At 56.0% G+C, this 50020-nt stretch carries 45 protein-coding genes, 1 tRNA gene and 1 pseudogene; 37 read left to right on the forward strand and 10 right to left on the reverse strand.

What is annotated here, in order from left to right; genetic code table 11:
• Positions 1-220 precede the first annotated feature (220 nt).
• Positions 221-556, reverse strand: a complete 336-nt coding sequence (locus ACN080_RS08015) for a hypothetical protein (protein ID WP_419113493.1) — start codon at positions 554-556, stop codon at positions 221-223.
• A gap of 367 nt (positions 557-923) precedes the next feature.
• On the opposite strand from ACN080_RS08015, the gene ACN080_RS08020 reads away from it, so the two are divergent.
• The 8 genes from ACN080_RS08020 to ACN080_RS08055 all read left to right on the forward strand — a co-directional run bounded on the left by ACN080_RS08020 (position 924) and on the right by ACN080_RS08055 (position 9541).
• The gene (locus ACN080_RS08020; protein WP_419113494.1) at positions 924-1793 is read left to right on the forward strand and encodes a phage holin family protein; all 870 of its coding nucleotides are present in this window, start codon (positions 924-926) and stop codon (positions 1791-1793) included.
• A 223-nt stretch (positions 1794-2016) separates the two neighbouring features.
• Positions 2017-3225 (forward strand): glycosyltransferase, encoded by a 1209-nt coding sequence (locus tag ACN080_RS08025; RefSeq protein ID WP_419113495.1) that lies wholly within the window; start codon positions 2017-2019, stop codon positions 3223-3225.
• Positions 3226-3364: 139 nt separating this feature from the next.
• Positions 3365-3438 (forward strand) — tRNA-Ile (locus ACN080_RS08030).
• A gap of 390 nt (positions 3439-3828) precedes the next feature.
• Positions 3829-5202: an adenosylmethionine--8-amino-7-oxononanoate transaminase gene (gene bioA / locus ACN080_RS08035; RefSeq protein WP_419113496.1), complete on the forward strand. Its 1374-nt coding sequence runs from the start codon at positions 3829-3831 to the stop codon at positions 5200-5202.
• A complete protein-coding gene (locus tag ACN080_RS08040) occupies positions 5202-6326 on the forward strand; it encodes an aminotransferase class I/II-fold pyridoxal phosphate-dependent enzyme (RefSeq protein WP_419113497.1) in 1125 nt (374 codons plus the stop codon). The genes bioA and ACN080_RS08040 overlap by 1 nt, the downstream gene beginning before the upstream one ends.
• Positions 6323-7522, forward strand: coding sequence for a cytochrome P450 (locus tag ACN080_RS08045; RefSeq protein ID WP_419100222.1), 1200 nt, complete (start codon positions 6323-6325; stop codon positions 7520-7522). Before ACN080_RS08040 ends, ACN080_RS08045 begins: the two co-directional genes overlap by 4 nt.
• On the forward strand, positions 7512-8270 hold the full coding sequence (bioD, locus tag ACN080_RS08050; RefSeq protein ID WP_419100221.1) for a dethiobiotin synthase: 759 nt from the start codon (positions 7512-7514) through the stop codon (positions 8268-8270). Before ACN080_RS08045 ends, bioD begins: the two co-directional genes overlap by 11 nt.
• A gap of 218 nt (positions 8271-8488) precedes the next feature.
• Positions 8489-9541, forward strand: coding sequence for a hypothetical protein (locus ACN080_RS08055; protein WP_419105370.1), 1053 nt, complete (start codon positions 8489-8491; stop codon positions 9539-9541).
• 85 nt (positions 9542-9626) lie between these two features.
• Here the strand turns inward: ACN080_RS08055 and ACN080_RS08060 are convergent, their stop codons facing one another.
• Positions 9627-10220, reverse strand: a complete 594-nt coding sequence (locus ACN080_RS08060; RefSeq protein WP_419113498.1) for a M23 family metallopeptidase — start codon at positions 10218-10220, stop codon at positions 9627-9629.
• A 507-nt stretch (positions 10221-10727) separates the two neighbouring features.
• Here ACN080_RS08060 and rpsB point away from each other — a divergent pair.
• From rpsB to dxr, 12 genes are all read left to right on the forward strand, one after another.
• Positions 10728-11540 carry a 30S ribosomal protein S2 gene (gene rpsB, locus ACN080_RS08065; RefSeq protein ID WP_419100218.1) on the forward strand — a complete coding sequence of 271 codons (813 nt, stop codon included), beginning with the start codon at positions 10728-10730 and terminating at the stop codon, positions 11538-11540.
• A gap of 114 nt (positions 11541-11654) precedes the next feature.
• Positions 11655-12485, forward strand: a complete 831-nt coding sequence (gene tsf / locus ACN080_RS08070) for a translation elongation factor Ts (protein ID WP_419100217.1) — start codon at positions 11655-11657, stop codon at positions 12483-12485.
• Between the two features lie 181 nt (positions 12486-12666).
• Positions 12667-13407, forward strand: coding sequence for a UMP kinase (pyrH, locus tag ACN080_RS08075; RefSeq protein WP_419100216.1), 741 nt, complete (start codon positions 12667-12669; stop codon positions 13405-13407).
• A gap of 287 nt (positions 13408-13694) precedes the next feature.
• Positions 13695-14252, forward strand: coding sequence for a ribosome recycling factor (gene frr, locus ACN080_RS08080; RefSeq protein WP_419100215.1), 558 nt, complete (start codon positions 13695-13697; stop codon positions 14250-14252).
• Between the two features lie 6 nt (positions 14253-14258).
• Entirely contained in the window at positions 14259-15104 is an 846-nt protein-coding gene (locus ACN080_RS08085) for a phosphatidate cytidylyltransferase (protein WP_419100214.1), read from the forward strand.
• Positions 15105-15133: 29 nt separating this feature from the next.
• Entirely contained in the window at positions 15134-15775 is a 642-nt protein-coding gene (locus ACN080_RS08090) for a DivIVA domain-containing protein (protein ID WP_419100213.1), read from the forward strand.
• 136 nt (positions 15776-15911) lie between these two features.
• Positions 15912-16286, forward strand: coding sequence for a DUF485 domain-containing protein (locus ACN080_RS08095; RefSeq protein ID WP_419113499.1), 375 nt, complete (start codon positions 15912-15914; stop codon positions 16284-16286).
• A gap of 92 nt (positions 16287-16378) precedes the next feature.
• Positions 16379-17932, forward strand: coding sequence for a cation acetate symporter (locus ACN080_RS08100; RefSeq protein WP_419100245.1), 1554 nt, complete (start codon positions 16379-16381; stop codon positions 17930-17932).
• Positions 17933-18115: 183 nt separating this feature from the next.
• Positions 18116-18382: a GlsB/YeaQ/YmgE family stress response membrane protein gene (locus ACN080_RS08105; RefSeq protein ID WP_419100211.1), complete on the forward strand. Its 267-nt coding sequence runs from the start codon at positions 18116-18118 to the stop codon at positions 18380-18382.
• A 183-nt stretch (positions 18383-18565) separates the two neighbouring features.
• Positions 18566-20386 carry an ABC transporter ATP-binding protein gene (locus ACN080_RS08110; protein ID WP_419113500.1) on the forward strand — a complete coding sequence of 607 codons (1821 nt, stop codon included), beginning with the start codon at positions 18566-18568 and terminating at the stop codon, positions 20384-20386.
• An 84-nt stretch (positions 20387-20470) separates the two neighbouring features.
• Complete coding sequence (locus tag ACN080_RS08115; RefSeq protein ID WP_419105376.1) at positions 20471-21469, forward strand: alpha/beta hydrolase; 999 nt, start codon at positions 20471-20473, stop codon at positions 21467-21469.
• A gap of 19 nt (positions 21470-21488) precedes the next feature.
• Positions 21489-22790, forward strand: a complete 1302-nt coding sequence (gene dxr / locus ACN080_RS08120; protein ID WP_419113501.1) for a 1-deoxy-D-xylulose-5-phosphate reductoisomerase — start codon at positions 21489-21491, stop codon at positions 22788-22790.
• 1245 nt (positions 22791-24035) lie between these two features.
• Here the strand turns inward: dxr and pflA are convergent.
• The 3 genes from pflA to ACN080_RS08135 form a co-directional block, all read right to left on the reverse strand.
• Positions 24036-24917, reverse strand: coding sequence for a pyruvate formate-lyase-activating protein (gene pflA, locus ACN080_RS08125; RefSeq protein WP_419105377.1), 882 nt, complete (start codon positions 24915-24917; stop codon positions 24036-24038).
• A gap of 6 nt (positions 24918-24923) precedes the next feature.
• Positions 24924-25175, reverse strand: a complete 252-nt coding sequence (grcA2, locus tag ACN080_RS08130) for an autonomous glycyl radical cofactor GrcA2 (protein ID WP_419100206.1) — start codon at positions 25173-25175, stop codon at positions 24924-24926.
• Positions 25176-25289: 114 nt separating this feature from the next.
• On the reverse strand, positions 25290-27410 hold the full coding sequence (locus ACN080_RS08135; protein ID WP_419113502.1) for a pyruvate formate lyase family protein: 2121 nt from the start codon (positions 27408-27410) through the stop codon (positions 25290-25292).
• Between the two features lie 614 nt (positions 27411-28024).
• Between ACN080_RS08135 and ACN080_RS08140 the strand changes: the two genes are divergently transcribed.
• Positions 28025-29374, forward strand: a complete 1350-nt coding sequence (locus ACN080_RS08140) for a M50 family metallopeptidase (RefSeq protein WP_419113503.1) — start codon at positions 28025-28027, stop codon at positions 29372-29374.
• A 61-nt stretch (positions 29375-29435) separates the two neighbouring features.
• On the opposite strand, the gene ACN080_RS08145 is transcribed toward ACN080_RS08140, so the two are convergent.
• Positions 29436-29801: an MOSC domain-containing protein gene (locus ACN080_RS08145; protein WP_419113504.1), complete on the reverse strand. Its 366-nt coding sequence runs from the start codon at positions 29799-29801 to the stop codon at positions 29436-29438.
• Between the two features lie 252 nt (positions 29802-30053).
• On the opposite strand from ACN080_RS08145, the gene ispG reads away from it, so the two are divergent.
• The 4 genes from ispG (at position 30054) to ACN080_RS08165 (ending at position 35416) form a co-directional block, all read left to right on the forward strand.
• Positions 30054-31217, forward strand: coding sequence for a flavodoxin-dependent (E)-4-hydroxy-3-methylbut-2-enyl-diphosphate synthase (gene ispG / locus ACN080_RS08150; RefSeq protein WP_419100202.1), 1164 nt, complete (start codon positions 30054-30056; stop codon positions 31215-31217).
• Positions 31218-31238: 21 nt separating this feature from the next.
• A complete protein-coding gene (locus tag ACN080_RS08155) occupies positions 31239-32423 on the forward strand; it encodes a GNAT family N-acetyltransferase (RefSeq protein WP_419113505.1) in 1185 nt (394 codons plus the stop codon).
• 289 nt (positions 32424-32712) lie between these two features.
• On the forward strand, positions 32713-34512 hold the full coding sequence (locus ACN080_RS08160) for a proline--tRNA ligase (RefSeq protein WP_419105381.1): 1800 nt from the start codon (positions 32713-32715) through the stop codon (positions 34510-34512).
• A gap of 97 nt (positions 34513-34609) precedes the next feature.
• Entirely contained in the window at positions 34610-35416 is an 807-nt protein-coding gene (locus tag ACN080_RS08165) for a TSUP family transporter (protein ID WP_419100199.1), read from the forward strand.
• Here the strand turns inward: ACN080_RS08165 and ACN080_RS08170 are convergent.
• Positions 35413-36261 carry a hypothetical protein gene (locus ACN080_RS08170; protein ID WP_419113506.1) on the reverse strand — a complete coding sequence of 283 codons (849 nt, stop codon included), beginning with the start codon at positions 36259-36261 and terminating at the stop codon, positions 35413-35415. The genes ACN080_RS08165 and ACN080_RS08170 overlap by 4 nt on opposite strands.
• A gap of 123 nt (positions 36262-36384) precedes the next feature.
• Here ACN080_RS08170 and rimP point away from each other — a divergent pair, with 123 nt between their 5' ends.
• From rimP to ACN080_RS08215, 9 genes are all read left to right on the forward strand, one after another.
• Positions 36385-36984 carry a ribosome maturation factor RimP gene (gene rimP, locus ACN080_RS08175; protein ID WP_419100197.1) on the forward strand — a complete coding sequence of 200 codons (600 nt, stop codon included), beginning with the start codon at positions 36385-36387 and terminating at the stop codon, positions 36982-36984.
• A gap of 136 nt (positions 36985-37120) precedes the next feature.
• On the forward strand, positions 37121-38155 hold the full coding sequence (gene nusA, locus ACN080_RS08180) for a transcription termination factor NusA (RefSeq protein WP_419111376.1): 1035 nt from the start codon (positions 37121-37123) through the stop codon (positions 38153-38155).
• A 175-nt stretch (positions 38156-38330) separates the two neighbouring features.
• Positions 38331-38552: a YlxR family protein gene (locus ACN080_RS08185; protein WP_419105385.1), complete on the forward strand. Its 222-nt coding sequence runs from the start codon at positions 38331-38333 to the stop codon at positions 38550-38552.
• Between the two features lie 237 nt (positions 38553-38789).
• Positions 38790-41675 (forward strand): translation initiation factor IF-2, encoded by a 2886-nt coding sequence (gene infB / locus ACN080_RS08190; RefSeq protein WP_419113507.1) that lies wholly within the window; start codon positions 38790-38792, stop codon positions 41673-41675.
• A gap of 105 nt (positions 41676-41780) precedes the next feature.
• Positions 41781-42218, forward strand: coding sequence for a 30S ribosome-binding factor RbfA (gene rbfA / locus ACN080_RS08195; RefSeq protein ID WP_419105161.1), 438 nt, complete (start codon positions 41781-41783; stop codon positions 42216-42218).
• A gap of 5 nt (positions 42219-42223) precedes the next feature.
• The gene (gene truB / locus ACN080_RS08200; protein WP_419100193.1) at positions 42224-43312 is read left to right on the forward strand and encodes a tRNA pseudouridine(55) synthase TruB; all 1089 of its coding nucleotides are present in this window, start codon (positions 42224-42226) and stop codon (positions 43310-43312) included.
• A gap of 15 nt (positions 43313-43327) precedes the next feature.
• Positions 43328-43702: a hypothetical protein gene (locus tag ACN080_RS08205; protein WP_419100192.1), complete on the forward strand. Its 375-nt coding sequence runs from the start codon at positions 43328-43330 to the stop codon at positions 43700-43702.
• 21 nt (positions 43703-43723) lie between these two features.
• Positions 43724-44164: a hypothetical protein gene (locus tag ACN080_RS08210; RefSeq protein WP_419113508.1), complete on the forward strand. Its 441-nt coding sequence runs from the start codon at positions 43724-43726 to the stop codon at positions 44162-44164.
• Between the two features lie 66 nt (positions 44165-44230).
• Entirely contained in the window at positions 44231-45181 is a 951-nt protein-coding gene (locus ACN080_RS08215; protein ID WP_419112235.1) for a bifunctional riboflavin kinase/FAD synthetase, read from the forward strand.
• 75 nt (positions 45182-45256) lie between these two features.
• On the opposite strand, the gene ACN080_RS08220 is transcribed toward ACN080_RS08215, so the two are convergent.
• From ACN080_RS08220 to ACN080_RS08230, 3 genes are read right to left on the reverse strand one after another with little or no spacing between them, the layout of a single operon-like run.
• Positions 45257-46081, reverse strand: coding sequence for an aldo/keto reductase (locus ACN080_RS08220; protein WP_419100189.1), 825 nt, complete (start codon positions 46079-46081; stop codon positions 45257-45259).
• A 10-nt stretch (positions 46082-46091) separates the two neighbouring features.
• Entirely contained in the window at positions 46092-46829 is a 738-nt protein-coding gene (mtnN, locus tag ACN080_RS08225; RefSeq protein WP_419113509.1) for a 5'-methylthioadenosine/S-adenosylhomocysteine nucleosidase, read from the reverse strand.
• A complete protein-coding gene (locus ACN080_RS08230; protein ID WP_419100187.1) occupies positions 46829-47296 on the reverse strand; it encodes an S-ribosylhomocysteine lyase in 468 nt (155 codons plus the stop codon). Before ACN080_RS08230 ends, mtnN begins: the two co-directional genes overlap by 1 nt.
• Positions 47297-47660: 364 nt before the next feature.
• Here ACN080_RS08230 and ACN080_RS08235 point away from each other — a divergent pair, with 364 nt between their 5' ends.
• The 3 genes and pseudogenes from ACN080_RS08235 to ACN080_RS08245 form a co-directional block, all read left to right on the forward strand.
• Positions 47661-48323 carry a hypothetical protein gene (locus ACN080_RS08235; protein ID WP_419113510.1) on the forward strand — a complete coding sequence of 221 codons (663 nt, stop codon included), beginning with the start codon at positions 47661-47663 and terminating at the stop codon, positions 48321-48323.
• Positions 48324-48548: 225 nt separating this feature from the next.
• A complete protein-coding gene (gene rpsO, locus ACN080_RS08240) occupies positions 48549-48818 on the forward strand; it encodes a 30S ribosomal protein S15 (protein WP_419100185.1) in 270 nt (89 codons plus the stop codon).
• Positions 48819-49071: 253 nt separating this feature from the next.
• Positions 49072-50020: pseudogene (locus ACN080_RS08245) on the forward strand (polyribonucleotide nucleotidyltransferase); the annotation flags it as partial.

Genomic DNA, 50020 nt, shown 5'->3' on the forward strand with positions numbered 1-50020 from the left:
CCTGCTCCATCTGGTTCGAGTCCAGTCGGGGGAGCAGATATCAAGAAGCCCACTCACATGAGTGGGTTTCTTTCTTTAACCAGTAACCATTGCGCAGGCTCTTGTGAGCTCGCGCGCTCGCTCCCGCCTGACGTATAAGCAAGATACCCCCTGCCCATGAAATTGAGCAAGGGGCGTCTCGACCTAGTATCTACACGCCGTTAGGGGCTACGGTCGGTATCTAGATGGTCCAGCAGGACTGACGGTAGTAGCGGTAGGCAAGCTGCCCTGCTTCAATGCCGTAATCAGCGAAAGCCTGCTCGAACTTGTAATCCAGCGCAATCCGGGTGTTATTGTTGACAGCCTCGGTCATCAAGTCATTGATTCTGTAGGCGTCATAACCCATCAGAATGGAAAGCCGCTCGTAGGTTGGGGAGTACTCACGAGTGCAAGCGATTTCCTTGCCGGCGGAGCCGTAGTTAGGGCTAACAGGTTCAGCCTGAGCTGGTTGGAGGCCTGCTACAACAAGGCCGGCAAAAGCAGGAGCCAGCAGAGCTAGCTTGAGTGAGCGTTTCATGGTCATAACCTCTTTTCTGGTTTGGGTATAACTGGCCAGTCTAGGTATGCACAAATTATCTCGAGATGCCGGCTATGGGTGCCGACTAATTTTCATCCTAAATATGCCTCTGACTAGAGTCAACGATAAAAATACTAGTGCGGACAGCGTCCCCTAAAAAGGCCAATGCACTCTTTCTATACATGTTGCCCAAAGAGGAAACAAGACCCACAACCGTCCAAAAATACAGAAAAAGTCAGTCTGCTTTTTATTTATCTAGTGAAGGCTGTAACTATCTGCCTGCAAAAGAACAAATTATCGGTAGACTAAGTGTCTGATGTATGTGCCGATCAGGTACGTGATCGTTCGCAAACAAGAGAGGTGTCTTATGACCACTCCTAACGACCTCAACGGCTCCACACGAGCCCAGGGTCTGCGCGCTGGCCTTAATAACGTTAAGGCAAGCGTCACCAATGTGGCTGATGCTGGCAAGGTGCTGACCCGCCTGGCCCCCAAGCAGCTCAAAGATGAAGTCCAAATCGCCAAACTTGAGGTTAAGGAAAAAGGCCTTGCCCTGGGCAAGGGTGCCGCTGTGGCAGTCATTGCGCTGGTCTTTGCCCTCTTCATGGCCATTGCGCTGGTCATTCTGGCCTACGTTGGCCTCACCTCCTTCCTGCCCAACTGGGCTGCGGCGCTAGTGCTGGTGGGTATCTTCCTGCTGATTGCTATCATCGCTGGCCTGGTGGGCTACAAGATGATTAAGGCGCAGCTACCTTTCAAGCCTGAGTCAGCACTCTTTGGTGTTCTCTACGACCTGGGCGTGCTTAAGCAGGGCTCAGATATGACCTCTGCCCGCCTCAAGAGTGAGCAGGCTCAGAAAGCTGAAGCTAAGCAGGCTGAAAAGCAAGCTGAGAAGGAGAAGGAGGCCAATGAGCCTCAGGCTCCAGCGGCTCCTGCCCCCACCAAGGAACAGTTGATCCAGCGCACTAAGCAGCGCCGCGAACACCTTAAGACTTTGCGCGATGACCTTGAAAACTACTCGCGTGAAGTTCAGGCCGGTGCACGCGGTCTGGTGCAGAATGCCAAGTACTCAGTAAAGAGTGCTCCGCTCACTGCCCTGGACGGCGGCAAGAAGCTAGCGGCTAATGCCACCGACCCCGAAACCTTGCAGGCCCGCTGGAAGCCTTTTGCGGCACTGGCTACTGCTGTTGGTGCAATTATGCTCTTCCTGGGTAAGCTCTTCCGTCGCAACAAGTAAGCTACTATAACTGTATCGGTCAAGTAGCAGACAAAGGTTCAGGCCCCGCTGGTGGAATATCCGCCGCGGGGCCTGAACTTTTTCTTTTAGAATCTTCGGTCAAATAGCCTCTTGGTGGCATACTCACCCTGTGCTGGCGTTGAGCTTGTGCATCTGGCCCTAAAACCCGGTAAGGTCATGGTAGGACACAATCCTTATCTAACCTGTTGAAGGGATCCAAAACATGGCTCATCAGCCCCTGACAATCCTTATCGGCGCTGATACCTACCCTCCGGATATCAATGGTGCGGCACAGTTCTCATCCCGCCTGGCTCATGCACTGGCGGAGCGCGGCCACACAGTGCACGTCATGGCACCTAAGCAGGAAAAAGGAGTGACCAGTTCGCTTACAGCCGACGGCATCACTGAGCATCGACTACGGTCACACAAGGTTGTTACCCACCCCTACATGCGCCTCAACTTCCCCTGGGAAATCTATTCGGAAGCTGACAAAATTATTGGGCAGATTCAGCCCGATGTTATCCATATTCAGTGCCACTACATTATCGGGCGTGTACTTGCACGGTTGGGTCGAAAGCGTGGGATCAGGGTTATCGCAACTAACCATGTCATGCCCGAGAACATCACACCCTTCCTTCCCTTTAACGAGCGTATTAATGCTCTCTTGGAAAAAGCCTCATGGAAGGATATGCGCCGGGTGCTTAAGCAGGCAGCGGTCGTGACTACACCCACCCAAATCGGGGCAGACGCCATGGAAAACGCCGGTAAGTTCCAGCGACCTGTCCTACCGGTATCAAACGGTATTCAAAGCTCCGACTATGAGTTGGCCCCCGGTGAAACGGTGGGGAAGAACCCCGGAGAGTTGACTATCTTCTTTGCAGGCCGCCTGGCAGTTGAGAAGAACATCGATGTGCTGATTGAAGGTTTCTCAAAACTACCCCAGACCTTGCGGGAGCACACTGTCCTTGAAGTTGCAGGTACCGGTGAAATCCTCAACCAGCTCCAGGACAAGGCTCGTACTTGTGGTGTGAGCGATCGCGTGCGCTTCTTGGGGTATGTCTCTGACGAAGAGTTAAGAGCAGGCTACCTGCGGTGCGATGTTTTCTGTCAGCCAGGCACAGCAGAGCTTCAGTCACTGGTGACTCTCGAGGCCATGAGCGCTTCTAAACCCGTGGTTCTTGCTAACGCCCTAGCCCTGCCTCACCTGGTGGAGCAAGGAAAGAACGGTTTTCTCTTCGAGCCGGGTAACACGGATGAACTGGCAGGCTGCCTTGCCCACATCTTGGAGCTACCCGAACAAGAGCGGCGGGCTATGGGGGAGTATTCGCACCAGATGGTTACCCGTCATGCGGCGGATAAAACCTGGGAAACTTTCGAGTCCCTTTACCGATCCGATGAGTTGTACCGCCAGTTCGTGGAAGGCCGAGGCTAGAATCTGCCGAGGCAATCTATTGCGCCCAAAATGCGCAAGATAGGTGGAGTACCTGCTCTACTGGCTCAATGAGTAGTTTGGTAGGCGCAGTGTTTTTAGGTATTCTTAGAGGCAGTGCCGCTTGCACAAGCTGTACTGTGGGGCCTTAGCTCAGCTGGTTAGAGCAGGGGACTCATAATCCCTTGGTCGCGGGTTCAAGCCCCGCAGGCCCTACTCACGAACCCTTTGTCTCACCTGCTGTGGGGCAAGGGGTTTCTCTTTTTCGGTGGCTTTTCATGATGGTTGTTTTTGGTTTTCTTCCTCTTGGGCTCTTATGGACTCCGCTCTTTCGCGTTGCCATTTTGGGGTCAAATAGAAGTAGTGGTAGAGAAGAAAGAGGGCGAAGAGCAGGTTGAAAATGAGGATGGCAGCAATTGCAGTAGCTAGGATTTTCAGCATCTATACCTCCTCTATGGGCATCCTTTTGTTGGCTAGCTAGCACGATCTGGTGAGAGCTTCAGCATAGAATGAGGTGTGTATCACTTATAGCGTATGACTTGGGGTAGTTCCTTTTCGCAGGTTTCTTGTTTGGAGCTTGCCCAATCAATCACCTAAAATTGAACAGTGTTCAAAAAAACATATGCTCCAGCAAAGTCGCTGATTGAACGTGATCGTGGCCTCCTCTGGCACCCCTATGCTCCCTTGGAATCACGCCCCCTATATGCCGTAACAGAAGCGCAGGGGAGTGTCATTACGCTACAAAGCGCTCAAGGAGTCACCTATTCCGCACTCGATGCGATGAGTTCCTGGTGGTGCCAGGTCCACGGCTACCGCAACCCTGCCCTTGACCGGGCGCTGGCTGAACAGGCAACCCGTTTTTCTCATGTGATGTTTGGTGGGCTGACCCATCAGCCTGCTATTGAGCTAGCTGAGCGGCTGGTTGCACTGAGCCCCGAGGGGCTCAAGCACGTCTTTCTGGCTGATTCAGGTTCCATCTCTGTGGAGGTTGCTCTCAAACTGGCTGTCCAGTACCAGAGCGCTCTGGGTAAGCCTGAGCGTCGCCGTTTTATTGCTCTGGAGGGCGGTTATCACGGCGACACCATCGGTGCCATGGGAGTCAGCGACCCCGCTGGGAGTATGCACCGCGATTTTTCCCACCTGGTTACTTCTCAGTTCTTTGTGCCCCGCCCACCTGCCGCCCGTTACCTGCCCCAGAGTGATACCTGGGAATGCGATGAGACCGAGCAAATGCAGTGGGAAGAAACAGTGAGTAGCCTGGTAGGTCGCTACGCACAAGAGTCTGCTGCCCTGATTCTTGAGCCTGTGGTTCAGGGAGCTGGCGGCATGTTCTTCTACCACCCCAGGTGCCTCAATCATCTGCGTGCCCTAGCTGATGAGCACGGTCTTCTGCTGATTTTTGACGAAATTGCGACCGGTTTTGGGCGAACGGGGCGGTTGTTTGCTGCTGAGTGGGCTGGGGTGACTCCCGATGTGATGACGGTGGGCAAGGCCTTGACCGGCGGGTATCTAACGCAGGCGGCAACTCTGGTGACTAGTCCTGTGGCCGATGTGATCAGCAATTCTGTGCATAAGGCACTGATGCACGGGCCAACCTTTATGGGCAACCCACTGGCGAGCGCGGTTTCCTGCGCTTCCCTTGACTTGCTGACGGGTACCCTGCCCGCCGCGGAGGGATACCCCAGCTCCCTGTGGTCGGATAAGGTTCCCATCATTGGTGAGCATCTGCATAAGGGCCTTGCCCCTGCCCGTGAGCTTGAGATTGTTCAGGACGTGCGTGTGCTGGGTGCTATCGGTGTGGTGGAGCTGGTGCAGGAGGTTGATATCCCTGCTGTAACCGAGTGTGCCTTAGACGCCGGCGTGTGGGTGCGCCCCTTCCGTAAGACGGTCTATACCATGCCGACCTATATTAGTAGCCCGCACGATGTGGAGCGTATTGGTTCGGGTATCTGTAGTGCCCTTGAGAGGGTGTACGGCTGATGGCAACCGGTTACCGGCGTCTTGTGGAACAGGCACAGAGGGTACGGCTGGCGCGTGGGGTGGAACGTCAGGCTGCCGTCTTGGGGCCGGTCGCCTGTGACTTGGCAACTAACGACTATCTGGGTTTGCGCTATCACCCCCGGCTGATCCAAGCGGGTCATCGGGCGCTGTCAGATTACGGAGCTTCTGCCAGTAGCTCGCGGGTGGTAAGCGGTACTCTGCCGGTGCACCGTGAACTAGAAGAGGCCTTGGCTGACCTGCTTGGGGCAGAAGCAGCCCTGGTCTTTGCAAGCGGTTACGCTGCTAACCTGGGGCTTCTGGCTGCGCTGAGCAGACCCAACACCCTGCTGGTGATGGATGAGCACGTTCATGCTTCCCTGCACGATGCCGCTCGTTTGGGGCAGGGGCAGGTGAGGTTTTTTGAACACAACAACCTGGTCCAGGCTGAGCAGATTTTAGCAGCTAGTTCTCATGCCGTGAAGCTGCTGGTGGTTGAGGGTATCTATTCGGTGTTGGGGGATAGCGCCGATCTAGTGGCCTGTTCTGAACTGGCGCTGCGCTACGATGCCTTGCTGGTGGTTGATGAGGCCCACTCAATAGGGGTACGCGGCGCTGGCCGGGGGCTGGTGGCTGAGTTCGGTCTTGCCGGGTCTGAACATATCGCGGTGACCCTCTCCTTCGGTAAGGCCCTTGCCTCCCAGGGCGGGGCAGTGCTTGCAAGTGCGGGGATTCGAGATTACCTGGTAAATAGCGCTCGCTCCTTTATCTTTGATACTGCTCTCTCCCCGGTGAACGCTGCAACAGCCTTGGAGAGTGTCCGCCTTATCCGTGAAGAGGGCCAGCCTTTAAGTGCCGAGGTGCTGGTCTGCGCACAGCTCATCAGCGGCCAGCTGGGGCTGGAACCAGCTGCTGGTGCTGTGCAGTCTCTACCTATCAGGCAGGGATCGGGGTGCGCCCGTCAGATACAGGAGCGTCTTGCTTCACGCGGTCTGGCAGTAGGCTGTTTTCGTCCACCTGCTGTGCCCGATGGCATAGCTCGTCTGAGACTGACTGCTCAGGCAGGCCTCGATTCTCAAGTCTTGCAGAGAGCACTTGACCTAGTAGGAGAGGAAGTGGCCCTTTGAGCGCGCCACTAGAGCACTCCCAGTATGAGTCCTTTGTCTGGGATATGAGTCTGCCAACCAATGGGCAAAAATTGGTCAGTAGGGCTGAACTTTCGCAGGGATACTGGCCTGTTCCGGGGGAGAACCCTTACCTGCTGGTGGATGGTTCTGAGGCTCTTCGGCAGGTTATGGGCGACACCGAAACTTTTGCCCCCGATAAGGCACTCACCGCTGTTACTCCTTTGGAGCCGGCCTCCTTACGGATCCTGCTGTCCTATGGGTTCTCTCTGCCGGAGGTCTTAGCCAGCGCAAAGGGAGAGCTTCACCGTTCGGTGCGTCAGCTGGTGGCTTCTTTTTTCACGCCCCAGAAGGTACGCGCCCAGGAGGAAGGGGTGCGGGCCCGGATGAAAGAGGCGCTCGCTGAGCGGGCACCGGGTAGGGGGCAGCTGGCGGTTTTTCACCTGCTCCCAGTGGCTCTGATGCAGGAAATCACCGGTGTACCCAGCCAGGACTACCTCGCCCAGGGACTCGATGAAGCTGAACTTGCTCGTTATTCCCTGGACTCACTCGAACTCTTCTGGGGTTGGGTAGAACCTGAACGCCAGCAGGAACTGGCCCACCGGGCAGGGCAGTTCCACCGCAAGCTTTCAGCTCTGGTTGCTGGGTGTGCTGAGCGGCCAGAAACCCTTTTCGGTGCGCTTGCCAACCAGAAGATTGAGAGCGCGCGGATTGTCTCGCTGGCCTACTTCTTAGCCATAGCAGGCCAGTACACCACCTGCCTGCTCATGAACTCAATCCTCCACGCCGGCGTCACTCAGCAGTGGGGCATTACCCTGGGGCAGTGCACCGACTTTTCTCGGGCTCAAGAGCTGGTGCGTGCGGTGCTCCAGGCGGAATCTTCTGTGCCGACCTGGCGACGGGTAGCTACCGCCGACAGTTCCATCGGAGGGTGCCCTGTCCATGCGGGGCAGGAGGTCCTGCTAGAGGTTAGCGGCCAGCAGAGTGATGACTACCGCCTGGCCTTCGGCTGGGGTGCCCACCGTTGCCTGGGTGCCCTCTTAGCCGAGTCAGAATCTACCTGGATGCTTCATGAGCTGGCTTGCTGGCTTGAGCACGAAAAGCTGAGCCTGCACCTGGCTGAGGAACCCCGCTGGCTTGATCTGCTGTCCTACCGCGCTCCGCTGGAGCTGAAATTTGAGGTGAGAAATGAGTTCTAGTGCCGTGATTTACCATATCGTCGGTACGGATACCGATGTGGGCAAGACCCTGGCAACCGCCTGCCTAGCATCTGCCCTGGAACAGGCCGGCAAACGGGTCGCTATCTACAAGCCAGCCCAAACGGGTGTTGAACCGGGCCAGCCCGGTGACGCTGATTTTGCCGCCTACCTGTCGGGGGCAAGGGCCTTTGAGGGAAGCAGAGCAAGCCGCCCTCTGGCCCCGGTAGCCGCCGCCAGGCTTGACGGTTTTACCCTACCGAGCCTGCAGAAACATGCTGAACGTATCGGCCTTCTCTCAGCCGACTATGATGCTGTTATTGTCGAAGGATCGGGCGGTGTCACTGTGGATATGGCTGAGGGGGAGCCCGGATCCACCTACAGGCCCTACAACCATGCCCACTTGATTGAGCTTCTTACCCAGGCCGGGCACAGAGCAAAAACTTTCCTGGTTGCTCGAAGCGGGCTGGGAACCCTTAATCACTGCCAGCTCACCGTTTCGTACCTGAGTCAGCTCAATCTTCCGGTGGAGGGCCTTATCATTGGCTCCTGGCCTGCCCAACCTAGCTACATCGAAGAGAGTAATGTGTGTGCCTTGACCGAGATGGGCTATCGTGTCCTTGCTCGGATACCGGCTGGGTTGGGGCGGGGCTTTAGCGCCGGTGAAAGCCATGATCTGCTGTGGCCTGATGCGGCCCTGGAAGATTTCAGGGTGACGGCTCAGCAGCTCTTCGGTGCCCTGGTTGCCTAGGTGGGCCAGATGAGTTTTGGGTGAGCGTAGGAGGTCTAGAGGTCGCTATAGCTGAAGGAAGGCTTTAGTGGCCAAATACACATAATTTTATTTGCTTAATTCTCAATATCCCTATAGGTTGTATGGAGAATACAAATAAGTATCAACATTTTTTTCGATTGCTTAATGCCAGGGCAAACTGAAATTCTTTACTGTCCCCTTAATTTTAGGAACTTTCTATGTCCCCTGACAAGCAGCTCGCTGAGAAGACCGCTGTGGTCTCGCCAGCCTCATCCCACCGTTTTTCAAGCCTAATTCGCAATGAGGCAGGAGAAAATCTTTCCTGGCCCAGCATCTTTGCCGGTGTTATCACCTTCATTGCACTTAGTGTTCTCTTTTCCCTCGTTGGCGTTGCTATCGGCTTAGGCGGGGTGGACTTCACCTCAGATAATCCCACGCAGGGTGTAGGCACTGGCCTACTGGTGTGGTCCATTTTCTCACTGATTCTTTCTCTGGCAGCAGCAGGTTTTATTTCCGGCCTGACGGCAAGCCGCGCTGGTTTAATCCACGGCTTCCTGACCTGGGCACTTGGTCTGATCGTTGCCCTGGTCATGATTTCCACCTCCGTTACTAGCGCCTTTAACACCCTCGGCAGTGTCGTTGGGTCCGTAGGATCAGGCGTTGCCAGCGCTAGTGGCTCAGCTGCTGACCTGCTCGGGGATGCCGTTGATCTTCCTAGCGGCGATGAACTGGCCGTCAAGGCATCCGGTCTGAGCGATGATGTCGTTACGGCACTCAAAAAGACCCAGATCGAAGAGCTCCAGCCTGACTACCTCAACAACCAGCTCCAGGAATCACTGACCGACCTTCAGAACGCCGGTAAGCGCGTAATCGTCGACGGCGAAGACCTGGGCACTGTTACCGACGACCTGGGTAAGAAGATTACCGACCGTGCTTCTAAAATTTCTGATGGTATCGACAAGGACGAGATCGTTGCTGAGCTTAGCCGCAACACCGATCTGACCCCCGCAGAAGCTCAGTCAGCAGCTGACAACATCGAAAAGTCCTTCAAGGAAGCCAGCACTAAAACTGAGCAGGCTCTTAATGACATCTCAGATCAGCTGGATTCTGCTGTAGAGAAGAGCGCTCAGATTGCTGAGGACGCTAGCAACCAGGCAGCTAAGTACTCCCTGTGGGCCTTTGTGGGTCTGCTCCTTGCAGCTTGCATCACCTCCTTCACCGGTCGCTTAGGCGCTCGTATGGCTAGCTCAACTGCAATGCAGAGGAACTAGACTATAGGCCTGCGGTGCTCTAGCTATTGAGCCACCTTAGCCTTACTCGAAAGCTCCGGGCCCACTGGCCCGGAGCTTTTGGCGTCTAGGCCGCGAAGTCACTCCCGATGGGTAGGAGAATACTGGGCTCCTCCAACCCCAGTAAGAGGAGCGGGTTAATGTAGCCCATGCCGTGAGCTGCAGTGGATTGAGTGCTCGTCGGCTCTCGGACGCCCCAGTGCAAACAATGGCCTTCTGGGCAGTGCTGAATAAGCGGGTCAAGGCGGGCGATAGGATCTCCGGCGGCTACAGTGGCGCCGACAGGTAGCGGGTCGGTGATCGGTTCAAAACTTGACCTGCGGCCATCGGGGTGTTCCAGTGTTATGACCTGCCGGTCCACTACGGTGCCCGAAAAGACCACCGTCCCTGCTGCCGGAGCTAGAACCTTTCCGTCAGCTTCTAAAGCTAGGTCTACCCCTCGGTGCCCGGCGCTCCACTTGGCGGCTGGCTTCTCAAAAGCCTTCACCACCGTCACTTGGCCCGCTAGCGGTGCCTGCCACACGGTGTTGCCTGCCTCCGCACAGGGACTAGAGACTATGACCCCTAAGAGGGCACACAGACAGTAGGCCAGCCACTGCCAGCCCGACCGTAAGTAGATAGTTCTGAATTCCGGCTTGCCGCGCGGTGCACAAAGACTCACGGGCTATAACCTCCCTAGAAGAAGCACCCCTTACCCCCGGTACCTGCTCCCTAGAAGTAATCCGATATCTACCACTGGAAAACTGCCACCGCAAGCCCCCAAATCCCTGTGCTTAAAGCTCAAAAATGCGGTATAGTCGTAGATTGCAGTTTGCCGTTTGTCACCCCGCCCTGAGCGGAACACAAAACGGTAAGGGGAAGCCTTTTTACATGGTGACTCCTCCGCTGAAGCCTGACGGGTTTACCTGCCCGGCATTCAACCGGATCTGACGTCGCGTAACACCCAGCAGCTCACCTGAGTTGATAAGGAACTTTCGGTCCGGCCCTCATGGGTCGGTGAAGGTCCGAGAATCAGCCGCCGCTCCAGCGGCTGAATCGGGGCGTTACCAGGGGAGCGAGGCAAGAGCCTCATAGGCTCCACATGTAAACCGATAACTACTATGCACGGTGCGCGGTTAGCCTGGAATCAGGGGCCCGCCCGGCACTTACCTCAATATAAGGAGACGACATGCCCGTCGTAACTATGCGCCAGCTTCTCGATTCAGGTGTCCACTTTGGTCACCAGACCCGTCGCTGGAACCCCAAGATGAAGCGCTTCATCTTCACCGAGCGCAACGGCATCTACATCATCGACCTGCAGCAGTCACTAGCATTCATCGACCAGGCATACGAAGCTGTTAAGGCAACCGTTGCCCACGGCGGCACCGTTCTGTTCGTTGGTACCAAGAAGCAGGCTCAGGAAGCCATCGCTGAACAGGCTACCCGCGTGAACATGCCCTACGTTAACCACCGCTGGCTCGGTGGTATGCTCACCAACTTTGCCACCGTTTCAAAGCGTATCGACCGCATGAAGGAACTTGAACAGATCGACTTCGATGATGTCGCAGGCTCACAGTTCACCAAGAAGGAACTGCTCCTTCTGCGTCGCGAACACGAGAAGCTGGAAAAGACCCTCGGTGGTATCCGCAACCTGACCAAGGCTCCTTCCCTGGTCTGGATCGTAGACACCAAGAAGGAGCACCTCGCTGTTGACGAAGCCAAGAAGCTCGGCATCCCCGTTGTAGCTATCCTGGATACCAACTGCGACCCCGATGAGGTTTCCTTCCCCATCCCCGGCAACGACGACGCTATCCGCTCCGTCAACCTGCTGACCCGCGTTATCGCCGATGCAGTTGCCGAAGGCCTGCTGGAACGCGAAAACAAGAAGGCCGGCAAGTCAGCTACCGCTTCCGAAGAGCCCATGGCTGAATGGGAACGCGAACTGCTGGAGCAGCACGAATCAGCTACCAAGGCTGAAGCTCCCGCTGAAGAAGCTAAGTAAGACAGCATCATAGAGATAACGGCACCCGCCCACATTCGGTGGGTGCCGTTCTTTCACCCCGGCCCCCGGGGACAATAGATTTATCCCAATCTGTTCAAACACCAAGGAGTTCACATGGCGAACTACACCGCAGCAGACATCAAGGCTCTGCGCGAAAAGACCGGCGCTGGCATGCTCGACGTCAAGAAGGCTCTCGACGAGGCTAACGGCGACCAGCAGAAGGCAATGGAGATCATCCGCGTTAAGGGCCTCAAAGGCGTTACCAAGCGCGAAGGCCGCGCCACCGCTGAGGGCCTGGTTGCCGCTCGCGTTGAAAACGGCGTTGGCTTCATGATCGAAGTTAACTCAGAAACCGACTTCGTTGCTAAGTCCGAGCCTTTCATCAAGTTCGGTAACGATGTTCTCGAAGCCGCTATCGCAGCAAACGCTTCTACCCTGGATGAGCTCAAGGCAGCTTCTTTCGAGGGTAAGACCGTTGAGGAGCTCACCACCGAAGCAGGCGCACTGCTTGGAGAGAAGATCGTTGTTCGTCGCGTAGCACGCGTTGAAGGTGAAAACGTAGCAGTCTACCTGCACAAGACCTCCAAGGACCTGCCCGCGCAGGTAGGCGTTCTGCTGGCTGTCTCCGGTGAGAACACTGACGAGGTCGCTCACGACGTCGCTGTTCACATTGCGGCTATGAGCCCCAAGTACCTCAACTCAGACTCCATCTCCGCTGAGGACATCGAAGCTGAGAAGCGCGTTGCCGAAGAAACCGCTCGCGGTGAAGGCAAGCCCGAGCAGATCATCCCCAAGATTGTGGAAGGTAAGCTCAAGTCCTTCTACAAGGAAAACACTCTGCTCGACCAGGACTTCGCCAAGGATTCATCCAAGTCTGTTGCTGCAGTTCTGACCGAAAACGGTGCAAGCGCAACCGCTTTCGAGCGTTTCCGCGTCGGCGCTTAAAAGCCCGCCACCGGGCGGTGCCCCAACCTAAGCCTGTAAGGGCATGTGATTGAGCACCAAAAATGCCCTGAACAAAGGGGAGCCCCCGCAAGGAGGCTCCCCTTTGCCGTATGCTAGAAGAAAAGCGTGTATCCAACCGGGTACCGCAAAAAAATTTTGACTATTTTCAGGGAGGGCCCTCATGACAGAGGCAACCAGCAAGATCCACAAGGACGACACCGGTAGGCGTCGCGTCCTGCTCAAGCTCTCTGGCGAAGTCTTTGGCGGCGGAGAAGTTGGTATTTCCACCGAGGTCGTTCGCGGAATAGCAGAGCAGATTGCATCAACTATCGGCAAGGTTGAGGTTGCGGTTGTTGTGGGAGGCGGAAACTTCTTCCGCGGTGCTGAATTGTCTGAAGCCGGCATGGACCGTTCTCGCGCTGACAACATCGGTATGCTCGGTACAGTTATGAACTCCCTGGCCCTGCAGGATTTCTTGGAGCAGGCCGGCATCGATACCCGCGTTCAGTCAGCAATTTCCATGCAGCAGGTCGCAGAAAACTACATTCCCCGTCGCGCCATCCGCCACATGCAGAAAGACCGCGTGGTCATCTTCGGTGCCGGCGCAGGCCTGCCCTATTTCTCCACCGATACCGTCTCTGCTCAGCGTGCACTAGAAATCCACGCTGACGAGGTCCTGGTCGCTAAGAACGGTGTGGATGGTATCTACACCGCCGACCCCAAGAAGGACCCCGCTGCTGAGCGTCTCTCCAAGCTCACCTATGATGAAGCTCTGCTGCGCAACATTCGGGTGATGGACCAGACCGCCTTCTCCCTCTGCAAAGATAACAAGGTCACCATGCGCGTCTTTGGGATGCAGGGCGAGGGCAATGTGGCTCGTGCCATTCTCGGCGAGCAAATCGGCACCCTGGTCACCGCATAGGTTGGCCTCGAATGATTCCGTGCGCTCTTGCAAGCTCAACCCGCTTCCGCGCACTCCATTCGGCGAGGAAATCGGCACCCTGGTCACCGCATAAGGTGGTGGCCGCATAGGGGTCAACCAACACAACCTACGGGGGCACCTGCTTGATAGCAGGTGCCCCTTGCCTTAAGCAAAACCAAAAATACCCGCCCTACAATTCGCTCCCTCTAGCTTATGCCCACTAGACTAGGAAGAGACTATATAAGCGCCCAGCCACGGAGGCTAGGCACAATCAAAGGACACACGAGATGGTTGAAGAAACCCTGCAAGAAGCTGGCGAGAAGATGGACAAGTCCGTCGAGGCCCTCAAAAACGAATTTGCCTCAATCCGCACAGGCCGGGCCAACCCCGCACTCTTCGCCAACCTAACCGCTGATTACTACGGTTCGCCCACCCCCCTCCAGCAGCTCGCATCCTTCCAGACCCCCGAAGCGCGTACTGTTCTCATTACCCCCTACGATAAGAGCGCCATGGGTGCTATCGAAAAGGCTATCCGTGACTCTGACCTCGGTGCCAACCCCGCCAATGACGGCAACGTTGTACGCGTTGTTATGCCTGAAATGACTGAGGACCGTCGTAAGGAATACATCAAGCTGGCAAACCACAAGGCCGAAGACAGCCGTGTTGCCGTTCGTAACGCCCGCCGCCAGGCCAAGACCGCCCTGGATAAGCTCGTCAAAGACGGCGAAATCGGTGAGGACGAAGGCAGCCGCGCTGAAAAGGAGCTTGACGCACTGACCAAGAAGCACACCGACCTTATCGATGCCCTGTTCAAGAGCAAGGAAGCTGAGCTGCTAGAGGTCTAAAACGGTATGACTGTTCAATCTCAAGAACAGCAGCCCCGGGCCTCAAAGGCCGGTAGGAACCTGCCCGCTGCTATCACTGTTGGCCTGGTAATGGGCGCTCTTATAGCAGTGGGCTTGTTCATTTCCCCTCTTGTTCTTGTTGTATCGTCAGCTTGCGCAGGGGCAGTAGGCACCTGGGAGGTTTCTAACGGCCTCAATCAGAAGCGGGGTATGGGCGTACCCATTATCCCCGCTGTGGGTACCGCTTTCTTCATGCCCTTTGCCGCCTACTACGGGGGAGGGCAGTGGCTTATTTTCACGGTTGTTGCCTCTATCCTTATCTTGATTGCATGGCGGCTGGTGGGGGAGCGCGACGGCATGATTATGTCGATCATGGGCTCCATCTTTGTGATGTCCTGGGTGCCCTTCATGATTTCACTTGCTCTCCTGCTCTACCGGGAAGACTCCGGGCCTGCAAAGGTCTTCATGATCTTGCTCATGGCTATTGGTAATGACACTTGGGGGTATATCGCAGGTGTCAAATGGGGTAAAACCCCTATGGCTCCCAAAATTTCGCCCAAGAAGACCTGGGAGGGCTTTGCCGGCTCCATGATTGGGTCAATGGTTGTTGGGGTTCTCTGCACTTTCTTGATTGATGAACCCTGGTGGTATGGGCTCATTGTTGCTTTCTTTTTGGTCATAGCCTCAACTGCAGGCGATCTAGGCGAGTCGATGGTCAAACGCGAAATTGGTATCAAGGACATGTCGAATATCCTGCCGGGGCACGGTGGGGTCATGGACAGGCTCGATTCGATTGTTTTTGCCATTGCTATCGGGTATGTCATTTTCTCGGTGCTGGGCGTCCTCTTCTAATAGCATTTGCTCGACAGATATAGGGAGTTATGACAGTGAAACATCGTGCACAGAGCGCTGCCCCGCAGGCGGATTCCAAACCCGCTGCAAAAAAAGCGTCGAACAGTGCTTTTACTCTGGTCGGACCCAAAGAAAATGGCTACCGCACTGCTAGCGTGGACGCTTTCTTCACTCGGCTTGCCGATGACTATGAGCTCATGCTGACCGGTGCCCAACTGAGCAAAGATGTGAATACCTCTCGGACCATTCGCGGGGCTGTCTTTGAAGCAGAACCCGGTGGATACTTGCCCGCGGAGGTGGACCGTGCGCTGGACCGGGTCGAAGACCGATTCTCTGAGTTGGAGCGTCGTCTCTACATCCAGAAGTACGGGCAGACTACATGGAACGATGCGATTGCGGAGTTGCGCCTGCTTCTGCTGGGGCGGTTACGCAGGCCCGATGGCGAGCGGTTCCGCCGGCCCTCCAAGCGACTGACTAAGGGCTATTTTGTCAAAGATGTTGATGCTTTGTGCCACCAGCTGATGGAGCATCTCAAAGGCCAGCATCAACTTTTACCGGACGATATTCGTGCGGTTTCTTTCACAGCCGCTACCGGCGAACTCAGCTATGAAGAAACGCAGGTTGATGCTTTTTTGGACCGTTGCATTGAGTATCTGCAGGACACTCTATAGAAAGATCAGCTACTAAGCTGCCATAAGGCGGGCGACCCGAAAACATTTCGGTGAGCCCGCCTTTTTTTGACCCGCCTACTTGTGTGTAACCCACATTACATACTAATGTGTTCTCAGTTACACAAAGGAGGTAGTGATGGCCCACTCATCACCAGAATCTGGCCAGCCCCTTGTCGATGCCGAACACGTCGACTTTAGGGCGGCTCAGAGCAGTGACAGCTTCAAGGAGCTACGCAAAACACACCGGTCGTTTGTTTTCCCTATGACCGTGGCCTTTTTGGTCTGGTATCTGCTCTATGTCATCTTGGCGGTCTACGCACCCGGTTTTATGGCAACCAAGCTGGCTGGAAACATCAACGTAGGCATTGTCTTTGGCCTCTGTCAGTTCGTGACGACTTTTGGAATTACCGCTTTGTACATCGTCTTTGCCAACACAAAACTAGACCCTCGCTCTAGCCGCCTAAGCAAGGATATTGAATCCGGCGATTACGCCCATACCAAGGCATCGTAAGGGGAATATAACAAATGACTTCTTCACTAACTGGCGTCGTGCAGGCCGCCGATGCAGCGAGCACCCAGGTGGTTGGAACTCCCTGGATTAATATGGTTGTCTTTGGCAGCTTCGTACTGATTACTATGGTGGTGGTTCTGAGAGCTTCTAAGAACAATAAGACTGCCGCCGACTACTACGCTGGAGGACGTTCCTTTAGCGGCACCCAAAACGGCCTAGCTATCGCCGGTGACTACCTTTCAGCAGCCTCCTTTCTGGGTATTGTTGGTGCTATCGCTATCCAGGGCTATGACGGCTTTCTATACTCCATCGGGTTTCTGGTTGCTTGGCTGGTAGCCCTCCTGTTGGTAGCTGAGCCCTTGCGCAATACCGGCAAGTTCACCATGGCCGATGTTCTTTCCTTCCGTCTGCGTCAGCGCCCGGTCCGTATCGCGGCCTGCATCTCGACTCTCGCTGTTACCCTCTTCTATCTGCTGGCTCAGATGGCCGGCGCCGGCGCTCTAGTGTCTCTTCTGATGGGTATTAGCTCCAAGGCCGGTCAGTCACTGGTTATCGTCGTTGTGGGTGTCCTGATGATTGTGTACGTTCTCATCGGTGGCATGAAGGGTACGACCTGGGTTCAGATCATTAAAGCTGTCCTCTTGATTAGCGGCGTTGCTGTCATGACCGTCTGGATCCTGGGTATCTACAAGTTCAACCTCTCTGATCTGCTCGGTGGTGCTGTTGAGGCCTCCGGTAACCCTAAGATGCTTGAACCGGGCCTCAAATACGGTAAGAGCGATTTGACCAAGCTGGACTTCATTTCACTTTCGCTGGCCCTGGTCTTCGGCGCTGCTGGCCTGCCCCACGTGCTCATGCGCTTCTACACCGTCCCCACGGCTAAAGAGGCCCGTAAATCAGTGGTCTGGGCTATCTCCCTGATCGGCCTGTTCTACCTCTTTACCCTGGTGCTGGGCTTTGGTGCTGCTGCACTCGTTGGTTCTGAGGCAATTAAGGCAGCTCCTGGTGGCGTGAATTCAGCGGCTCCGCTCATGGCCTACGAGTTAGGTGGCTCCTTGCTGATGGGAGTTATCGCGGCGGTAGCTTTTGCTACCATTCTCGCGGTGGTCGCTGGTCTAGCTATTACAGCCTCGGCCTCCTTCGCCCACGACATCTACACCAACGTTATATGTAAGGGGCAGTCTGATCCTGCCAAAGAAATCAGAGTGGCTAAGACGACTGTGGTGGTTATTGGCTTGCTGGCCATTGCCGGTGGTATTGGGGCCCAGGGGCAGAATGTTGCCTTCCTGGTGGCGCTTGCTTTCGCAGTGGCTGCCTCTGCTAACCTGCCGACCATCGTCTATTCCCTCTACTGGAAAGGCTTCAAGACTCGTGGCGCTCTGTGGTCCATGTATGGGGGTCTTGGGCTCTCCGTAGTTCTGATTATCTTCTCCCCGGTCATGTCCGGTGCTGAGACTTCAATGATTCCTACCGCCGACTTTGCCTGGTTCCCTCTGGCTAACCCCGGTCTTGTCGCAATTCCTGCGGCCTTCCTGCTGGGTTTCCTGGGGTCGCTGGGTGGTGAGAAAGAAGATGTTGCAACCCAGGCTGAGATGGAAGTTCGCTCTCTCACCGGTGTAGGTGCCGAAGGTGCTATTGACCACTAGCCTAACCTGCTTGATTTAGGCTGAAAGTCCCGTTGGCTTACCGCTGACGGGACTTTTCTGCTGGGATAGTTGTAAATAACACTATCACCCTACTTATTTTTATCTTGATATTTGATATAGAATAGGTAATGCTTATCCTTGCGGCTGATCATAGTCGCTAAGCAAAATATAGAAGTAGGTAACATGATTCTTTCCATCATTAGCTGGATTGTCCTCGGTCTGATCGCTGGCGCAATTGCCAAGCTCATCATGCCCGGTAAGCAAGGTGGCGGTTTTGTCGTCACCACCGCCCTCGGTATCGTGGGCGCTATGCTGGGTGGCTTCCTGGGTAGCTTCCTGCCCTTCCTTTCCGATGGTGTCAATGGCTTCAGCCTCGGCTCTGTCTTTACAGCAGTCGTTGGCGCGCTGATCGTACTCTTCATCTACCAGAAGGTAGTAGTTAAGAAGTAGCACACTTGAGAGGGCGGTAGCCCCTGAAGCAGAACCCGGTGGTTTTCCGACGACGGATACCACCGGGTTCTTTGTGCTTGAAGCCTACCGATGCGTGAGCAAAAAGGCAGGTCAAGCTCAAGTAAATCACCGGTATCAGCGCTAGGGTAGTGGTGCACCACCAAGACAAGGAAGAGCCATGCCATGAAAAGTATTACCAGAATCATAGGAGCTACCAGAGAACTCTGGCCTTTCTTCCTCGGAATCGTGCTCTGCGCGGTTCTTACCTCTGCGGCCTCACTACTTGCTCCCTTTATCATCTCCGGGGCAACCGATACCGTAGTCAATCACCTTAAGGGCTCAGCACCCACAACCGGGGCGATAATCGTCTGGTTGGCGGCGGCATACCTAGCGGCTCAACTGGTGAGTGTACTTACCACTAACCTTGGAGGTTACCTGGGAGATATCATGAGCCAGCGCATGCGCACCATACTTTCGGTGCGCTACTACGAGAAGCTTCTTTCTTTACCCCTGCCCTATTTCGACTCGGAACTGACCGGCACTATCATCGCTCGCCTGAACCGCTCTATTGCCGAGGTCACCCAGTTCGTCAAGACCATGTCGAACACCTTTATCTCCCTGGTACTTACTACAGTTTCGGTGATTGTGATTAGCTCCCTCTACTACTGGCCACTGGGATTGCTTCTCATTCTTATCTTCCCCGTCTACTTCTGGCTGACCAGTAAAACCAGCAGCAAATGGCAGGTCTGGGAGGGCCAGAAAAACCAGAAAATTGATCTTGCATCAGGCCGTTTTGCCGAGGTCATCGGTCAGATTCGTGTCGTTAAATCATTTGGGCAGGAAGAGCGCGAACTGACTCGCTTTAAAACTCTCTTTAGCGATACCATCAGCTTGACCGCTACCCAGTCCCGGTTCTGGCACAGCATGGACGTGGCCCGACTGAGCTTTCTAAACCTGATCTTTTTCGGTCTCTACCTGCTGATTTTCCTGCGGACCCTGGCCGGTGATTTTTCTATTGGTGACATGGTACTACTCATTCAGCTTCTAGCTATGGCGGTTGCTCCCATCAATTCTTTGTCCTGGATCGTTGATAGCGCCCAGCGAGCTATTACCGGATCCAAGGACTACTTCGATGTCATGGAACGAGAATCGGACCCCCGAGCTTTAGCAATTACCCGTGAGGGAGCACCGGAATACACTCAGCCGGCGGCTATCACTGCATCTGAGGGCCAGGAACTGGTTCGCTTTGAAGAGGTGAGCTTTGGCTATGACGGCGAAGAGGATGTGCTACACAAGATCGACCTGAGCGTCAAGCGCGGTGAACGTATTGCGTTCGTGGGCGAATCCGGCGGCGGTAAATCAACGCTCATGTCGCTCCTAGAAGGCCTCTATGACCCCCGTACTGGTTCGGTGACCGTTGACGGTATGGATATCGCTGGCAGTGACCTGACCCAGGTTCGTTCTTTGATCGGCATGGTCTTTCAGGATCCCTCCCTGTTCTCGGGCACTATTGCCGAGAACATTTCCTACGCACAGCCGCAGGCCAGCCGGGAACAGATTATTGAGGCGGCTATCAAAGCCAATGCCCACGAATTCATCACCAAGTTCGCCGATGGCTACGACTCGCTCATTGGTGAGCGCGGACTCAAGCTCTCAGGAGGGCAAAAACAGCGGATAGCCATAGCTAGAGCAATCCTCAAAGATGCTCCCATCCTCATTCTTGATGAGGCAACCAGCGCCCTGGACACCAAGGCCGAGCGTGCTGTGCAGAAGGCCCTGGAGGAGCTGATGCAGGGGCGTACTTCTCTTATTATTGCCCACAGATTGTCAACTATTGCACGTGTAGACCGCATCGTCACACTTAAGAATGGGCAGATTGATGAGATCGGCAGTCCGGACCAACTAGCAGCTTCAGGAGGTATCTACGCAGAGCTACTTGAGCTGCAAAACAGCGGAGGTAAAACCATAGCTAAGAAACTAAAAAACTTCGATATTATTGGGTAGCATCAAAAAGATAGTCCCTGCTGAAGGCCCTAAGACCTCTGCCAGGGGGCCTGAGCGACGTCTTCCATGATACGGGGTAGGGGAATGAAAAAATTTTTGCTGGTCTTGGGGCTTGCCACCGCCGGTCACTGTGCTTACTGGCATCGGAAAGCACAGAAACAGGTTAACCCACAGTTCTGGGGCCCGCGGCTCTATCTGGCACCCCTACAGGGCTTCTACGCAAGTCTTGGCTACCTCTTACCTGAGCCCCAGCGCAACTACCTCCGGGTAGCTCAACCTGTAGCGGGGGTTAAAGTTGAGCGGATTGAGCTGTCTTCCGCTGGGGTAAGCCTCAGCTCCTTTCTCAACCTCCCTGCACAGCGTCAGTCCGAAGGTGCTGTGCTCTTTATTCATGGTGGCGGACATCTTTTATCAAGTGCGGGACCTGCTCAGACTTATGCTAGTGCTCTGGCGCGAGATCTTGGTGTTCCCGTCCTCAACGTTGAATACCGTAACGCTGGTGAGGCACCTTTCCCAGCAGACTTAGATGACTGCTATAAGGCTTTGCAATGGTTGCAGGCCTCAGGGCAGAAATATGGCTTTGACCCTTCATTGATTGCTGTATGCGGCCAGAGCGCCGGCGGGGGACTGGCTGCCTCCTTAGCTCAGCGGGCCTTGGACGCAGGCAACCCTCTCAACTTTCAGGCCTTGATTTACCCCATGCTCGATGATCGTACTACCGACCGATCAGATAGGCAGGGGCGCGGCACCTATGCCTGGACCCCCCTGGATAATAAGATCGCCTGGAACACCTATCTTGGTGGGCAGGCAGGAGCTCCCTCACTGCCTGCCTATGCAGCACCAGCGCGCAGGCAAAACCTGGCTGGCCTCCCTCCAGCCTGGATAGGTGTCGGTGACCAGGACCTTTTTTACCCGGAAGGGTGGGACTACCATCAGCGCTTATTGCAGGCCGGCGTGGAGAGCAAATTTCACCAGGTGCAAGGTATGTACCATGCGGCTGACATGATTTTCCCTGAGAGCCAACTCATCCGTGATTTTTATTCATCCATGCTCAGTGCGCTCAGAGCCTCTTTCGAAAACTAGTATGTGAGAAAATGAAGCCATGCGATTTGGTTCTAGTCAGTCCCACCCAAGCTCAGCTTGGGCCCTCACTGATCAGCTAAAAGATTTTCTGGCGCAGGGGCGTACCGTCACCCTCCTGGGGTCAACCGGATCTATCGGAACTCAGGGCCTACAGGTGATTGACCACCTCAACGCTTTAGCGGGCGCTGAAAGCGGGTCAGACGGTGCCCCGGTTCGTGTGCAGGCTTTGGCCGCGGGTGGGCGTTCGGTCGCTGCTCTGGCTGAGCAAGCTGCCCGTCTGCGGCCTCAGCTGGTGGCAACAAGCGGTGGGGAAGATGCTGCTCGCACCCTGCGTGAGGCTCTGGGAGCACTTGCACCGGGCTACGCCCCGCAGATTGAATGGGGGCAGGATGCCGCTACCCGGGCATCGGAAGCTGGTGCCGATGTAGTGCTCAACGGTATTACCGGCTCTATCGGGCTCAGGCCCACCCTGGCCGCCCTGACGGCTGGCTCTCAGGTTGCCCTAGCTAATAAAGAGTCGCTGATCGCTGGCGGTGAGCTGGTCAAAGCCGCCGTTGACGCCTCACCCCTGGAACAACCCATGGTACCGGTAGATTCGGAGCACTCGGCACTCGCCCAGGCACTTTCAGCCGGGAGCGACCGCGAAATTGATCGACTGATTCTCACGGCCAGCGGCGGGCCTTTCCGGGGTATGAGCTACGAGCAACTGCGGGAGGTCACTCCGGCCCAGGCCCTGGCTCACCCGACCTGGGATATGGGCCTGGTTGTTACCACTAATTCGGCGTCTATGGTCAATAAGGCTCTTGAGGTTCTTGAAGCACATCACCTGTTCGGTATTGACCTTGACCGTATCGATGTGACTGTTCACCGCCAGTCCGTCGTTCATTCCATGGTGCAGTTTGTGGACGGCTCAACCATTGCTCAGGCTTCACCGCCGACCATGCTCTTGCCGATTGCCCTGGGCCTGACCTGGCCCCACCGCATCCCTGGTGTGGCTCAGCCTTGCGACTGGACCCAGGCCAGCCAATGGACCTTTGAGCCACTGGATAAGACAGCTTTCCCAGCTGTAGAGATCATTAAAGAGGCAGGCAAGCGCGGCGGTACCTTCCCGGCTGTTTTCAACGCAGCTAATGAAGAGGCCGTTGCAGCCTTCCACGCCGGGAAAATTCGTTTTACCGACATGATTGAGACTGCCGGCCGTCTGCTGGATGAGCATGCCCAGTCAGCTTGGTGCACTGAAAGCGGCTCCCTGACCCTTGAAGCAGTCCTAGGGGCGGAGAGCTGGGCTCGTACCCGCGCCCACGAGATTCTGGCCGATTAGTTCTCTGCCACACCTGGCTTGGTATATATGAAGAAACCCTGCAAAAACGGGGTCGGCACCAGGCAAAAAGCAGGTGCCGACCTTGAAAGTATGCATATCGCATAAGTTATTGGTGGGTTGCAGAGCCCTACCTGGGTTTTAGAGAGTCGTATGGGAGCATCAACACGAATGTTGAAACCCCTGGCTAGCTCTTGACGCTGTACTCGATGCATAAAACTGGGCAAGAATACGAGCTCGTGAGGTACTCATTACTTGAACAAAAACTATGGGGAAGATTCCGACTCTCATTACAAGACCTTCGATATTTCTTCACCGTAAGGCCAGCCGATGATAACTATCACAAGAAAAATGATAATGAACCCCAACAGAAGATAAAATATTTTATGATTTGTATTCATATCATTTTATCAAAATTGGACTGAACACGAATTATCACCAACACTAACACCTTTATTGTACCCAATAAGCCTCGCACACTGAGTGTGTCCCCGTAATTCGTACCCAAGTGGCCTAAAAGAGAAATAATTGTTAGCTACCATTCGTGCGCTTACTGTCTCATAGATACCTGAAGATGGTTTTGAGCTTGTGAGAAACCACTCCGGCATATGCGTTTGACCCCAATGGTTAGTTACAGTGCTACTGGTAATCCGGCCACTTGCATAGCACCATTTACCCTCGACCGTCGTCGTAAACAAAAGATTACCGAATACATTATTCTGATAGCTTTGAATGGATGCATTCCAACAACCGGACATTGGTGTAGCTCTCATCAAGGAGGGTGCAGCAATAAAACTTGGTGAATTTTCACTGGCGACTGCTGTAAAGTCTTCAAAAAATCGACGCTCATCCACCGTCAGGGAATCCAGAGGGTCTTTTGATGTTCCTGAGTTTACTATTTTCTGGTAAATAGCGTTGTTTTTTCTTGAGGTGAGAGAGGAAGCGTTAGCCAGCGATATGCTAAGAGTTGACAACGACAGGGGGAGTAAAAGAATGAGAAAGGAATTCGCCGTGGTGTGCATAGAATTTCCTTACGCTTGGAGATTTCTTTATGAAATCTGCTTGGGTTAGGTGCCTAGAATTCTAGGCGATGAGGTGAATCCTAGTCAAGAGATTTTTATAGAATTTTTGCAATAATATTATGATGGTTTAATTCGATGCGCATATAAAAACCCACCCCTATCTTCCCTCTGAAAACGAAAAAAGGGGTGACGCTCTTTTTATGCAACATTCATGCCCAAAAGATGGTTAGTAGACGGCGAGCCCGCGTGCCCGGAAGATATCGCGGGCCGCTTCGGTGTCTTCGCGGCTGGGGGGCTTCACATCGGCTAACTGGTAGTCATAGCCCAGGGACTCCCATTTGTCGGTGCCCATCTGGTGGAAGGGCAGAACCTCAACCCGCTCCACGATGTTGCGCCAGCGGCAGACGATATCGGCAACCTTCTCGATATTGTCGGGGTCATCGGTGTAGCCGGGGACCAGAACAAAACGAATCCAGGTCTTAATACCCAGCGCTGAGAGCCGATCCCCAAAGTCAATAGTGGGTTGGAGAGCTCTTCCGGTAAGTTTCTGGTAGACCTCTTCAGAACCAGATTTAACATCGAGTAAGACCAGGTCAACGTTTTCAAGGAACTGATCTGTTGCGTGAGCACCCAGGAACCCGGAGGTGTCAATGCAGGTATGAATACCCAAAGACTTGGCGCTCATGAGGATATTCTCAGCAAAGGGGCGTTGCATGAGCACCTCACCCCCGGAGATAGTAATACCGCCACCGGTAGCTTTAAAGATTTTGCGCATGCGCTTAATCTTCTTCATCAGATCTGAGGCCATGATGGGCTGACCGTCCTTCATCTTGAAGGTGTCAGGGTTATGGCAATAAAGGCAACGGAGCGGGCAACCGTTCATGAAGATGGTCATGCGGGTGCCCGGGCCGTCAACAGCTGTCACCAGTTCCCAGGAATGGATAGAACCGAGCTGGCCCTCGCGCATGAGCTTAATCTGGGCAGAGCGCTCCAGCTCCGTCATCTCACCCAGGCCCCAGGTTCCAGCCCCAGAATGCCGGTCCGCCGGCGGAGCAAAAGTTAGCTCGCCGGCGGTATCGGTGACATCGTGTGTGACGTCGAGAGACATAGGAACCTATGCCCCGTGGTGGAAGGTGCGTGAGAGTACGTCTAGCTGCTGCTCGCGGGTCAGGCGCACAAAGTTAACCGCGTAGCCCGAGACGCGAACGGTCAGGTTGGGGTAGTTATCGGGGTTCTCCATTGCGTCCTCAAGGGTTTCGCGGTTGAGAACATTGATATTTGCGTGGTAGAGGCCCTTGGGGGCGGTCTTGGTGGCGCGATTTGCCTTCATAGAAGCCAGACGCTCTTCGTAGGTCTTTACAGCCATGGTTTTCTCCTTAGTGATGAGGTGTTGATAGGGTTGCCCCCCGGTCGAGGGGGCCAACCTGCTGGTGCAGGATCGGCGGGCACCCCTCGACCGGGACACTAAATCTATTGAGTTTTAGTCTTCTTCGGGAATAAAGCCGGCATCGAGGATGCCAACTAGGTTGGTTACCTGCTCGTCCTTGGTGCGGCCAAGACCGTTGGGGGTGATGGTATTAGTTAGGGAGATACCGTCCAGGGCGTCCTCGTAGTCCAGCTTGCCGACCGAGAGCATAGAGGCAACCATGCCGTGGGTGTCCATACCGTTCTCTGGGTTGGCGCCGGGGGAGAAGGGGGTACCCGCACGGTGGCCAGAGGGGAAGGAACCTGTTGCCTTACCGTAGACCACGTTAGAGGTAATGGTCAGAACCGACTGGGTGGGGATAGCATCGCGATAGAGCGGGATAGCCTTAATCTTCTCCATCACGGTGTGAACGATGGTTGCGGCGATATCATCGGCGCGGTCATCGTCGTTACCGTAGGTGGGGAAGTCGCCTTCGGTAATGTAGTCCACAATCAGGCCAGTTTCGTCACGAACCGGGGTGACCTTGGCGTACTTGATAGCAGCCAGGGAGTCAGCAACGATGGACAGACCAGCGATACCGCAACCCATGGCACGGATAATATCCGAGTCATGCAGGGCCATTTCGATGGACTCGTAGGCGTACTTGTCGTGGCTGTAGTGAATGATGTTCAGAGCCTCAACGTAGGTGGCAACGACCCAGTCCAGCATCTCTTCGTACTTGAGCCAGACATCATCAAAGTCCAGGGGGCCGTCGCCGGTGACAGGTTCGTAGCCCTTAACAACCTGCTTGCCGGTCATCTCATCGCGACCACCGTTGATGGCGTAGAGCAGAGCCTTAGCGGCGTTGACGCGAGCGCCGAAGAACTGCATCTGCTTACCAATCTTCATGGGTGAGACACAGCAGGCAATGGCTACGTCGTCGCCCCACTGCTCACGAATCTGGGGGTCAGACTCGTACTGGATGGAGGAGGTCTCAATGGAGATAGCGGCGCAGAATTCCTTGTAACCGGCGGGTAGATTCTCGTCCCAGAAGATGGTGATATTGGGTTCTGGGGCGGGGCCCAGGTTACGTAAGGTTTGGAGCAGACGGAAGGAGGTTTTGGTGACCAGGGTGCGGCCGTCGCTGGTGAAGCCACCGTCGGACCAGGTAGCCCAGTAGGGGTCGCCGGAGAAAATCTGATCGTAGTCGATGGTGCGTAGGAAGCGAACGATACGCAGCTTGATGACCAGGGCATCAATCATTTCCTGAGCATCGGATTCGGTAATCAGGCCAGCGGCTAGGTCACGCTCAAAGTAGATATCTAGGAAGCCGGAGAGGCGACCAATAGACATGGCGGCGCCATCCTGTGACTTAACCGATGCCAGGTAGGCGAAGTAGGTCCATTGAACGGCTTCCTGGGCGGTGCGGGCAGGGTGGGAAATATCGAAGCCGTAGAGCGCTGCCATCTTCTTGAGACGTTTCAGAGCCTTAATCTGCTCTGAGTGTTCCTCGCGGTAGCGAGCCCAGTGCTCACTGAAGCCACGGTCAGCTACAGCGTCCTTAGCGCGTTCCTTATCGGCAATTAGATTATCGACACCGTAGAGCGCTACACGGCGGTAATCACCGATGATGCGACCACGGCCGTAGGCATCGGGCAGGCCGGTGATGATGTGCGAGGAGCGAGCCGCGCGAATGCGGGGGGTGTAGATATCAAAGACGGCATCGTTGTGGGTTTTGCGGTACTCGGTGAAAATCTTCTTGATGTTTTCATCGGGTTCCTTGCCAGCTTCGCGGATAGCGGTCTCAACCATGCGCCAGCCGCCGTTGGGCATCATGGCGCGTTTGAGCGGAACATCGGTCTGTAGACCAACGACAACATCGTCGTCTTCAGAGATGTAGCCCGCGGGGAATGCATCAATTTCGGCGGGGGTCTTGGTGTCTACGTCGTATACACGGTTCTTGCGTTCTACGGAGAGGTAGTTCTTTTCAAGAGTGTCCCAGACACGCAGGGTCTTTTCGGTGGGGCCAGCTAAGAAACTGGAGTCCCCCTCGTAGGGGGTGAAGTTAGCGAAGATGAACCCTCGCACATCGATGCTGTCCTGCCAGAGGCCGGGTGCAAAACCCTCCCAGGCGCTCGCAGAATGTTCGTTGACAAAGACTCCAGCGGTGGCGGGAGCTTCAACCTGTGCGGTCATAAATGGTACTCCTTGTCAGAAGTGACGGTGCGGGCGCACGGGAGCGGGCGCTCGATGATCTTTCACTCTTTGATTGTGGCTTAAAGTGCGGCAAAAATAAAATCTGCATAAAATATGCTTGATTATATTTAATCTGCATAGCTCAGGGTGTTTTCCCATGTCAAGACAAATTTATGGGTGGCTTCTGGGGGCTTTTGCTGCTGGGCGTGTGACCTAGGGAAAGCATAATTACCGGTTATATAACGCAAGTGTGAAGTTAGGGCATTTTTGACCTAAAAGTAAGGGTGGAAACTACCTCAAAGACGGGGTGGGGCCCAGCCTATAAAGTCTGGGTCGTGGCCGTATCTTTACTGCACCCGAGACCCCGTTGAGTAGCCAGGGGGGGGAGAGAAGATGAGGCAGAGAGGGAGAGAGTTGTTACCCAAACAGTCTTGTAGCCACAGAATATCTCATAGCACTTAGCGCCCCTATGGGGGGGCACAGTAAGCCCGGCGTGTTTTAGGGGCAAACTCCAAGAGGTCTGAACTGGCGGCTCGGATGGGCTTAGCGTACGCTGGCTTGTATCTTTAAATCCGGCTGATTCTAGCCGGACGTCCGGTTTCAAGGAGTTGTGCGTGACAATCTTGCTTTTCCTGGTGGGTGTAGTGCTCATGGCCCTGGGTATTGCCTTCTCTATTGCCCTCCACGAGGTGGGGCACCTGGTGCCCGCCAAGCTCTTTGGTATACGGGTTCCCCAGTACATGATTGGCTTTGGCAAAACGGTCTTCTCTTGGAAACGCGGTGAAACCGAATACGGATTTAAAGCGCTACCGCTGGGTGGCTACATCTCCATGATTGGCATGTACCCGCCCGGTCAAGATGGGCAAAGTGAGGGGCGGGCAGGTGGAACTAGCCCTCTGCAACAGCTAGCCCGCCAAGCTCGCCAGGCTGATGTTGAGCGCATCCGCCCCGAGGACCAAGGCAGGCTCTTCTACCAGCTCCCGGTCTACAAGCGCATCATTATTATGCTGGGTGGACCCGCCATGAACCTGCTGATTGGGCTGGTAGCTACCACAATTTTGGTAACGGGCTTTGGTTCCTACCAGCCAACCACCGGCATTCAAAGCGTCTCGCACTGCGTCCAAACCCTTGATGCTACTAGGGCTAAGAGCGCTAACTCCGCAGAGTGTGGGGCTGATGATCCGCTAGCGCCCGCTAGTGCTGCAGGCCTCAAGCCCGGTGACACCATTCTCGAATTTGCTGGCCAGAGTGTGACCAGCTGGGAGCAGCTCACTGAACTGATCCGTAGCAAGGCCGAGAAAGAAGTCCCGCTAACCGTCCAGCGCGGTGACCAGACGCTAGAGCTGACTATCACGCCCATGCTGACTGAACGCCCGGTAGTTGATCCGCTCACCAGCACTTACCAGACCAACCCCGACGGTAGCTATAAAACCCAGGAGGTGGGCTTTATCGGTATCAGCCCCGCTACTGAGCTGACCCCCGGCACCGTGGGGGAGGTGCTCCCCACAGTTGGGCAGTCCCTGGAACGTATTGGCGCAACTCTGATTAAGCTTCCGGCCCGCGTCTACGGTGTGGCAGTTACTCTGGTGACCAACGGGGATCGTGATGTAAACAGTCCGGTTTCGGTTGTTGGTGTTGGCCGGATCGCTGGTGATATTGCTGCGCAGGATGAAATTAGCCTGCGAGATAAGGCGGCCACGCTGGTGTCGCTGATTGCCCAGATGAACCTCATGCTCTTTGCCTTTAACCTGATTCCGCTTCTACCTCTGGATGGCGGGCACGTCCTGGGCGCCCTGTGGGAGGGGGTGCGCCGCAAGAGCGCCAAGCTACTGGGTCGAAAAGACCCCGGCCCCTTCGACCCGGTTAGGCTCCTGCCGCTGACCTATGTGGTCGCCGGTGCCTTCCTGCTTATGACCGTCATTCTGGTGGCCGCCGATATCTTCAAACCCATCAGCCTCTTCTAAGCTCGACTGAGCATGCGATACTATCTCCAGGCCTGATAGTGCCCGGCTCAATCACACGGGCCTAGGTGCCGCAGTCACCGTGCTGGGCGAAGGTCTTAACCCACCCTTTACGCCCCAGCCAGTCAGCAAAAGTTCTGCAGGGCTGGCGCGGGGAGCTGACTTCAAGTACAGCAGAGCCAACACTGAACCGCTGATTGACCAAGATCTCAGACCAGCTAACGCCTTCAGTTGTGACGTTCTCGCCAAACATGCCGTTAGGGTAGCTCCTTCCTGCCTGCTCACCCCAGTAATCCAATTCTTCACGAGCATAAAGGTAGACAGCTTTTTCAGCCCCGCCGTGGTGCTTACTATCACCCACAAAATCACCGGCAACACCGGAGCCATCGCCGTAGTTCGGGCCGGGAGCAAAAACATCGAGGGAACTCACAGCGACCTTACCAATACCGGTCTGACGCGGGTTCTGCCAACTAGGGTAAATGGCTGAGCGATATTGGTTGAAAGAACCCGAGGCCTAGCAGAAACGGTCATCACAGTGGTACCCATACGGTTTATCCTAGCTGAGCTGTGTCGAAAGAGTCCCCGGCCTGTCTTAGTAAATATGGTCTAACTGGTGCACAATAGAGGATGACACTGTACGCCTGCGCCCACCGGCAGGTGTAAGAAACTTTTGGAGGAAAACTTGACCTCGGTTGCTCTTGGAATGCCCGCCGCACCACCCCCCGTTCTGGCACCACGCCGTAAGACCCGCCAGTTCAAGGTCGGTTCCGTAGGGGTAGGGTCAGAATCGCCGGTCTCCGTGCAGTCCATGACCACCACCAAGACCCACGATATCGGCGCCACCCTTCAGCAGATTGCTGAACTCACGGCCACCGGTTGCGATATTGTACGCGTAGCCTGCCCCACCGATAAGGATGCAGAGGCCCTGCCCATTATCGCTAAGCAGTCCCAGATTCCTGTAATCGCCGATATCCACTTCCAGCCCAAGTACGTCTTTGCCGCTATCGAAGCCGGTTGCGGTGCCGTCCGAGTTAACCCCGGCAACATCCGTAAGTTTGACGATCAGGTCAAGGAGATCGCTGCTGCCGCTAAGGACCACGGTACCTCAATCCGTATCGGTGTTAATGCCGGCTCACTCGATAAGCGCCTGCTCGAAAAGTACGGCAAAGCCACCCCAGAAGCCCTGGTGGAATCCGCTGTCTGGGAAGCCTCCCTCTTTGAGGAACACGGCTTCCGGGACTTCAAGATTTCAGTTAAGCACAACGACCCCGTCATCATGGTTGAGGCCTACCGCCAGCTGGCAGCTGCTGGTGACTGGCCCCTACACCTAGGCGTTACCGAAGCAGGCCCAGCTTTCCAAGGAACCATCAAATCGGCAACAGCCTTTGGTGCCCTGCTCTCCGAGGGCATTGGCGATACCATTCGCGTGTCCCTCTCCGCGCCTCCCGTTGAAGAGGTCAAAGTAGGCTCCCAGATTCTTGAGTCCCTGAACCTGCGCCCCCGCAAACTTGATATTGTTTCCTGCCCCTCCTGTGGCCGTGCCCAGGTCAATGTATGGGAACTAGCCGAGAACGTCACCAAGGGCCTTGAAGGCATGAAAGTTCCCTTGCGCGTGGCCGTCATGGGGTGCATTGTCAACGGCCCCGGCGAAGCCCGTGAAGCCGACTTGGGTGTCGCCTCCGGTAACGGTAAGGGCCAGATCTTTGTTAAGGGTGAAGTCATCAAGACCGTTCCCGAAGACGAGATCGTTCAGACCCTGATTGAAGAGGCCAACCGTATCGCCCGCGAGATGGAAGACCGCGGCGAAATTGACCTGTCAGGCGAGCCGACCGTTTCAGTCTCCTAAAGCCTTCAGAAGAAACCCATCGTGTCTCTCTTTTCACGCTTCCAGCGCATCAGCGATGATGTCATAATCCGCCCCCTCACCCTCGATGACCGGGTAGAACTGGAAACCATGATTAGTTCAGACCCGGTGGGTTTTCTCTTTGCCGCTGAACACCTCCACCATTTTGGGTTACCTGCCCCGAGCGCATTGACCTCGCGCAAAACGCCCAGCGGCTTCATTGGTATTTTTGTGCCTCGAAATGCCAGCGGGAAAGAGAGCGGCTACAAGGGGGCACCACCCGCAGTAGGAGGCGGGTATGGTGGCATCGAGATGCCGCTTCCGGAACGCCTCAGAAACACCCTAGATACTCTGCTGGGCAAGACCAGCGACTGGGTGAGCCGATCGGCTGGGGCGCACTTTAGCGACCCGGCTGAGCGGAACCTGGCTCCCATGCCGGGACTGGCTGAGACACTTGCCCCGGGGGAGGGGCCTGAATCGGAACCCAGAGATTGCCTAGTGGGCGCTTTCTGGCTTGGAGCTAACTGCGTTCCACTTTCGCTACCGGAACCCTACTACGAGACGGTTGCCCACTATATTTGGCGGCACAACCGCAAAATTGCATCAATTTTCGGCCACCGCCAAGCAGTCTTGGGTATATGGGGGCACCTAGCTGGGCGCATGCCAACCCCCTTCGGCATCCGCGAAAGCCAGCCCTTGCTTGAGCTCCCCGTGGACGCTGACCTCACAGCGCTTGCTGAACAGTCGCTGGCTCGCCCGCGGCTGGGCGCTCCACCTATCATTGAGCCTGTGCGCTGGGCCCGCACCGATGACAGGCCCAGCCTGCTCAGAGCCTCTATCGCCATGTTCACCCAAGAAGTAGGCTATGACCCCATGACGCGGGACCCTTCCGGGTATGCCCACCGCATTGATGAACTCACCCGAACCGGTCGCACCGTGGTCGGTGTTAACTCCGAGAATATCGTTATTTTTAAGACGGATATCGGCTTGGCGCACGGTTCAATCTGCCAGCTTCAGGGCGTGTGGCTCCACCCCGCCTACAGGGGGCACCGTCTTGCCCCCACCTTGCTAGCTCAGGGCGCAGAGCTAATTCGCCGGCGTTTTCCCCAGCTTTCTCTCTACGTCAACGATTACAACAGTGCGGCCAGGGCTCTCTACCGGAGCACCGGCTGGCAGCAAACAGGCACTTTCTCTACTGTGCTTTTCTAAGGCGATCGCAGATCGATCCGTCAAGAACCGCCCCGGTAGCCTATCCTCTGTACAAAGCGGAGCTAGCTTCTGTGGAAGAGACCAACTGGGGGTAGCCGGTCACCATCGATGCCCGGCAGGTCCCCCGGTAGCAGAGATGTCTTAGCCTCACAAGAAGCGGTAAGCTGGTAGAGAGTATGCCCTGCCCTTAATCCTAGGGTAGGACCAGTCAGCGGGCGACGAGCCCGAAGCCTAGCGCAGCCTATAACTCTACGAGGTTGCCCTATGAGAGAAACGGAAGCAAGCCACCTTGGTACAGCGCCTGTCCCACCTTTTCCTACGCACTTTGCGTGAAGACCCTGTTGATGCTGAAGTCGCCAGCCACAAGCTACTGGTTCGTGCCGGCTATATCCGGCGCGCAGCCCCCGGCGTGTACACCTGGCTACCCCTGGGCCTGAAAGTCCTGGGAAAGATTGAGACCATTGTCCGTGAGGAAATGAACGCCATTGGTGCTCAGGAAGTCCACTTCCCGGCCCTGCTCCCGCGCGAGCCCTACCAAGCAACCAACCGCTGGGACGAATACGGGGATAACCTCTTCCGCCTCAAAGACCGCAAGGGGGCAGACATGCTCCTGGCCCCCACCCACGAAGAGATGTTCACCCTGCTGGTCAAAGACCTTTACAGCAGCTACAAGGATCTGCCGGTCTACCTCTACCAGATTCAGACCAAATACCGCGACGAGGCCCGCCCCCGCGCAGGCCTACTGCGTGGTCGCGAGTTCATTATGAAGGACTCCTACTCCTTTAACGTCGATGATCAGGGGCTTGACGAGGCCTACCAGGCTCATCGCGCAGCTTACATCCGAATCTTTGAGCGCCTGGGTCTTGAAATTGAGATCGTCCAGGCCCAGTCCGGCGCTATGGGCGGTTCGCGTTCTGAAGAGTTCTTGCACCCCACCCCGATTGGCGAAGATACCTTCGTGCGTTCTGAAGGCGGCTATGCTGCCAACGTTGAGGCAGTCACTACCGTTGCGCCTGAACCCGTTGATGCAAGCAATACCCCGGCTGCTAGCGTTCTCGATACCCCTGATTCACCGACCATTGAGATTCTTGTCCAACAGTCCAACGCACTGCACCCCCGCCCTGAGGGCCCCTGGACTGAGGCTGATACCCTCAAGAACGTTATCGTTGCCGTAACCCTGCCTGACGGTAGCCGTCAGCTAGTTGCTATCGGTCTACCCGGTGACCGTGCAGTTGATATGGGCCGCCTAGAGGCCAACGTGGGTGCTCTACTGGGCGTTGGTGGTGAGGTAGAGGTTGAGGCCGCCACTGAGGAGGACCTTAAGAAGTTTCCGCAGCTGGTTAAGGGCTACATCGGCCCCGGTCTGTCGCTAGATCATAAGTTCCTGGGTGTAGAATCTGCCACCGGTATTCCCTACTACCTTGACCCCCGCGTCGTTGAGGGCTCTGCCTGGATTACCGGCGCAAACGAAGACCAAAAGCACGTCTACAACCTGGTCGCTGGCCGCGACTTTGAGGCCGACGGCATCATCGAGGCCTGCGAGGTCCGCGAAGGTGACCCCGCACCCGATGGCTCCGGTCCGCTGATTGCCGCTCGCGGTATTGAGATGGGGCATATCTTCGCTCTGGGCCGCAAGTACGCTGAAGCCCTGGGCCTGAAAGTGTTGGACCAGAACGGCAAGCTCCAGACCGTGACCATGGGCTCCTACGGTGTGGGTGTCACCCGCGCACTGGCAGCTATCGCCGAGGGCAACCACGATGACCGTGGCCTGATCTGGCCCCGCAACCTGGCACCTGCCGATGTGCACCTGGTGGTCACAGGTAAGGGCGCTGAGGTGCTTGAAGGCGCTGAGAAGCTAGTAGCTGAGCTTGAGGCTGCCGGCCTGGACATCATGTTTGATGACCGCCCCAAGGTATCACCCGGTGTTAAGTTCGGCGATGCTGAGCTCCTAGGTGTTCCCACCATCCTTGTGGTGGGCCGCGGCTTTGCCGATGGCAAGATTGAAATCAAGGACCGCCGGAGTGGGCAAGCCCGTGAAGTAGCTTTGGACGAAGCAGTTGCTGAAATCCTAGCTGAGGTCGGTCGCTAGAAGCCTATGAGGAATCTGCTGGGCGGGGTAAAGCAAACTTTGCCCCGCCAGCACTGTAAGTGCCCCGATGCCGGTGGGGAAGAGAGGACGCCGACCCGTGGATATCCTTGGTGCTCTGGGGCTTGATGGGCTGGGGCTTAACCCCCTGAGCATTTGCTTGCTTCTGGTAGCGGCCCTAGGCGCAGGCTGGGTTGATGCTCTAGTAGGCGGCGGTGGCATGATACAGCTACCTGCCCTGCTTCTGGTGCCCGGCTTAAGCCCGGTCCAAGCGCTTGCTGTCAATAAGCTGGGGTCGGTTTTTGGTACCCTGACCAGTGCGGTGACCTATGTGCGAAGAACCCCCATTGATATTCGTACTACTGTGCCAGCTGCCTGCCTAGCTTTTGTGACCAGTATGGCCGGTGCGGTGCTTGCGACCGCTCTACCGCAGGAGTTCTTCAAACCTATTATTGTGGTGGCCCTTTTAGCGGTCCTGCTCTACACCGTTTTTAAGCCCTCCTTAGGCGGTTCAACAGAATTGAAATACCGGGGCCTTAAACACCTGATGGTGGGCCTGGGGGCCGGTGCGGCTATTGGTTTCTACGATGGGCTCTTAGGCCCGGGTACAGGTTCTTTTCTGATGGTCGTTCTGGTTGGTCTGATGGGGTATAGCTTCCTGCAAGCAAGTGCTCAAACAAAGATTATTAATGCGGCCACCAATCTAGGTGCCCTGGTGCTTTTTGCTGCGTCAGGTCAACAAGTGTGGGCGCTCGGTCTCATGCTGGGCATAGCAAATATGGTCGGCGGCTACCTTGGCGCACGTACGGCTATGGCGCGCGGTAACAGCTTTATTCGCTTCATGATGGTGATTGTGGTCAGCGCACTGATACTGAAGCTTGGGGCAGATATTCTGGCTGGTCGCTAATCCAAGGTGTGGAGCGCTAGAGCTAGAGCAATGACTTCGATGGAGTCTTCTGTGGTACTCACTGCGGGATCGGAAAAAACCTCCATAGAGAGGGCTGGCAGGGTTGCGGTCAGGTCACGGAGTTGGCTCTCTGCTTGTTCTGGGGCAACCGTGGGGTAGGAGGGCTGTATTGTTTCAAGGCGCTGGCTACAGATGAGGGCGGGGGTCACTGTATCGCGCAGGGCGGCGCTCTGCTGGGCTAGAGTTCGGGCCTTTGCTGCTAGACCGGTGTAGCCCTTGTCTGCGCGGGCGGCGTAGACCTCAGAGGCATAGTTAATCCGGTAAAGCACCTCCTGCATCTGCTCAAGGGAAGATGACGGTTCCGGCGCTTCGCCCTGGGGGTTAGTGCAGGTGAAGTTCTCCAGCTCCTTGATCTTTTGGGCTAGGGCAGCCGGGTACTTATTGTCGGTTATTCCCTCGCTAAGAGCTGCACTCCATAAGTGGGTGACAGCAGTCAGCGCGCGAGCTCTGTCTTCAAGGGAGTCTGTTTTAAGACCAAATTGCACAAGAGCGTCGGCGCTTGCTGTAAGTTGCTGGGGGAGCGGTTCAGCCTGCGAACTTTCAGCAAAATCACGTGCGGCGGGAGCTAGCTGCGCCAGGGAATCATCAAGGGCAGTAACCAAAATATCTTGGCCTTCGGCTTCAGCGGCCTCACGTAGCGTCTTTAGCTCAAGGGCAATAGTAATTTGGCCGGCCAGATCAGCTTTGATTCCTTCCTGCCGCTGTATGCCCTGCCAGCCCATAACCAGAAAAACAGCTAGCAGGCAGGCCAGCAAGGTAATGAGCGGGCGGAGAAAACGAGACATAGAGCGGGCCTTTCAAGAGGGGGAGTTTACCCACCATTGTGCCAAAAAAATTCTGGCTTCAGCTCACCCTGGTAGGCTTAGGGATTTAGAAGACCCAGATACGCTCGCAGAAAGGGAAGGATCATGGCAGGACCAAAAGCCGGTAAGAAAGAGGCTCCCAATGCGCGGGAACGTCGAGCAGCGGCCCGAGCCCAAGAAGGTATCACCCAAAGAGCCCCAGCAGAGAGCTTTGTAAGCCTTGAAAGCGTTCGTCCGGTAGTAACCGAAGTCGTTGAAGGTCAGTTCAAGCTGGTGCTGGAGAAACTGGCCCTCAGGGGTAAAGGAGCTAACCGCACCCTTGAAATCGTGCTTGACTACCCCGAAGATCGTACAGACGCCCTTTCCCTTGACACTATCGCTGAGGTTTCACAGGCTCTCTCCCAAGCGCTTGACTCAGCTGATGACGGCGAGGTTCCCTACCTGCTTGAAGTATCTTCACGGGGAGTGACCAGCCCGCTGACCGAAACCCGCCACTGGAAACGCTCCATTGACAGGCTCCTGGCAATCAGCCAGACCGACGGGGAAACCTACTTAGCCCGGCTCGACTTCGTCACCGAAGAAGGCCCCGTGGTGCGCCGCAAGAAAGAGACCAAAAAGGGTCAGCCCGAAAGCTACCGCGACGCGCAGACCCTACCCTGGGCCACAATTTCTTCCGCAAAAGTAGAAATTGAATTCAACCGTTAGCAAGTACTCGGTAGAATAAAAACAAAACGACCACCTCTCAACATATTGAGGCCGCACGGTACGCCGTGCGAACATACACCGAAAGCGGTGCCGGAGCCTATGAGCCCCGGCACCGTATTACACGGAAGGGCCCACCATGGACATTGATTTGAGCAACCTTCGCCTGCTCGAAAAAGAGCGCGATATCTCGATCGACCACCTGATCCCAATGATCGAAAGTGCCCTTCTTTTGGCTTACCAGAAGCAGATCGGCGCGATTCGCGGTTCACGAGCAGAGATTGACCGCTCCAGCGGCACCGTCACCATCTGGGCGCCTGAGCTCGATGAAAACGACCAGATAATCGGTGAGTTTGACGATACTCCTAAAAACTTTGGCCGTATCGCGGCTTCTACCGCCCGCCAGGTCATTCAGCAGCGCCTGCGTGATGCACAGGATTCCGCCGTCCTGGGTGAATACAAGGACCGCGAAGGTCAGCTGATTTCCGGTGTCATCCAGCAGGGCCCCAACCCCCGGATGATTCACGTTGATTTGGGCACCCTCGAAGCCGTCCTCCCGACCGCTGAACAGGTTCCCGGTGAGCGCTACACCCACAACACCCGCCTGCGTGCCTATGTTCTCGAGGCCCGCCGCGGGCCTAAGGGCCCCTCCATTGTTCTGTCACGCTCGCACCCCAACCTTGTGCGCCGCCTCTTCGAGCACGAAGTGCCCGAAATTGCCGACGGATCAGTAGAGATTATGGCCATTGCCCGCGAAGCCGGGCACCGCACCAAGATCGCAGTTCGGGCAACTAAGCCCGGCATTAACCCTAAGGGATCCTGCATCGGTGAAATGGGTGCCCGCGTGCGCGCTGTCATGGGGGAGCTGAACAACGAGAAAATAGACATCGTTGACTACTCAGACTCACCCGAAGAGTTCATCGCAGCTGCCCTGTCACCCGCACGGGTTAGTGAGGTCACCGTGACCGAACGTAAGACTTTCTCTGCACGCGCCATCGTTCCCGATGACCAGCTCTCACTTGCTATCGGTAAGGAAGGGCAAAATGCTCGACTGGCCGCAAAACTGACCGGCTGGCGTATTGACATCATCTCGGCCTCCAAATATGAGGCAGCTATGGCAGCAGCTCAAGCAGCTGCTACCCCCGTCGAGGGAGACGGCTCGGACGAGAGCTAACTAACATAATTGCCGTTAGCCCCCGCAAGGGGGCTAAACTGGCTATAGAGGTCACAAGACCCAGTGCTTAATGCTGGTTTCGTAACAGCTAGCTAACCGGCCAGGCCCCAGGGCGTACAGCCGGGCGAACACATGAAGGGAGCAACCAAAGCTGCACACCCCCGTCCGCACCTGCATCGGCTGTCGAACCACCGCAGCACAAGCTGACCTCACACGAATTGCCCTCAGAGGCACCGCCCCACCCAGGGCAGTCTTTGATAGGGACAAAAGCCTCCCGGGGCGTGGAGCCTGGCTCCACCTGACCGAAGCATGTCTGACCAAAGCACTCAAAAAGGGTGCCTTTGCCAGAGCATTCAGAACCCGGGTGGATACCGCCGAACTGGTGATCAAAGCATAAGCCGAGCTCACCGGTTCACGGCCCGTTTCTCGGGCTGGCGAACCATATAAGTCAACGGGTTTGACGACTTACCTTGTAAGAAAGCGAGTCAGAAAACTGATGGAAACCCAATGAGTGCCGCGCAATGAGTACTAACCTGTGCTCGCCAACCGGCAAAAAAATAGCTTTATATAAGCTCAAACCTCACACAAACTGAAGGTTCGCCCCTGTCCTGGTGCGAACCAGAACAGGAGAAAAGTGGCTAAGCCCCGCGTTCACGAGATCGCTAAAGAGCTCGGAATCCCCTCAAAAGAAGCCGTCGCAAAGCTTCAAGAACTTGGCGAATTCGTCAAGGGAGCATCATCAACTTTGGAAGCTCCGGTAGTTAAAAAACTACGCGCAGCTTTCCCTCAGGCAGCTGCTCAGGCAGAAGCCTCAGAAAAGAAGGCAGAGGCCAAGAAGCCTGCCGCTCCCGGCCCCAAGACCGAAGCAAAGACATCTGCACCCAAGCCTGTTGCCGCTGCACCCGCAGCTCCCAAGCCTGCCGCAACGCCCAAGTCAGCCGCAGCGCCAGTCGCCAAACCTCAGGCAGAAGCTGCCACACAGCCTGCTGCCGACAAGGCAGAAACCAGCAAACCTGCTGGCCCCCGCCCCGGCAATAACCCCTTCGCACCGACCCAGGGCATGTCTGCTCCCAAGCCCGGTGCCCCTAAGCCCGGTGCCCCTAAGCCCGGTGCTCCCAAGCCAGCCGGTGCTAAACCCGGCCCCCGCCCCGGCAACAACCCCTTCGCCCCCTCCCAGGGCATGGGCAAGCGTAATGAACGCTCAGAAGGCGGTCGCTCAGGCGGCCCCCGCCCCGTAGGTGGACGCAACCCCCGCGGTGCTAATAACCCCGGCGGTCCCCGTCCTGCCGGTGGCGGCGCTCCTCGCCCCGCAGGTGGCCGTAACAAGGCCCCTCGCCCCGCAGGTGCAGGTACAGCAGGCCCCCGTCCCGCCGGTGGTGGCGCTCCTCGCCCCGCTGGTGGTGGCAACCGCCCCTCACCCAACATGATGCCCACCAAGATGAGCGGCAATGTCGGTGCTCGCGGTGCTGCTAGTGCTCCTGCCGGTGGCGGCGCTCGCCGTGGCTCAGGTGGACCCGGTGGCGGTAACGGTGGTGGCGGTTTCAACCGCGGCCCCGGTCGTGGTGGCCCCGGTGCCGGTCGCGGTAACGCTCAGGGCGCTTTCGGACGCGGTGGCGGTAAGCGCAAGAAGGGCAAGACTAAGTCAGCTCTGCGCCGTGAAGAGCAGCTGAGGCAGCCTACCATTGGTGGCGTCGCTGTACCCCACGGTGACGGCACTACCGAGATTCGTATGCGTCGCGGTGCATCGCTCATGGACTTCGCCGAGAAAATAGGTGCAAACGCAGCCGCACTGGTTACCGTTCTGATTCACCTGGGTGAAATGGCTACTCAGACCCAGTCACTCGATGAGGAAACCTTCGAGCTACTTGGCGCTGAGCTGGGCTACGTCGTTAAGATCGTATCTCCCGAAGATGAAGAGCGTGAGCTCCTTGAATCCTTTGACATCAACCTTGATGCCGAAGCTGACGCTGAAGACGATGCAGTACTGGAAGTTCGCTCACCGGTTGTTACTGTGATGGGTCACGTTGACCACGGTAAGACCCGCCTGCTCGATGCTATCCGTAACACCAACGTCATTGACGGGGAAGCCGGTGGCATTACCCAGCACATTGGTGCCTACCAGATTCGCACCGAGGTAGATGGCGAAGAACGCTACCTGACCTTTATCGATACCCCCGGTCACGAAGCCTTCACCGCTATGCGTGCCCGTGGTGCTAAGGTCACCGACATCGCTATCCTCGTGGTAGCTGCCGATGACGGCGTCATGCCCCAAACCGTTGAAGCTCTCAACCACGCTCAGGCTGCTGACGTGCCGATCGTTGTTGCTGTCAACAAGATCGATAAGGAAGGCGCTAACCCCGAAAAGATTCGCGGTCAGCTCACCGAATACGGCCTGATTCCTGAAGAGTACGGTGGCGACACCATGTTTATCGATGTTTCTGCCCGCCAGGGGAAGAACATCGACGAACTGCTCACCGCTGTTACCCTGACCGCCGATGGCGCTCTGGAACTGAAGGCTAACCCCAACAAGGAAGCCCGCGGTGTAGCTATTGAAGCTAACCTCGATAAGGGCCGCGGTGCTGTAGCTACCGTTCTGGTTCAGTCCGGTACCCTGCGTATCGGTGACGCTATCGTTGCCGGTTCAGCCTACGGTCGTGTTCGTGCCATGTTCGATGAGAACGGCACCAGCGTTGAAGAAGCTGGCCCTTCACGCCCCGTCCAGGTGCTTGGCCTCAACTCCGTGCCCCGTGCAGGTGACACCTTCCTGGCAACTGAGGAAGAGCGTACAGCCCGCCAGATCGCTGAGAAGCGTGAAGCCGCTGACCGCAACGCCCAGCTGGCTAAGCGCCGTAAGCGAGTCACTCTTGAATCCTTCGATGCCGCTGTGGCTGAAGGCAAGATGGACACTCTCAACCTGATCATCAAGGGCGACGTTTCCGGTGCTGTTGAAGCGCTGGAAGAGTCACTTATGAAGATTGACGCCGGTGGCGACGAAGTTCAGCTTCGCGTTATCCACCGCGGTGTTGGTGCTATCACCCAGAACGACGTCAACCTGGCAACCGTTGACAACGCCATCATCATTGGCTTCAACGTCCGCCCGGCAGAGCGCGTTGCAGAACTGGCCGATAGCGAAGGCGTAGAAATGAAGTTCTACTCCGTGATCTACCGTGCTATCGAAGAGGTCGAGGCAGCCGTCAAGGGTATGCTCAAACCCGAGTACGAAGAGGTTGAACTGGGTTCAGCCGAGGTCCGCGAGGTATTCCGTTCCTCCAAGTGGGGCAATATCGCAGGTTCAATCGTCAAGTCAGGCGTTATCAAGCGCAACTCCAAGGCGCGCCTGGTGCGCGATGGTTCGGTGGTTGCAGATAACCTCACCATTGAGTCCCTGCGCCGCTTCAAGGACGATGCTACCGAGGTCCGTGAGGGCTTCGAATGTGGTATCGGCCTGGGCTCCTTCAACGACATCAAGGACGGCGACGTCATTGAAACCTGGGAGATGCAGGAAAAGCCGCGCGTCTAGTCTTTAGATAAGACCTAGGAAAGGGGTGGGGTAGTCGTTTGACGATTACCCCACCCCACTACAATTTATAGAAGCAGAATAAACTTTCACATCAAGGAGAACACCATGGCAGATCCGGCACGCGCCGCCCGCCTAGCAGACCGTATCAAGGTCATTGTTGCCCAGGCGCTTGAGCGCCGCATTAAAGACCCACGTTTGGGCTTTATTACCGTCACAGATGCCCGGGTCACCAACGACCTGCAGCACGCAACGGTCTACTACACCGTTTTTGGGAGCGAAGAGGAACAGGCTTCAACCCGCGCCGCTCTTGAGTCAGCTAAGGGTATCTTGCGGGCAGAAGTCGGTAAGAACATCACCGCCCGTCTGACCCCAACCCTCACCTTTGTACCCGATGAGGTGCCGGTGAACGCTGCTCACATCGAAGATCTGCTCCGCCAGACTAAGGAACGCGACGCCGAGCTTGCCGCCGCCCGTGAGGGCGCCGAGTACGCAGCTGGTGAGGACGCTTACAAGATTGCTGAAACTGACGAGGACGAAGCCTAGAGACCGTGGCTAAGAAAGCACCGACCGGCCCTTCTGGCCTGATTATCGTCGATAAACCTGCGGGTATGACCAGCCACGATGTTGTCTCTAAGATGCGATGGCTTGCAGGGACCCGCAAGGTAGGCCATGCTGGCACCCTGGATCCTATGGCAACCGGGGTGCTGATTTTGGGCGTCAATAAGGCAACCAAGCTACTGACCTGGGTGGTAGGAGAAAGCAAAACCTATACGGCAACTATTCGCTTGGGCGTATCGACGCTTACCGACGACGCCGAAGGCCAGGTTACTGCTTTGGCTCCTGCCGGCGCTCTTGAAGCCCTGACCGATGAGCTGATTGCTGAACAGGTAGCGGCTTTGACCGGCGATATCATGCAGGTGCCCAGCGCGGTGTCTGCCATTAAGGTGAACGGCGTTCGGTCTTATGCTCGGGTCCGTTCCGGTGAGGCCGTTGAGCTAGAGGCCAGGCCGGTGACGGTCCACAGCTTTGAGGTGGAGGGCCTTGACCGGCTCACTGCCACCTACCCGGTTCCTTTTGCTGAGTCCCCGGCGGGAGAGGCCGTAGAAAAGGGATCTGGACAGCAAGAACAGAATGAATATGACGTCCTCGATGTCCGGGTGACGGTTATCTGCTCGGCGGGTACCTATATCCGGGCTCTGGCACGCGATATGGGAAAGGCACTGGGGGTTGGCGCCCACCTGACTGCCCTGCGCCGCACCGCTATCGGTGAGATTAGGGCTGAGGATGCTCATAGCCTGGACACTCTGATTGCCGGGCGTGAAGCAGAACAGCCCCTTCCGCTGCTTGCTCTCGAGGAGGCCGCCCGCCGACTGTTCGGTGAGCGTCTTGTAAATGCCCAAGAGGCTACCGACCTGTCCAACGGGCGCAGGATTAGCCCTAGCGCTGGTGCCGAACAGGCCAAGCGGCACAGCAGTGCCGGTGGCTCAAGAGGCGGCCACGATAAACCCACCACCGAAGGCATCGTAGCGGCTTTTGCCCCCGATGGAACCCTGGTCGCTCTCATCGAGAACACCCGGTTCCGCGGTGAAGACCTAGCAGCCCCTGTGCTTGTCTTTGAAGCCGGTAGAACTTTCTAGGAACGAGAGAACACAATGATAATTGCTGGACTTGACCTGTGGTTTTGGGTCTGCCTTGGGCTGGGAACCCTATCTTTTCTGGTCTGCCTGCTGGCTTTCTTGCGAGGACGGGCACCCGATGACTTCAGCCAGGGCTCGGTTCTAATTCTCGAGGCTTTCCTACTGGTCTACCTGGTCGGCTCTATCATTATGCAGGCAGTGACCGATGGGCCGAGCGGGGACTGGTTGGAGTACTATGGCTATCTGGTGACAGCCATGATTATTCCGGTGGGTACCTTTATCTGGTCTTTGGCGGAGCGCACCCGGTGGTCGACACTGGTTCTGGGGCTCACCGGCCCGGTCTTGATCATCATGGTTCACCGCATGAATATGCTCTGGTACTACTACTAAACCGATACTGAGGATACACAGATGGCACCCTCCACTTCACCGCACCAGGTATCTGCCCCGGCTAAGGGCTTTGGCCGCTTACTGGTAGTCTTTTACGGCATCTTTACCCTTTCAGCGGGTGCACGAGCACTGTACCAGGTGATTCGTAAGTTTGATGAAGCTCCGCTTTCTATCAGCCTCTCGGCGCTTTCGGCTTTAATTTACCTGGTGGCTACTCTGGCGCTCTCCCGTAGGGGCCAGGGCGCTTGGAAAGTCTCACTGCTGGCGGTAGGGACCGAGATGGCTGGTGTTTTGCTGGTCGGTATATTCTCCTACCTTCAGCCCCAGCACTTTGCTCTAGCCTCCGTATGGTCTCACTTTGGGTCGGGCTACGGGTACGTTCCTCTTGTCCTACCCATGATTGGGCTCTGGTGGCTCAATAAGGCTCGTCCCGGTAAGACAGCGCATGAAGGGCGGAGCTAGGCTGGTTCTTTATGGACCGGTATCAGCACGTAGGATAGACACCAGCAGCAACCCACAAGGAGCACAGTGAAGCGCTACACCGACCTCGCCCAGATTCCCGCTGGCTACGGGCCTACCGTGGTCACCATCGGCAACTTTGATGGTGTTCATATCGGGCACCAGAAGGTACTCTCTACGCTGGTGGCTACGGCACAAGAGCGCGGGTTGACCTCTGTTGCTGTTTCCTTTGACCCGCACCCTGCGGTGGTTCACGGGCCGGCGGGGTCGCACGTCGATATCATGGGGCAGAAGGACCGCCAAGCGGTTATGGCTGAACTGGGCGTCGATGTTTATCTGCTCCTGCACTACGACCTTGACTTTGCTGCTCAGACTCCAGAAGAATTTGTGACCCGCACCTTTGTTGACGCGCTGGATGCTCGGTGCGTTGTCATCGGTGATGACGTTCGATTCGGCACCAATAACTCAGGCAACCTGGCAACCATGAAGGAGTTGGGCCAGCGTTTCGGTTTTGATGTTGTGGTTGTTGAGGATCTTCTGGTGTCCGATGCCAGCCGCTGTTCTTCTACCGCTATCCGTCAGCTCCTTGGACAGGGCAGAGTAGCGGAAGCCGGCTCCCTGCTGGGCCGGTCCCACTACATGCGCGGTGAAGTCGTCCACGGTGCCGCTCGGGGTCGTGAACTCGGGTTCCCCACCGCCAACCTGTCGGCCGATTCCAAGGGCTTGGTTCCTGCTGATGGTGTTTATGCAGGCTGGCTGATTGATGAGCAGGAAATCCGGCACCCTGTTGCCATTTCTGTGGGGACTAACCCCACCTTTGAAGGAATTACCACCCGCCAGGTGGAAGCCCACGTCATCGATCGGACTGACGAAAAAGTTGAGGACTTTAACCTCTACGGGCAGCAGATCACCTTGGAGTTCGTCGCTTTCTTGCGGGGCATGGTTGCCTATACGGGCGTCGAAGCTCTAGTGGAGCAGATGTATCAGGATGTTGAACAGGCTCGGCAGATCCTGAGCTAGAGTTCAGCACAGACCAGACGACAGACTACCGCCCCGGCAGAAAATACTCTGCCGGGGCGGTTGCGTCCTTGGGGCTTACATTTCTTCGTGGGTGGCGGGGTCAAAACCCCGGCCAAGGCCCGCTTCTAAATCATCAATGGTGGACATCTGCTCTTGGGTGAGTTCCCAGCTGAAGACATCCAGGTTTTCTTCCATGCGCCGGGTGTGAGCTGATTTGGGTAGGGGCAGGTGTGCCTTTTGAACTTCCCAGCGGAGGATAACCTGGGCCGGTGTCCTTCCGATGTTTTGAGCTATCTCTGCCAGGCTTGGGTCCTTGAGTAGGCGGGTCTTCCGCCCCAGCGGCGACCAGCACTGCGTAAGGATAGCCTTCTGACGGTTGTAGCTGGCCCACTCCCGTTTCTGGGAGTAGGGGTGGAGCTCGATCTGGTTGATAGTGGGGGTAACCCCTGTTTCTTTAACTAGGAGGTCAATGTGCTCTGGTAAGAAGTTAGAGACACCGATGGTGCGCACCAGCCCCTGCTCTTGCATCTGGATCAGTGCCTTCCAGGTTTCTAGGTAGAGCCCCTGGGAGGGGTTGGGCCAGTGAATGAGGTAGGCATCAAGATAGTCAAGACCCATGCGCTTGAGTGTGCCTTCCAGGGATCTGAAGGCACTATCGTAGCCGTGGTCACGACCGGGGAGCTTGGACTGAACGAAGATTTCTTGACGATCCACACCAGAGCGCAGGACCCCTTTTCCTACTCCTACTTCATTGCCGTAATTGACCGCCGTATCAATGAGACGGTACCCCCTGACGATGGCTTCCGATACGGCAACCTCTGACTCTGCGTTACTGAGAGGGTAGGTCCCTAGGCCCAGGGGCGGGATGGAAGTACCATCGCGCAGTGTATGGTTTTGCACAGGTTATCTCCTAGATAGTCAGGAGGGCTAGGACGAGCTGGGCGCTCCTAGCCGCTACGATGGGGGCATCCATGTGGAAGTCCTGATCGGCTGCGGGGCCGCAGAGATCCGAAATACCACGGATAGCGATGAAAGGAATTGAACGGCTAGCACAAATTTGTGCCAGCGCGGTGGTCTCCATGTCTGTGGATAGTGCCTGGGGGAAAATCTCCCGGGTGTCCTTGACATTATGAGCAGTTACGAAAGAGCCACCAGCCAGCATCGTACCGAACAGGGGCTTGCCTTGGCCGGTGTAGCTGGCAGCAGCCTGCCGGGCCTTGTCAACCAGTGCCGCATCGGAACTATAGCTAGCTGGCATACCGGGAACCTGACCGTAGGCGTAGCCAAATGCTGTGGCATCTGCGTCGGTGTAGGTGTAGTCGGTGCCTACCGCCAAATCGCCTACCTCCACGTCGGCCCGTAGGCCACCGGCTGTACCGGCAGAGATAACTGCGGTGGGGTTGGCAACCACTGAAAGCGCCAGGCTCAGGGCCGTGGACGCGTTGACCAAGCCGATCTTAGAACGCACCAGCAGAATGGGGTGCTCTTCGCTGTCCGTCGTGTAGGTACGGGGGTAGAAAACTGCCTCACCCACGGTGAAGGCGGAGCCAGCTTCTTCAGTAGTTTCAAGGAAGGGCGCTGCCTCTTCATCCATTGCCACCTGAACGATAGTGGCACGGCCGAAGCCTTTGAAGGTAGGAGCGGACACTAGGCCATCACCTGCGCCCATTCATCTTTACGGTCAAGGAAGATCCGCACAGCTTCTTGGGCTTCTTGCAGTGAGTGGTTAGCACCCCAGCCGCACTGAACCTCATTGGCCGCAGGGACCTCTGTCGCCCGAAGCAGATCGTTCATGGTGGCTTCAAGGATAGCCATAAAGGCCTCGGGTTCGAGCCCCAGGGTCAGGGCGTAGAAACCGGTTTGGCAGCCCATAGGGGAAAAGTCGATGAGAGCGTCGGTGTGGTTGCGCATATGGTGCGCGGTCATATGCTCAATCGAGTGGATAGCCTTCATGCCCAGGTGCTCTTTATTGGGCTGGCAGAAGCGGACATCGTATTTGATGAGGACGTCCCCTCCGGGTAGTTCTTTTCGTCCTGCGACGCGCACATACGGCGCAAGAACGAGGGTGTGGTCTAAATCAAATGATTCAACATTGGTTTGATCTCGTGAAGTCATTGTTAAATTATATAGTCCTCAATGGGCTACCCAAGAGTAACCGCCATGTTTGTAAGGCTTGAGCTGTGAAGTGATGTGAAAATTGGGTTTGAGCGAATGAACAAAGGGGTATCGGTTCGTATTCAGCCTCCTAACAGTAAAGGCCCGACCTGGGGACTCTTCTCCTGATGAGGAAAGTCGGCAACCCCGTCATGACAAAAATCCATAGTTTTAGACTGTTAGGATTGAAGCGGTTGAGAAAGCTTGCAAAAGTTTCTGTTTGGTTACTGCTCAAGGTTTTTAAACTCACCCGGTGGGTAAAATGAGCTTAGAACTGACGTTTGGGTTCGTTGCGTATACCGTTTACATAGAACGAAAGAATCAAATGACAGAAAATCTAACCCGTCGAACAGTAACAAAGGGCGCAGCCTGGTCTATTCCTGCTGTGGTTGCTTCTACTACTATTCCGGCGTACGCAGCATCACACCCTTCGGGTCAGGTCTCACCCAGTTCCAACACGATTGTACCCGCTGTAACTATTACTGTTACCGGAACGAAGTCGTTTACGGCTTTTGGGGAGCCTGATAGCTCCGGCGGCGGAACCTCCTACAGCATCAATTCAGGGCAATGGCAAGTTGTTCCCCCCGCAGAGCTAGGCACCGTTACCGCCTTTAAGGTAGAGGAAGTCGTCGGTTCTGCCGCCTTTGTGGTGAGTGCCAGTGGAGTCAAATCAACCGCCACCGTCACGAAAGCTTCCTCATCTGAAACCCAGACCATTGGGTCAGGGGTAGAGCGCCTTGTAGAGATTCGTTCCCAAGTTCCTTACCGCCTCTTGGCTAAGAAAGCCGATAACTACATGGAAAAGGTATCAATTCCTTTCCAGCTCACATGGTTTAAGGGTCTGTCCCAGGTAGGGCAGGCTAGCTCTTACTACATTAACTGGGACTTCTCTATCGCACCGGACTGGTTCGGTAACTACCCTGATGAAGGATCTGTATCTACCCGCGGGGAGGGCTACAGTATCAGCGCTCTCCCGCTCTACGAGTAAACTGCATACAAAGGTAGATATACTCACACTAAATAGTGAGAAGCCCGTCTTGAAACCCCGCACCGCTTTGCTATAGCCTTGAGAGTGGCCCCTTAGTGGGGTTAACCAAGTAAATATTCTTCGACTGCGGTCCGTGGCAGTCAGAATACAAAAATCGTTAGATTTTTGCTCCCGCTAGTAAACACTAGTCGGGCCGTACACGGCACTAACTCTAGGAGTTATAAAGTGGCACTCGATCCCGCCATCAAGCAAGAAATCATGAAGGAATACGCAACCCACGAAGGTGACACCGGTTCACCCGAGGTTCAGGTTGCAGTTCTGACTCGTCGCATCACCGACCTGACCGAACATCTCAAGTTCCACAAGCATGACCACCACTCACGTCGTGGCCTCATGATCCTTGTTGGTCGTCGCCGTAACCTGCTGGGCTACCTCAAGAGCATCGATATTGAACGTTACCGTGCACTTATCGAACGCCTCGGTATCCGTCGCTAAGGCGAAGGCTGCACCAGAGTGAGGGCGCCACTGTAATCCACCAGTAACTTCGGGTTCCTTGGAACACGGAGTCAGTGTGGGGCAGTGACGCCCTTATAGTTCTCACAAGAGAACATCAACATAAACTACGAAGTCGTCGCGCATTGTCACGGTCCTCGGTAGCGGTTTACAGAAGACACCCGTCAAGGGTGCTCCCACTGTGGGCCTCAATCGATGACCAGCAGCGCGGCGCAGATAAGGAAACGGAGGAACCTTGGAAGGTCCCGAAATTCAATTTGCAGAAGCAATCATCGACAACGGCAAGTTTGGAAAGCGCCTTGTACGCTTTGAAACAGGTCGCCTAGCCCAGCAGGCAGCTGGCGCAGCTCTGGTCACTATCGACGAAGATACGACCCTGCTCTCGGCCACCGCCGTTGGCAAGAGCCCCCGAGAAGGCTTTGACTTCTTCCCTCTCACCGTAGACGTTGAAGAGCGTATGTACGCAGCCGGTAAGATTCCCGGCTCCTTCTTCCGCCGCGAGGGCCGCCCCTCAACCGAAGCGATCCTGGCTGCGCGTCTGATTGACCGCCCTCTGCGCCCTGTCTTCAAGAAGGGTATCCGCAACGAGGTCCAGGTTGTTGTTACCGTTCTGACCATCGACCCCGATGAAATCTACAACACCGTAGCTATCAACGCCGCATCCTGCTCCACCACCCTTTCAGGTGTACCCTTCGCTGGCCCCATCGGCGGCGTACGCATTGCCTTGATAGATGACCAGTGGGTCTGCTTCCCCAAGTTCTCCCAGCTTGAGAACGCGGTCTTCGACATGGCCGTTGCCGGTCGCGTCGTGACTAAGGCAGACGGTACCGAAGACGTTGCCATCATGATGGTTGAGGCTGAAGCTACCGATACCTCCTGGAAGCTCATCAAGGAAAACGGTGCCACCGCACCCACCGAAGAGATTGTCTCCGAGGGCCTAGAAGCCGCAAAGCCTTTCATCGCTGCTCTGTGCAAGGCCCAGTCAGACCTGGCTGCACGCGCAGGCAAGCCCGCTATGGAACTCCCCATCTTTGGCGAACGTGCCGCAGAGGTAGACGAAGCCGTCAAGGCTTTTGAACCCAAGATCGTGGAGGTCTACTCCATCGCAGGTAAGCAGGAGCGCGAACTGGCATCTGCTAACCTTCAGCAGGAAGTTCTCGAAGAACTTGCTGGCGAAGGTAAAG

Source organism: Rothia sp. CCM 9416 (genome assembly GCF_048513535.1).
GTDB lineage: Bacteria > Actinomycetota > Actinomycetes > Actinomycetales > Micrococcaceae > Rothia.

What these genes read in the sequence shown, in the direction of transcription:
- rimP (WP_419100197.1), top strand. Translation starts at nt 36,385, where the DNA reads ATGGCAGGACCAAAAGCCGGTAAGAAAGAGGCTCCCAATGCGCGGGAA.
- ACN080_RS08095 (WP_419113499.1), top strand. Translation starts at nt 15,912, where the DNA reads ATGGCCCACTCATCACCAGAATCTGGCCAGCCCCTTGTCGATGCCGAA.
- ACN080_RS08055 (WP_419105370.1), top strand. Translation starts at nt 8,489, where the DNA reads ATGTCCCCTGACAAGCAGCTCGCTGAGAAGACCGCTGTGGTCTCGCCA.
- ACN080_RS08135 (WP_419113502.1), bottom strand. Translation starts at nt 27,410, where the DNA reads ATGACCGCACAGGTTGAAGCTCCCGCCACCGCTGGAGTCTTTGTCAAC.
- ACN080_RS08205 (WP_419100192.1), top strand. Translation starts at nt 43,328, where the DNA reads ATGATAATTGCTGGACTTGACCTGTGGTTTTGGGTCTGCCTTGGGCTG.
- ACN080_RS08115 (WP_419105376.1), top strand. Translation starts at nt 20,471, where the DNA reads ATGAAAAAATTTTTGCTGGTCTTGGGGCTTGCCACCGCCGGTCACTGT.
- ACN080_RS08210 (WP_419113508.1), top strand. Translation starts at nt 43,724, where the DNA reads ATGGCACCCTCCACTTCACCGCACCAGGTATCTGCCCCGGCTAAGGGC.
- ACN080_RS08110 (WP_419113500.1), top strand. Translation starts at nt 18,566, where the DNA reads ATGAAAAGTATTACCAGAATCATAGGAGCTACCAGAGAACTCTGGCCT.
- rbfA (WP_419105161.1), top strand. Translation starts at nt 41,781, where the DNA reads ATGGCAGATCCGGCACGCGCCGCCCGCCTAGCAGACCGTATCAAGGTC.
- pflA (WP_419105377.1), bottom strand. Translation starts at nt 24,917, where the DNA reads ATGTCTCTCGACGTCACACACGATGTCACCGATACCGCCGGCGAGCTA.
- ACN080_RS08085 (WP_419100214.1), top strand. Translation starts at nt 14,259, where the DNA reads ATGACTGTTCAATCTCAAGAACAGCAGCCCCGGGCCTCAAAGGCCGGT.
- tsf (WP_419100217.1), top strand. Translation starts at nt 11,655, where the DNA reads ATGGCGAACTACACCGCAGCAGACATCAAGGCTCTGCGCGAAAAGACC.
- ACN080_RS08230 (WP_419100187.1), bottom strand. Translation starts at nt 47,296, where the DNA reads ATGACTTCACGAGATCAAACCAATGTTGAATCATTTGATTTAGACCAC.
- ACN080_RS08235 (WP_419113510.1), top strand. Translation starts at nt 47,661, where the DNA reads ATGACAGAAAATCTAACCCGTCGAACAGTAACAAAGGGCGCAGCCTGG.
- ACN080_RS08040 (WP_419113497.1), top strand. Translation starts at nt 5,202, where the DNA reads ATGGCAACCGGTTACCGGCGTCTTGTGGAACAGGCACAGAGGGTACGG.
- bioD (WP_419100221.1), top strand. Translation starts at nt 7,512, where the DNA reads ATGAGTTCTAGTGCCGTGATTTACCATATCGTCGGTACGGATACCGAT.
- ACN080_RS08025 (WP_419113495.1), top strand. Translation starts at nt 2,017, where the DNA reads ATGGCTCATCAGCCCCTGACAATCCTTATCGGCGCTGATACCTACCCT.
- rpsB (WP_419100218.1), top strand. Translation starts at nt 10,728, where the DNA reads ATGCCCGTCGTAACTATGCGCCAGCTTCTCGATTCAGGTGTCCACTTT.
- pyrH (WP_419100216.1), top strand. Translation starts at nt 12,667, where the DNA reads ATGACAGAGGCAACCAGCAAGATCCACAAGGACGACACCGGTAGGCGT.
- grcA2 (WP_419100206.1), bottom strand. Translation starts at nt 25,175, where the DNA reads ATGGCTGTAAAGACCTACGAAGAGCGTCTGGCTTCTATGAAGGCAAAT.
- ACN080_RS08015 (WP_419113493.1), bottom strand. Translation starts at nt 556, where the DNA reads ATGAAACGCTCACTCAAGCTAGCTCTGCTGGCTCCTGCTTTTGCCGGC.
- ACN080_RS08090 (WP_419100213.1), top strand. Translation starts at nt 15,134, where the DNA reads ATGACAGTGAAACATCGTGCACAGAGCGCTGCCCCGCAGGCGGATTCC.
- frr (WP_419100215.1), top strand. Translation starts at nt 13,695, where the DNA reads ATGGTTGAAGAAACCCTGCAAGAAGCTGGCGAGAAGATGGACAAGTCC.
- ACN080_RS08020 (WP_419113494.1), top strand. Translation starts at nt 924, where the DNA reads ATGACCACTCCTAACGACCTCAACGGCTCCACACGAGCCCAGGGTCTG.
- ACN080_RS08105 (WP_419100211.1), top strand. Translation starts at nt 18,116, where the DNA reads ATGATTCTTTCCATCATTAGCTGGATTGTCCTCGGTCTGATCGCTGGC.
- dxr (WP_419113501.1), top strand. Translation starts at nt 21,489, where the DNA reads ATGCGATTTGGTTCTAGTCAGTCCCACCCAAGCTCAGCTTGGGCCCTC.
- nusA (WP_419111376.1), top strand. Translation starts at nt 37,121, where the DNA reads ATGGACATTGATTTGAGCAACCTTCGCCTGCTCGAAAAAGAGCGCGAT.
- ACN080_RS08170 (WP_419113506.1), bottom strand. Translation starts at nt 36,261, where the DNA reads ATGTCTCGTTTTCTCCGCCCGCTCATTACCTTGCTGGCCTGCCTGCTA.
- ACN080_RS08100 (WP_419100245.1), top strand. Translation starts at nt 16,379, where the DNA reads ATGGTTGTCTTTGGCAGCTTCGTACTGATTACTATGGTGGTGGTTCTG.